At 28.4% G+C, this 49,231-nt stretch carries 46 protein-coding genes and 1 pseudogene; 8 read left to right on the forward strand and 39 right to left on the reverse strand.

Going from position 1 to position 49,231, the window contains the following annotated elements; translation table 11 throughout:
• Positions 1 to 379: 379 nt before the first annotated feature.
• The 10 genes from HF850_RS16040 to HF850_RS09415 all read right to left on the reverse strand — a co-directional run bounded on the left by HF850_RS16040 (position 380) and on the right by HF850_RS09415 (position 11,020).
• Positions 380 to 511: a hypothetical protein gene (locus HF850_RS16040; RefSeq protein WP_279285838.1), complete on the reverse strand. Its 132-nt coding sequence runs from the start codon at positions 509 to 511 to the stop codon at positions 380 to 382.
• A gap of 645 nt (positions 512 to 1,156) precedes the next feature.
• Entirely contained in the window at positions 1,157 to 3,457 is a 2,301-nt protein-coding gene (locus HF850_RS09375; RefSeq protein WP_169105179.1) for a hypothetical protein, read from the reverse strand.
• Positions 3,458 to 3,489: 32 nt separating this feature from the next.
• Positions 3,490 to 5,670: an AAA family ATPase gene (locus HF850_RS09380; protein WP_169105180.1), complete on the reverse strand. Its 2,181-nt coding sequence runs from the start codon at positions 5,668 to 5,670 to the stop codon at positions 3,490 to 3,492.
• A gap of 188 nt (positions 5,671 to 5,858) precedes the next feature.
• Positions 5,859 to 6,407, reverse strand: coding sequence for a hypothetical protein (locus tag HF850_RS09385; RefSeq protein WP_169105181.1), 549 nt, complete (start codon positions 6,405 to 6,407; stop codon positions 5,859 to 5,861).
• A complete protein-coding gene (locus HF850_RS09390) occupies positions 6,397 to 7,182 on the reverse strand; it encodes an EFR1 family ferrodoxin (RefSeq protein WP_169105182.1) in 786 nt (261 codons plus the stop codon). Before HF850_RS09390 ends, HF850_RS09385 begins: the two co-directional genes overlap by 11 nt.
• 27 nt (positions 7,183 to 7,209) lie before the next feature.
• The gene (locus tag HF850_RS09395; RefSeq protein ID WP_169105183.1) at positions 7,210 to 7,650 is read right to left on the reverse strand and encodes a hypothetical protein; all 441 of its coding nucleotides are present in this window, start codon (positions 7,648 to 7,650) and stop codon (positions 7,210 to 7,212) included.
• Positions 7,651 to 7,797: 147 nt separating this feature from the next.
• Positions 7,798 to 8,187, reverse strand: a complete 390-nt coding sequence (locus HF850_RS09400) for a hypothetical protein (protein ID WP_169105184.1) — start codon at positions 8,185 to 8,187, stop codon at positions 7,798 to 7,800.
• Between the two features lie 319 nt (positions 8,188 to 8,506).
• Positions 8,507 to 10,090, reverse strand: a complete 1,584-nt coding sequence (locus tag HF850_RS09405) for a family 20 glycosylhydrolase (RefSeq protein WP_169105185.1) — start codon at positions 10,088 to 10,090, stop codon at positions 8,507 to 8,509.
• Positions 10,091 to 10,255: 165 nt separating this feature from the next.
• On the reverse strand, positions 10,256 to 10,753 hold the full coding sequence (locus tag HF850_RS09410) for an NUDIX domain-containing protein (protein WP_169105220.1): 498 nt from the start codon (positions 10,751 to 10,753) through the stop codon (positions 10,256 to 10,258).
• A gap of 15 nt (positions 10,754 to 10,768) precedes the next feature.
• Positions 10,769 to 11,020, reverse strand: a complete 252-nt coding sequence (locus tag HF850_RS09415) for a hypothetical protein (protein ID WP_169105186.1) — start codon at positions 11,018 to 11,020, stop codon at positions 10,769 to 10,771.
• Positions 11,021 to 11,322: 302 nt separating this feature from the next.
• Between HF850_RS09415 and HF850_RS09420 the strand changes: the two genes are divergently transcribed.
• The gene (locus tag HF850_RS09420; protein WP_169105187.1) at positions 11,323 to 13,365 is read left to right on the forward strand and encodes an SEC-C metal-binding domain-containing protein; all 2,043 of its coding nucleotides are present in this window, start codon (positions 11,323 to 11,325) and stop codon (positions 13,363 to 13,365) included.
• Here HF850_RS09420 and HF850_RS09425 read toward each other — a convergent pair.
• The 12 genes and pseudogenes from HF850_RS09425 to HF850_RS09485 form a co-directional block, all read right to left on the reverse strand.
• Entirely contained in the window at positions 13,362 to 13,655 is a 294-nt protein-coding gene (locus HF850_RS09425; RefSeq protein ID WP_169105188.1) for a hypothetical protein, read from the reverse strand. The two genes, HF850_RS09420 and HF850_RS09425, sit on opposite strands and share 4 nt — an antisense overlap.
• A 155-nt stretch (positions 13,656 to 13,810) precedes the next feature.
• Positions 13,811 to 16,489: a DUF3962 domain-containing protein gene (locus HF850_RS09430; RefSeq protein ID WP_169105189.1), complete on the reverse strand. Its 2,679-nt coding sequence runs from the start codon at positions 16,487 to 16,489 to the stop codon at positions 13,811 to 13,813.
• Positions 16,482 to 19,523: an ATP-binding protein gene (locus HF850_RS09435; protein WP_169105190.1), complete on the reverse strand. Its 3,042-nt coding sequence runs from the start codon at positions 19,521 to 19,523 to the stop codon at positions 16,482 to 16,484. The genes HF850_RS09430 and HF850_RS09435 overlap by 8 nt, the downstream gene beginning before the upstream one ends.
• Positions 19,524 to 19,537: 14 nt before the next feature.
• Entirely contained in the window at positions 19,538 to 20,662 is a 1,125-nt protein-coding gene (locus tag HF850_RS09440) for a hypothetical protein (protein ID WP_169105191.1), read from the reverse strand.
• A 243-nt stretch (positions 20,663 to 20,905) separates the two neighbouring features.
• Complete coding sequence (locus tag HF850_RS09445) at positions 20,906 to 21,253, reverse strand: type I restriction endonuclease (protein ID WP_169105221.1); 348 nt, start codon at positions 21,251 to 21,253, stop codon at positions 20,906 to 20,908.
• A gap of 87 nt (positions 21,254 to 21,340) precedes the next feature.
• Positions 21,341 to 21,859 (reverse strand): flavodoxin, encoded by a 519-nt coding sequence (locus HF850_RS09450; RefSeq protein ID WP_169105192.1) that lies wholly within the window; start codon positions 21,857 to 21,859, stop codon positions 21,341 to 21,343.
• 497 nt (positions 21,860 to 22,356) lie between these two features.
• Entirely contained in the window at positions 22,357 to 22,956 is a 600-nt protein-coding gene (locus tag HF850_RS09460; RefSeq protein WP_243159452.1) for a succinylglutamate desuccinylase/aspartoacylase family protein, read from the reverse strand.
• Between the two features lie 232 nt (positions 22,957 to 23,188).
• On the reverse strand, positions 23,189 to 23,752 hold the full coding sequence (locus HF850_RS09465) for a transglutaminase family protein (protein ID WP_169105193.1): 564 nt from the start codon (positions 23,750 to 23,752) through the stop codon (positions 23,189 to 23,191).
• 38 nt (positions 23,753 to 23,790) lie between these two features.
• On the reverse strand, positions 23,791 to 23,928 hold the full coding sequence (locus HF850_RS09470; RefSeq protein WP_243159453.1) for an alpha-E domain-containing protein: 138 nt from the start codon (positions 23,926 to 23,928) through the stop codon (positions 23,791 to 23,793).
• Between the two features lie 35 nt (positions 23,929 to 23,963).
• Positions 23,964 to 24,425, reverse strand: a pseudogene (locus HF850_RS09475) (circularly permuted type 2 ATP-grasp protein); the annotation flags it as partial.
• A 476-nt stretch (positions 24,426 to 24,901) separates the two neighbouring features.
• On the reverse strand, positions 24,902 to 25,972 hold the full coding sequence (locus tag HF850_RS09480) for a DNA/RNA non-specific endonuclease (RefSeq protein WP_169105194.1): 1,071 nt from the start codon (positions 25,970 to 25,972) through the stop codon (positions 24,902 to 24,904).
• Entirely contained in the window at positions 25,950 to 26,381 is a 432-nt protein-coding gene (locus HF850_RS09485; protein WP_169105195.1) for a ribonuclease Z, read from the reverse strand. Before HF850_RS09485 ends, HF850_RS09480 begins: the two co-directional genes overlap by 23 nt.
• A gap of 547 nt (positions 26,382 to 26,928) precedes the next feature.
• Between HF850_RS09485 and HF850_RS09490 the strand changes: the two genes are divergently transcribed.
• Positions 26,929 to 27,264, forward strand: coding sequence for a multicopper oxidase domain-containing protein (locus HF850_RS09490; RefSeq protein ID WP_169105196.1), 336 nt, complete (start codon positions 26,929 to 26,931; stop codon positions 27,262 to 27,264).
• 55 nt (positions 27,265 to 27,319) lie between these two features.
• Entirely contained in the window at positions 27,320 to 28,726 is a 1,407-nt protein-coding gene (locus HF850_RS09495; RefSeq protein WP_169105197.1) for an MATE family efflux transporter, read from the forward strand.
• A 270-nt stretch (positions 28,727 to 28,996) separates the two neighbouring features.
• Here the strand turns inward: HF850_RS09495 and nudC are convergent, their stop codons facing one another.
• Entirely contained in the window at positions 28,997 to 29,845 is an 849-nt protein-coding gene (nudC, locus tag HF850_RS09500) for an NAD(+) diphosphatase (RefSeq protein WP_169105198.1), read from the reverse strand.
• A 384-nt stretch (positions 29,846 to 30,229) separates the two neighbouring features.
• On the opposite strand from nudC, the gene HF850_RS09505 reads away from it, so the two are divergent.
• The 5 genes from HF850_RS09505 to HF850_RS09525 all read left to right on the forward strand — a co-directional run bounded on the left by HF850_RS09505 (position 30,230) and on the right by HF850_RS09525 (position 33,097).
• The gene (locus tag HF850_RS09505) at positions 30,230 to 31,147 is read left to right on the forward strand and encodes an IS1 family transposase (RefSeq protein WP_169105199.1); all 918 of its coding nucleotides are present in this window, start codon (positions 30,230 to 30,232) and stop codon (positions 31,145 to 31,147) included.
• Positions 31,148 to 31,610: 463 nt separating this feature from the next.
• Positions 31,611 to 32,201, forward strand: a complete 591-nt coding sequence (locus tag HF850_RS09510; RefSeq protein ID WP_169105200.1) for a sigma-70 family RNA polymerase sigma factor — start codon at positions 31,611 to 31,613, stop codon at positions 32,199 to 32,201.
• A gap of 84 nt (positions 32,202 to 32,285) precedes the next feature.
• A complete protein-coding gene (locus HF850_RS09515) occupies positions 32,286 to 32,504 on the forward strand; it encodes a YvrJ family protein (protein WP_169105201.1) in 219 nt (72 codons plus the stop codon).
• 94 nt (positions 32,505 to 32,598) lie between these two features.
• Positions 32,599 to 32,829: a DUF1659 domain-containing protein gene (locus HF850_RS09520; RefSeq protein ID WP_169105202.1), complete on the forward strand. Its 231-nt coding sequence runs from the start codon at positions 32,599 to 32,601 to the stop codon at positions 32,827 to 32,829.
• Positions 32,830 to 32,878: 49 nt separating this feature from the next.
• Positions 32,879 to 33,097, forward strand: coding sequence for a DUF2922 domain-containing protein (locus HF850_RS09525; RefSeq protein ID WP_169105203.1), 219 nt, complete (start codon positions 32,879 to 32,881; stop codon positions 33,095 to 33,097).
• A gap of 71 nt (positions 33,098 to 33,168) precedes the next feature.
• Here HF850_RS09525 and HF850_RS09530 read toward each other — a convergent pair whose 3' ends face one another.
• The 16 genes from HF850_RS09530 to HF850_RS09605 form a co-directional block, all read right to left on the reverse strand.
• The gene (locus HF850_RS09530; RefSeq protein WP_169105204.1) at positions 33,169 to 33,729 is read right to left on the reverse strand and encodes a GNAT family N-acetyltransferase; all 561 of its coding nucleotides are present in this window, start codon (positions 33,727 to 33,729) and stop codon (positions 33,169 to 33,171) included.
• Positions 33,730 to 34,120: 391 nt separating this feature from the next.
• Complete coding sequence (locus tag HF850_RS09535; RefSeq protein WP_169105205.1) at positions 34,121 to 34,795, reverse strand: hypothetical protein; 675 nt, start codon at positions 34,793 to 34,795, stop codon at positions 34,121 to 34,123.
• Between the two features lie 177 nt (positions 34,796 to 34,972).
• Positions 34,973 to 35,485 (reverse strand): CYTH domain-containing protein, encoded by a 513-nt coding sequence (locus HF850_RS09540; protein WP_169105206.1) that lies wholly within the window; start codon positions 35,483 to 35,485, stop codon positions 34,973 to 34,975.
• Positions 35,486 to 35,794: 309 nt separating this feature from the next.
• Entirely contained in the window at positions 35,795 to 38,053 is a 2,259-nt protein-coding gene (locus tag HF850_RS09545) for a phage/plasmid primase, P4 family (protein ID WP_169105207.1), read from the reverse strand.
• Positions 38,054 to 38,274: 221 nt separating this feature from the next.
• On the reverse strand, positions 38,275 to 40,215 hold the full coding sequence (locus HF850_RS09550) for a DNA polymerase (protein WP_169105208.1): 1,941 nt from the start codon (positions 40,213 to 40,215) through the stop codon (positions 38,275 to 38,277).
• Between the two features lie 168 nt (positions 40,216 to 40,383).
• Entirely contained in the window at positions 40,384 to 40,932 is a 549-nt protein-coding gene (locus HF850_RS09555) for a DUF2815 family protein (protein ID WP_169105209.1), read from the reverse strand.
• Between the two features lie 73 nt (positions 40,933 to 41,005).
• Positions 41,006 to 41,341: an rRNA biogenesis protein rrp5 gene (locus HF850_RS09560; RefSeq protein ID WP_169105210.1), complete on the reverse strand. Its 336-nt coding sequence runs from the start codon at positions 41,339 to 41,341 to the stop codon at positions 41,006 to 41,008.
• A complete protein-coding gene (locus HF850_RS09565; protein WP_243159454.1) occupies positions 41,307 to 41,534 on the reverse strand; it encodes a hypothetical protein in 228 nt (75 codons plus the stop codon). Before HF850_RS09565 ends, HF850_RS09560 begins: the two co-directional genes overlap by 35 nt.
• Positions 41,535 to 41,612: 78 nt before the next feature.
• Entirely contained in the window at positions 41,613 to 42,161 is a 549-nt protein-coding gene (locus HF850_RS09570; protein ID WP_169105212.1) for a sigma-70 family RNA polymerase sigma factor, read from the reverse strand.
• A 199-nt stretch (positions 42,162 to 42,360) separates the two neighbouring features.
• Positions 42,361 to 42,501, reverse strand: coding sequence for a hypothetical protein (locus tag HF850_RS09575; protein WP_169105213.1), 141 nt, complete (start codon positions 42,499 to 42,501; stop codon positions 42,361 to 42,363).
• A 188-nt stretch (positions 42,502 to 42,689) separates the two neighbouring features.
• Positions 42,690 to 43,466 carry an ImmA/IrrE family metallo-endopeptidase gene (locus HF850_RS09580; RefSeq protein ID WP_169105214.1) on the reverse strand — a complete coding sequence of 259 codons (777 nt, stop codon included), beginning with the start codon at positions 43,464 to 43,466 and terminating at the stop codon, positions 42,690 to 42,692.
• A gap of 9 nt (positions 43,467 to 43,475) precedes the next feature.
• Positions 43,476 to 43,853, reverse strand: coding sequence for a helix-turn-helix transcriptional regulator (locus HF850_RS09585; protein WP_169105215.1), 378 nt, complete (start codon positions 43,851 to 43,853; stop codon positions 43,476 to 43,478).
• Between the two features lie 1,005 nt (positions 43,854 to 44,858).
• The gene (locus HF850_RS09590) at positions 44,859 to 45,311 is read right to left on the reverse strand and encodes a hypothetical protein (RefSeq protein ID WP_169105216.1); all 453 of its coding nucleotides are present in this window, start codon (positions 45,309 to 45,311) and stop codon (positions 44,859 to 44,861) included.
• 209 nt (positions 45,312 to 45,520) lie between these two features.
• The gene (locus HF850_RS16155; protein ID WP_169105217.1) at positions 45,521 to 48,280 is read right to left on the reverse strand and encodes a DEAD/DEAH box helicase family protein; all 2,760 of its coding nucleotides are present in this window, start codon (positions 48,278 to 48,280) and stop codon (positions 45,521 to 45,523) included.
• Positions 48,281 to 48,328: 48 nt separating this feature from the next.
• On the reverse strand, positions 48,329 to 48,805 hold the full coding sequence (locus HF850_RS09600) for an ImmA/IrrE family metallo-endopeptidase (protein ID WP_169105218.1): 477 nt from the start codon (positions 48,803 to 48,805) through the stop codon (positions 48,329 to 48,331).
• Position 48,806: 1 nt separating this feature from the next.
• On the reverse strand, positions 48,807 to 49,130 hold the full coding sequence (locus tag HF850_RS09605; protein ID WP_169105219.1) for a helix-turn-helix transcriptional regulator: 324 nt from the start codon (positions 49,128 to 49,130) through the stop codon (positions 48,807 to 48,809).
• Between the last annotated feature and the right edge of the window lie 101 nt (positions 49,131 to 49,231).

The raw sequence follows: 49,231 nt of genomic DNA on the forward strand, positions 1-49,231 counted from the left end.
AGCAAGAATTTTTTTAGAATGTAATAAACGTGCCTTGACAGCTTAATGCTGTCAAGAACACATTTTGGTGTTGAGCCATTTTTATTAAGTAGAATTTTAAGATTAAATATATTATAGATGTCCGTATTACATTTAATTTTTTAATAGGAATTTTATTTTATAAACATTTATCTTTAACTGACCTTTATATAAAAACTATCACTATACCTCTCATACAGATCATATTTCTTAATACTACCTGCAACTTTAATCTCTCTTTTTTTATTTTTAATCAAAGAAAAAGCCACATTGAATGTTACTTCAATGTGGTTTTTATACACTATTACTTCTTTTACAAAATTTCTTATGAACTTTTTACACTCTGGAATATTTCTACTTATTATATATCCACAAAATCTGATAATAATGCTTTTACATCAGCTTCTGTAATTACTTTACTCACTTCTCTTGATTCTATCTCTGAAAGTTTAAACTCAATTTCAACCTTCCTCCTCTTCTTTAGTTCTTCCATCCTATCTTTAAATTCTTCTTGAACAAATCCTTGTGATATAGCATTAACTATATTACTTATCTGACTTTCTATATCATTAATTTCTTTTGAGAATATAGCTTTCTTACCATTATCAATCTTTTCTTGATTTCTAAGATCATTGTTTATTCCCTCTGTTAAATAAGTTATTTCCTTATCATTAAAAATCTTTCTTTCAAGCTCTCAAGGTACATATTCTTCAACATATTCCTTACGAATTTCTGTGTTCCTACATTCATTATTTACTGATTTCTTTCTTAATGAGCAACGATATGACGCATATAACGGCTTGTCTTTTCTAATTTTTAAATTTATTAATAAAATATATCATAATATCTACATCTTTAATAATCTCATCAACTTATATTATTCTTTTTAATTTAATAAAAAATTACTCATGAGAGTTTGATGGTAACGCCCCCTCATAACAATAAAAAAACACGACTATCTGTAATCAGCTATTCAAGCTACATTACAAGTGGTCGTGGGTTTTGTGGTGGAGGTGAAGCATGACCTTTAAAATCCACCAAATCTTCTTTATACAGAATTTTTATCGCAAATTACTTTTACTACATATTTTAAGCTACTTTATAAAGAATTTTTTAATGATCATTTGTAATTTGCTTATCATCTCTCAAATATTTTTTTACTTAGCATTCTAATCGAACCAATTTGTTTCTCAAACATTAAATCCCAGATATCAAGACACTTTTTAGATACCTCAATTAATTCAGGTTCTGAAGATGTTGAAGTCTCATCATATAATCCTATAATTAACTTTGAAATTTCATCCTCTATTCCCCAATACCCTATTAATTGTTCACTCTCATTGCTAAGCAAATGATAACTCATTGATAAGATTATATCTTTATAATCTACTATAGATTTTGAATTTTTTTCAAGATAATGTACAAAAGCAATTACGATTCTATTACTTAGATTTGATTGCATAATCTCTATTAAAAATTCATTATCTCTTTCTAAATTAATTTTGTTCTGATAGAATAAATTTGATATAGGAAAATCTAAATCAAAGTCGCTTGTTTTAAATTTTAGTATTATCTTTTTGCAAATATCGTTATATTCATCTTTATCAAAATAGATAGCTACCATTTCTAATATTGATTTCACCTGCTTTTCTGTAATGCTATCTATATTATTTATTTCATGTAAAAACTCATTTTTTACTATAAACATCTCTGCTAAACTATACGAACCCATTTTAATTAACTGATCATCTGATGATAAAAAACACTTATTAATGATTTTTAAAACACGCTCTCTATACTTATCGTATAACAAGAAAAACATACTTCTTGAATCATGAAATCCTGCCAAACGAAAATCTTGTTCATATAGAGTCAATATTTTTTCAGAAGCCCAATCTCTTTCTATATTATAAGTAGGCCATAATGCTGATAAACTTGCTAACCTTACAGCTGGATTTTCATCTTTAGTTAGTTGGTTAATTGTTTCTTTAAATTGAACATACAGTTGTTTATCTTCCCAAAGTAATTTGCCAATTGCAAATGCAGCTGAACCTCTTACACAATTCAATGAGTTATCTTGTAACATTTCAAATGTTCGCATTTCCTTATCATCTTTATTGGTGATATTTGGCTTTCTAAGCTCAGGGTTTATATGATTTATGGAAATATCTTTTAAAATATCTAATACTCTTTGAGACCACTTTGAATCCTTTTTCATTTCAATAATTCTACATATACTACTAGCTCTCCAGGATTTATTGTCACATGGATATTTTTCTATTAAAGCTTCCAATAATTCTGTTGATATATCTTTAGCTTCATTATAACTTGCTATTCCACTAAATAATGAATCTATATATTCATCCAAAATTTCTTCTTCACATCCAAGTACTAATTTAATCATTCGTTCAGGTTCTAAGATTACTGCACTGCGAAAATCGCCTGAAAATTCTTCGATAGAACTTTCAATAAATCCCCCAGGTACCTCTTTCCAATTATGATTTTCCCTACGCTTAATTTCTTTGTTAGTTAATAATTTAATCCAATTCTTATTGCTTAATTTCTTTCCACTAATTGGTGATTTTACCCAGCCACTATGTCCAGATGAATTATCATATCTTCTGTATTTACCATCAAATCTTCTCTTTAATACAGTCAATAATCTTTTTCCTTCTTCAGACATTCGATTGATTTGTAAACATGGTAATAGTTCTGCCTGCAAATCCCCCCAAAAGCTCCAATATACTCTTTCTCCAGTATTATTTTTATTATACTCTATTCTTCGAAGACATCTTTCTTTAGCATCTGGTGAAATATAATGTATTATTTTATTTTCCAACAATAAATAAATTTCATTACTACAACTAACTGAATGTTTTTTTATTACATCTTTAGCTAATAATAATTTATTTTCTCCACTAGTCATATCAAAAATATTTTTATCAAAATCTTCACATAAATAATTAATTACATAATCACTATACTTATCAGGTAAATTGAGTAATGCTGATAATATTATTTCATTAAAAATAGCAAACCCCTTTCCCATAAACTGATTATATATTTCAAAAAATTCTTTAGGATTATTTAAAATAATCGCAGCATTAGCTTTCTTTATAATTTGTACACAAGCACGTTCCAAATTATTTTCATGTCCATATCTATTACACCATTCACTAAAAATAATCTCTTCATATGATTCACAAGGTAAATTAGGCAACAATATTTTTACTATTTCTCCTCCATAATTCACCAGAATATCAGCTGTTTCATATACTAATTCTTCTTCATATTTATATATATTTTTTTCTTGACCTTTTACTTTATATTTTAATAAAAAAGTGAAAAATTTAATTGTACGCATTTCACATTTTTTGAACATCTCTTTAAAGTTAAAGTACACATTCGCCATTTCTGGATATTTTTTATATAATTGCATTCGTAAATCAAACATTTCATCCGTATCATCATTTATATTATTTTTAAAACATACTTCTTAATAAAGACAATATCTTTAGAATCAAATCTTGGACTAATGCTTTGCAATAAATTAAACACTATATATTTTGTATCTTCATCTTGTATCCACTTATCAAGAATGCCATTATCTCTTAACATACTAATATAATTGATATGGCTCATAACAACATTATTTAATATATATTCACGGTATTCTTTAACTTCACAATTTTTTAAAACAAATCTTCTTATTGGCTCATCTATATTTGAAACCTGTCCTAATACTTCATAAAACACATGTTTCATGTAATATCTAATACTATCACTTTTTAACATCTGTTCACCAACATTAATAAAATCACGGCTATCCATTTCAACTAGATTCTGTAACAGCATCTGTACTTGATATCTTCTACTAGGTGTCTGCTTTTCCTTATCGCCTATAATATTAACTATATTTTCTCCACCATAAAATTTATCAATCATTGTTTCTGCTAAAAAATAATCTAGTATACTTTGATGGATAAATGAGATACTCTCACCTTGTACTATTAAAAAACCATTTGATGACAAATAAAACAATGCATTCTCATTAATTCTTAAAATTCTTTTAGATATGCTTATTCTTCCCATCTTATCTAGTAATTGAACTAAATTTTCTTTAACATTAATAACATCATTTTCATTCACTCCAACAGCCATAGAATTACTTTTTAACTGCGTCCACCATTCTAAAATCAAATGGCTTGTAGTTGAACATTCATTGTAATCCTTATCTGATGATAATTGACTCCAAATATATAAGTTACTTGGTGTCTTTAAAATACATTTTAACTTATTAGATAATCCTGGATACTGATCCCCTACCACTTCTTTTACTGTATTGTCATCAAACTCATCTACAGTTACCTTATTCCAAGACATTTTTGAATTACTTTTTTCGTCTGATTTAAATAATGCTTTTATATTATTATCATTTTCAAGATCATATGTTCTACATACAAAAACTACAGATATTTTTTTCTTTCTCTCACTATTTATTTTTATTATCTCATTAATAACTTCAGCACAAACCAATAAAGAATCTCTTGAATGTACTTGAGTCCATCTTAAAGCATCCAATTGATCGAGAATAATTACTGCTTGTTCATATTTTGAAATACTATGTAAACAGTGAGCAAGTGACGCTGGTAATCCTAAAGCTTGTCCCCATTTTTCAGCGCTTCCCATAGGAATCCTCTTGTCTAGTTTAATCGCAATAACAGGTATGATATTTTTGTTACAATAATTTAATATTGCTTCTGTACAACCGCTTTTACCATTACCTGCTTTTCCATGAATAATCATTGATTCTCCCAACTCAATAATCTTTCTACATGAATCAAATTCTTTACGTTCTATTAATCCATCTTTAATTGGGAGAAAAAATTTTCTAAATTCATCATTAAGTTCGTCTATTCTTGGAGCTATTCTTTTATCTAAAGCAAGATTTTTTAATTTAATATCTTTACTTCTTAATAGTTTACATAAAAAAGTGTTTGTAATTTGTTTACCTAGAATATCTTCATCAATAATTATACACACAAGGGTATCATAAATTCTGTATTCGTCTCCAATTAATAAATATCGAATTTTATCTAATATAATTTCTTTTAATTGAAAATCTGGTTCCTGTCTGTAAAAAGTTCTTTTTAAATAATCAATACTTTTTATAATATCCTTTTTATCCTCAATATTTAATTCCATTGCTTCAGCATAATCTGTATAAGCTTTTTTTAATTTTTGAGATTTACATATTTGATTATTATAGAAATGTTCGTAATCTCCATCAGTATTATTAGCTCTATTTATCAAATCAATGATTAGGGAACATGATAATGGTGAAACCAGCGCTACTTTATTCTTCTCATTTCTATCTAGTTGCATTTTCCAGTTTACAAATATATCATGTGCTTTCATTGAGCTAATTGTCCAACTTTCGCTACTTCCATTTCTCCCCTTACATTGCTGCCCTTCTCGACTTCCATCTAAGTAATCTATCCATATATCTACTCCTTGTTCATCTTCTCCAAGTGCTTCTAGCGTTACTGAATATATTTTTTCTTCTAGAAGTTTTAGCATTTGATATATTACACATTTTATTTCATATCTGTTTCCACTCTTATCTGCTCTTCCACCCATTTCATATGGCACATGTCTCACCTCCATTATTTCGTTATATTAATTATAGTACATATTGGAAATTTATTGAATTATTTCACAATAAAAACCCACAATCACCTGTAAACAGCTATTCAAGCCCTATACAAATCATCGTGGGTTTTGTGGTGAAAGCGAAGCGTAACCTAACCACACTTTTACCTAATCTAGTAAAATACCATCTATAAACCTTGATTTTTCCCTCTTCTCAATTCTATCTTCCTAATCACTATTCCCCCTATAAACAACATCCCCCATAATCCCATAGACACAAATTTCATTTTAGTCAAGCCAGATGTTATATTTACTATTCTTTCATCCAAAGTGAATACACCTTTTATAATAAGTTTAAAAGATAAATCCTCCAGTACATCAAATATGCATCTTGTTACTATGAATACGCCACACAACTTATTTATAAAATTATTATTGGATTTATATTTCCTAAGAAGATAAAACTGTACTCCAATTAATCCTACAATAAAAAACATATCAATATTATAATAATTAGAATAATGTCTTAATCCCTCTGCTCCAAGGTTATCAAACATATCTTTTATAAATTCATAAGTATATCCAAATTCCATATCTGGCATAACAAAGCCATCATAGCATTCTTTAATTGCTGGTATTCCAAATGGCTTAGTATACATGATGATTAATCCTGATATAAAAATAATAAAAAATATTGTATCTAAGTTTATTTTCCCTAAAAACAGCTTATTTTTCATCGCAATTCCCTCTTGTAAATCCAGTATATGAAGGATGTATATATCTCTCCTTCCCTTCTGTCTTTCCTCCAAGGTTAATTGCATTATTAGGACAGCAGTTTATACAGCCCAAACATACTTCACATTTTTTTGAATCTCTGACAGGTATACCCTCCTTAATTGTTATTGCATTTACAGGACATATTCTGCTGCATTTTCCACAGCCTACACATTTATTTTTATCAATTTCTAGAGGATATGTTTTTTCTAATCTTTGGATTTTATGGATTACATATGAATAAAAAAATGAATGTTTTTCTTCTTTGTAATTGTTTATTTTGCTATTAATAGCTTCTACAATATGAGCAACCTTGCTTTCACAGGTTCGCAGATATTCTTCACTTTTTTCTTTAGGAATTCTGTTTACCCTTATAAGATCATTTCCAGGCATCTTTATATCAAAACTTCCATTTAAGAAATATTTTCTTTTATCCAAGGTACTTTTCATTATTTTAGCAGTATATTCTGATGTACCTGCGCAGTTAAATAATGAATATACGTAATTATTATTATATCCTTGAAGATTTAACTTCTTTATAAATCTAATAACAATACTTGGAGGTCCAAATGCATGTACAGGATATACAAAACCTACATTTTCATCATGTTCTAAAGAAAATGTATAATTTCCCTTTGTAACCTCTTCACCTATGGATATTACCCTTTCTCCAGTCTTCTCTCCTAATAACTTTGCTATATACAATGAATTTCCAGTTCCACTAAAATAAAAAATCATAATAAGCACCCCCATTGTTATTATTGATTATTTTACTTTATCATTATCACTAATCACATTATCTTTGATAAACTTTCTTATATGCTTTGACAGTACATCTTTTTGCTTATTATAATCCTCTCCATACCTATGCCTCATTGCAAAGAAAGGGGAAAAGAATTCTAATGCTAATATTTCTGGATCTTCTTCGTAAAATATCCCTGTTTTAATTAAATGATCAAATATCTTTTTCTGTGATCTGATTGGTCTTTCATAAAATATTTCATGATAAATTTCAGCCAGTTTTTCATTTTTATACTGCTCAATTATGAGAAGCCTTTTAAACATTTCAATCTGTTCATCCTTTGTCTGAACTAAAAAAATATTACAGCATAACTCAATAAGGTTCTCAGGAGTTATGTTTTCATATTCTCTTATATCCGTTGCATTAATCCCCCCTGGCACCTTTAAATTTTCCTTTGCACCCATAACATCCTCCTAGATATATAATTTAACTCTATCTTTTTTAAATTTTCTAACTAAAAAAGAGAACGATTGATAGTTTAATTACATTTTAGCTATCAATCGTTTATCTGTGAATATATTCCATGATTCGATTGGTATTATTTAATAAGTTTATTTAACGTCTATTTCTAATTTACCATTATCATCAATTTTATTAATAACTACATTAGATTCTCCACTATAACCTTTTTCTAAATATCCCACCACAAATTCTTCATAGGAATTACCTTTATTATCTTTGTATGTTAAGATTATTGAATTTTCACCTTCAATACTATTAGTATCAATATCATATTTCCTAGATTTTTTTGATTCTATTTGTGAAATAGTTTTTATAGTATTACCAACTTGATATTTTAATTCTAAATTTTCAATAGTTTTATTAGTATTATTCTCAATAGAAATTTTATATTCACTACTAAAACTAAATTTGAAAACACTAATAATAATTATTAAAAACACTACTAACACACTAATTATAATTTTATTATTTTTACTCATAAATCCCTCCTGCTTATCGTTTTACACCAAATTATACCATAACAAACAATTAATTCTCAATCAATCCTTGCACATATAAATAAAAAGTATATACTTCTGATTTTACTCAAAAATATATACTTTCCATCAAACTAATTTCTATTCGTTTTCATATCATTTCCACTTTTGGCGACGGTCATATTCTAATAATGTTTTTCTCATATACTATAATTATAGTCACCTTTTTTATTGCATCTGTGACTTTGCGACATACATTTTTTGGATAAAATGGAGAGCTACATATTAATGGCATTAGAATACACTGAAGCTTCCTAGTTTATTAAAATACACTACTATCATCATAAAAATTGATTCCCTTATTAACAAATCTCTCTTTTTGATTTTTTAATCTTACCTTATACTCATCCCAGTTTCTTAATTGTTTAGGTGTCCATCCTATTTCTGCATACCCTGGAAGTCTTGGATATATCATGTAGTCCATTTGCTTTTCATCAGTAATTGTTTCTGTCCACAAAGGTGATTCTATTCCTAAAACAAGCTGCTCTGGTGCATAATCTTCTGGGTCCCACTTATAAGCTGTTTCTATTGGAATAAATCCTGCCCAGTCAAGTCCATATGGTGTATCTTCATTATATTTCATATCTAAATATGCTTTTTCAGCTATTGCTATGACCATTTTCATATTCTTTGCCCTGGCAGCATCATTGGAATCCTTCCAGTTTTCTAATACTACACTAGAATCAATACTTGGTGATGTGTCAATAGTGTCCCATCCAATAGGTGTTTTTCCATATTTTTGTGCAATCTTAGCTACCCTTCCTACAAAATAATCATAATCTTCCTTCTTTGTACTTAATGCTTCATCTCCACCTATATGAATATACTTTGAAGGCGAAATCTCTGAAACCTCTTTAAATACATCATCAATAAATTCGTAGGTTTTTTCACTATCTGTCATAAATGAACTGAATCCCACTTCAATCCCTGTGTATAAAGGCTTCTTCTTATTATCAGAATTTAAGAATCCATAAGATGCAAGAGCAGCATTACTATGACCTGGCATATCAAACTCTGGTACTATATCCATGTATCTAGTTTTAGCATAATTCACTAAGTCTTTAAACTGCTCCTGCGTATAATATCCACCTTTTCCTCCACCTACTTTAGTACTTCCTCCTACTTGAGTAAGCTCAGGATATTTTTTTATTTCAAGTCTCCACCCCTGATCATCACTAAGATGAAGATGTAGCTTATTTATTTTATACTGGGACGCAAAATCTATTTGACGCTTTATTTCATTAATATCAAAGAAATTCCTTGCTACATCTATCATAAAACCTCTATAACCGTACTTTGGTTTATCAGTTATAAATACTGCTGGAATGCTCCACTCTATATTATTAACAAGACTGCTCTTTTCAATATCTACTGGAAGCATCTGAATAAAGGTTTGAATTCCTCTGAAAATTCCTTCAGGTTTATAACTAGTTATAATTATATTTTTATCATTTGAAACTAAGCTGTATCCTTCATTGCCTTGACTTTCTTTTCCGCCATCAGTAGTTAAAACAATACCGTTATCCTTTACCGTGCTATTTTTATCTACCTTCAATTTAAATCCTGTAGGTACACTTAATTTTTCATTAATATAATCTGCTATTTTAGATATTTCAGCAATCTCACTTTCATTCTTTCCCTTAACATAAAGCACAGTATTATTATTTACTGTAAACTTTCCCTCTTTCTCTTCATATGTTAAAGGCTTTGGAATAATATTATTGTATGTATTTAATTTTAAGTCTTTTGCATATGTTTTTGTGGATTTTAAAAAATAATTCAGCATGGATAATAGGGATATCATAAGCAAAATAACAGCCTTCATCCTGTTTTTCCTAATCTTCATAAGTTCACCATCCTACTAATACAGATAATTATATAAACTGCATTATTAAAATAAAAATACAGTTACCGAGTATTAGCTTTCCCCAATTCTTTAAACTTACTCATACCATTAGAATATATATATTTACATTTCCTCTTCAATTCCATATTGCTTCTAAATATATAATTACAAAAATTGTCTACTCACAAAATGAAATATATTATTACTACCACTCAAAATATGGGGAACTAACTCCTTAGGATATATTTCAATCTCACTTAACTTCTCTAATGGAATCCAGAAGTATTCCAAATCAAATCTTTCATCTCCTGCTTCATCAAAACCTCTAAAACCATCCTCTAGTTGTATTTGATTAGATTCATTAAACTCAATATTATAGTATAAACAAATCTGTTGACATGGCTTATTATCCCAAGGAAAAAATATTTCCCCTATTGCAGTTAGATTTCTGATTTTTATATCTGCATTCAATTCTTCTTTAAATTCTCTTATCAATGTTTCTTCAGTAGTTTCCTTATATACAACATGTCCTCCTGGAATCGCATATCCCTCATCACCCACCTGCTTTTGTAACAATATTTTATTATTGTTAATTAATATTCCACCTACGCGGTATGAAAATATAAAATCATTTTCCTTAAATAAAATATCACCTTTCGTAATTAATCATCTACCTTTCTATTTCAAAAGCCTCATAGAATTATTATCTCCTTCATATTTAATTGAAACTACACCAACAAGTTTGTCCTGTATATAAATCAGATACTTTTCTATATTCTTATCTTCAATCGAACTTCTCATCTTTTCTATAGATATATTATATCCTGGACATACCCCATATATTATATAATCATCATAATAAGCCTTATTGTTTATATCAATTAATATTTCACAATCCTCTACATCTGCTTTTTTAAAAGTCAAATCCATATTTTCACCTCACTTAAAACCAATTAACCAAAATCACCACCCTCTTTCTAAATTATAACATTATATCAATTTTTGTACTATAAGTGAGCCCCCAAATTTTAATTTGGTTTGGCGAACTTACACCATAAAACATCCATTTGAAATAATCATTCATATACTATTCCGTAAATGTTAACGCCCTCTTTCATTTATCATTTCTTATTGTTTTTACAAAAGAATGTTATAAAATAGGTTTTAATATTTGCTCTAATAAGTTATAATTTATTTTAAAAATATTAACGGATTTAAAGGAGATTTTAATATTGAAAGGTAAATGTTATTATTGTCAAAAAGATTTGACAGAAAGAACAGTAAAAAGACATATAAAAAATTGCCCAGCTATAAAAGAAAAAATAGATGATGAATTAAATACTACTAAAGCTACTAGAAATCAATTCATTATATCTATTAAACCTAGATATGATAAAAGTACATATTGTATTTATTTATCTATAGATGAAAATCTACAATTGCAGCATTTAGATAAGTTTATAAGAGATGTGTGGGTTGAATGTTGTGGGCACTTAAGTTCATTTCATATAGATGGAATAAAATATGATGATAATAGTAATGATTTATATCAAATGAACGTTAAATTAAAAGAAGTTCTATCTATTGGAGAGAAGTTTGAATATGAATATGACTTTGGAGATACTACTTATCTTACTTTAGAAGTTGTAGATAAAATTAAAGTAAGCAAAAAACATAGTCAAATTGAGATACTTGCTCGAAATAATGAGAATGATTGTACTTGCAGCAAATGTAAAAATAAAGCTGAATACTACCGCTATACAACTGGTGATTTTCTATGTGAAAAGTGCGCTCAAAATGTAGATGAAGATGAAATTGAAGAATTATATGGAGATTATTTTAATTCACCAAGAGATGGAGTATGTGGTTATGTAGGCGACAAAGATGCTGAACTGCCATATATGCCAGGAAACAATAATAAATATAAGGTCAGCAGAAATAAGCCTCAATTATTTGAAGATGAAGAATATGATTTTGGGACTGATGGATTATATGAAAATGATGCAGATGATGATTTGCTAAATGACCTATTGAGTTATGCTGATTCTTGTAATGGTCATATTACAGAAGATGACATAAATGATTTTTTACAAGAAAAAATCTCAGAGCTCCAATCTGATTTTAACGAAGCTTTCTATAACTTTGCCTATGAAGTAATAAAAAGGTTTGAAAAAGGTGTATTTTCATTTGATTTAGATAAACTATTAAATGGATATACAAAAGTTCAATTAGCACAATTAACACAACGTTTTGGTATAAAAGTACCATCAAATGCCAACAAAAATACATACATAAAAAAGTTACTTGAAGTATATCCAGTATACATAAAAAATGAAATATACAACCTGGATGAAGATAAATATAAAAAACTGCAAAAGTGCATAAAAAATAAAGGCCTTATAACTGATATAGAAGAATATATTAGCAATTATATGTTTCTTATAGAAAAAGGTTTTCTTTTTCCTGTTATACATGACCAAAAACCAGCGTGTATTATGCCTCACCTAATACAAGAAATATTTAAAAAAATGAATAACCTTGAGGTTAGAAATAAAATTAAAAATAATACTGAAGTTATTAATCTATTTAGAGGAATGATAAAAGCTTATGGAATATTAGGCTATGATAATACTCTAATGCTGTTAAAAAGATATATAAATGATTTTGATGAAATAAATGTTATTTACATGCTAAAAGACAACGAAGAGTATTATTTTGATGAATATAAAGTAATTGAACAAGATAAAAACCTTTTTGGTGACGATGAAATAAAGCTATTTGTTAATTCAAATATAGATAACTATGAAAATTTATTATCAGAAATAGATAAGAATCTTGATTACTCATATATAAGCAAAGACGAACTTATTTCTATGTCAGCTCCTAATTATTTAGAAAAAAGCAATTTAGGAAAGAAATTTTTAAGAGAACTCACAGAAATGTTTGTTGTGAAAAAAGAAGATGCTATATATAACATGAATATGTTAGCATTAGATGTTCAAACAAGAAACATTAACGAAATTCTTAATGATGTGCTTTCAGGCTTTGACTTTGATATGACAGAAGCTGAAAGATTCAGCGTAGAACAATTATTTGGCACATTCTTAAAAAACATTCCACTATGGAAGTTTAAAGGAGCATCCATAAATCAACAGAACGCACCAAAACAAGAAGATGATGTTGTAAATAAAAAAATAGGAAGAAATGAATTGTGTCCTTGTGGAAGTGGAAAGAAATATAAAAATTGCTGTGGTAAGGTAATTGAATTATTTTAATTGATTATATGGGGCTGTCGCACTAAAGTGCGTAGCTCCTTATTCATACTATAAATCTCAAAATTTCGGCTTCTCTTAATTAAACTTATCTTTATAGTTTGATTTTCGCAGTTGTTTTCATAATCTAGACTTATACACTTAGATACTATATCCATAGGTACTACTGCTACTTTGCTTTGTGATAAATTTAATTGTCCACAAATAAAGATAAATAATACTGGAACTATTTTATTATTAAGCAGATATGATAAAAATGCTCCACAATAAAAATCTTCTTTTATTAAATTCATCTGCTCCTCCTTATAAAAAGCTTTAATATAACAATATTAGATATATGTTCATTTCTACACTCGTTAAATTCTATTAAAAAATTTTATTTTTATTCCTTAAAACCAAATAAAGCGTTGCCACTTTTGGCAACGCTACTTTTAGCTTTTATTATTTTTTATAGGTATTCCTCCATCTTTTTAGCCAAGTGTAATGGGAGTGGTAAAATTGTCATTTGTGCAGTAAACTGTATTGATATAGCTCTCATTAAATTAGTAATTTCTATTGAATTCATTTTACTTGCTCCAAAATCTTCAATATCATTAGACGTAAAAAGTGGATATATCTCCACGATATTTCTATGGCTATACCTTCCAGCCTTTATCGCTTTACTTTCAGACTTTTTATATGTCTTCTCTTCACTTTTAGGTCTAGAATCAATAGAATAATATACTTCTTCCAAATTAAATAATCCAGAAGTGTCTTGATATTTACTATTCAAATCATCATGGATATAGTCTGGAACCTCTTCATTAACTCTTATTCTAACAACATCAATGCTACTTTTAGATGCATCTAATTCTAAATACTTATCATCATTTATTAATAATTTTGTAACTTGATTAAATTCGTTTTTTTCAGATTTATCTAATTCTGAATTTGTTATTCCTTTAATAAATTTTCTCGTTACTCCATTAGCCTCAACAATTACGATTGTATGCTTTTCTTTTTTCTCTAATACTCTATTTAATCTCCTATAAATCGTAGTAGATGAAATTGTCTTATTTAAATCAGATATATGCTTATCAACTGAAAGTTTTGATAAGCCAAGTATAGCCTTCCAATAAGGAACTTCCACCTTATCAAGTAAATCACAATATACCATTATTTTAGAAGCGTCAATATCATAAGTAACTATTATCGGAAAAGGCTTAATGTATCCATATCTAGTTGTTTTATAATTGCATATGCTGATTCCCATTATTTTCTTACCTTTCATAGCCTTAATAGCTGAACAGTCATATACTACTCCTAACTGGCGAAATGCATCTAATACAGCACCATTTATAGCTTTATTTACATTTATTGTTTTTGGAGGTTTATTATAAGGCCTTATAATTGATGGGTCTTCAGCTTTTTTTTCTTCATATTTTAATTTATTACGAATATAGCTCTCTTTTGCTTTTTCTATCTCATCAGCTGATTGCTCATATTTTTCTATTGTTATAAATTGTGTCAGTCTTCCAGTCAACGCAAATCCAGTTCTAATCGCTTCTTTAGGATCTATATTTATTTCAGATTTATTCTTGTCATAATTTTTATTACCTTTAAAATTTTTGTACTTATATTTATAATAGTCTGCATCATGAATTGCTATCACTGCTACTGTAGGTTCTGATACATTTTTTAATTCTTCTTTAATCTCATCTACTCTAATCTCATAGCCTATTAGATTATCTTCTTTACTGCTGTTTTCTATTATTGGCAATTCTGAAAAAAGATCTTCATATTCACATACTTTAATTTTATGCTCTGATGAATCTCCTAAATATGCTTTAATATATCTGATTAAATCCTGTTGTAAATCCTTTTCTGCATATATTTCAAAATTAGCGGCCTTTCCATCAAGAGCTTTATGTAATTGTTCTGAAAAGTATTTGCTTTTATATATAATTTCTTCATCTACATTTTCAATTGTATCTGTTTCTATAAAATCACATTTGCTCTTTCTTATTTTCTTTTTTATCTGTGAAGCCATTAGATTTGAATTAATACCATATGTGGCTGATAGGTATTTCTTAAGAAATTTCATAATATCATCTCTATCATTAAAAGAGACACCATTTTTTACTGAAGTTTCTATGTTGCTTAAGCCCTCCTGATAAGGTATTAATATATCATTTACTGCACCACTATTATATTCTGCTGGTGATTTTAAAACATCCACAAAATCAGGCAGTTTTCCTAGTTGTTTACATTCATTAAAGCATCTTTCATCTATAGAATTCCATACATTACATTTTTGTATAGAACTATATTGTGTTTTTATTATCTGCATTATATTTTCGCTTGTTCTTATATAGCAGTTTTTATTATTACCAATATAATTTTTCCCTTCAGCATCTTTATTTCTGCATATCCATCTTCTCACAGAAAGGTCAACATTTAAATATGCCTTGTTAAAAGGAGGTAGTGTTTGTACTGTAAGTTTTATTACAAAAGAATAGTAATCGTCTTTGTTACAGAAAACATTAGTGTCTGTTATCATTTCATTTTTATCACAATACAGAAGCTTTGCTTCCCTACCGTGTATATTAATACTTTTACCTTTCAATGAATCAATTATTATTTGGGGTAAGATAGAAAAGCTGTCCTTATCTATTGCCTTACCATCCTCAAATAAGACTTTTTCTTCTTTTTTAAGTCCTTCAAATTTTTCACTAGATATTAACTTTTTTAGTTCATCAGCTAGCTTACTAACTCTTTCATCTTCTCCATTTTTTCTTTTCTTATCCTGTTTTCCAATAGAGCCCTTTACATAAAATTCATCTATCCATATTTTAAAATAAGATATCAATATATCCATATCTATTTCTTCAAAACAAATCAGCCATTTTGAATCATCAGAATACTCAGATACTGTATTTAAGCCAATAACTCCCTCTAATGAATTAACTAGTATATTTTGCAGAGAAACTGTAGGTAGGTTATAAAGCTGCTTATTTGTTGCACACCTTTCAAGCTCAATCCATTTTTCCTTAATTTCACTTGGAAGCTTTAAATAATATACATTATGTTTTATTGTTTTATTCAATTCTATAGTCATTGGATAAATTACTTTTTCTTCTTTAGACATAAATATTTTTCCCCCTTTTTAACGCAATATAAAATGGTTCATATAAAGTTTTAGCTACTTCTCCCTTCTCATCAGACTGATTTATTATTTTATCTAAGTAATTCACAAGTTCATTTAAAAAATCAAACCTGCTTGTTTTAGTAGCTTTAAATGATGAGTCTAAGAAATATACTTCTGGAGATTTCATTTTAATATCTTTTTCATCTCCTATTCTACATAATCTACCAAATATCTGAAGTATCATAACAAATAATGTGCTTATAATATCATTCTTTAATTCAGCTCGTAGACTACTTAATCCATAAGGACTATTATCTAGGTAATAATAAAGTTCATAAGCATCTTTTCTCATATCATATAAAACATTTGTATCAAATTTATAATTTAAATCCATATACTTACTCATTATATGCCCATTCACTTTTGGAACATGACTTTTAAAGTCATTGGGATTATTCATAGGCCTTGTCATAAACATAATGACATCAAAAGCAGAATTACCTTTTTTATCAACTATATTATGACCTCTTTCTATTAATATTGCTGGAGCTACTAATATTCTATCTTTCCTCTTATTAAAATTATTTACATTACTTTGCCTAATTTTTTCAGAATCTTCTGATTCACTATCTGAAACTAAATATGATATTGACTTCTTATAAGGAGTATCTTCTAAAATCTTTTTTAATTGGTCTTTAGCACTCTCAACATCTTTATAACTGTTAACTATCATTAAAATATTATCACCAAAATCTAATTTATCTAATATCAGTTCCTTACACTCGTTTATAAGTCTTCTTAAATTCTCATACCTTTCATCACCTGAACCAGAAACGCTAATTCCAGTATCTATGAACTCAAACTTTGAATTTGAAATAAAATTACGTTTATATTGTTCAGCCTCGATAATATAATTGACAGGTTCATTAATATGATTTGCAAATGAATCAGGTGCAAAACTTGAACCAGATAAAAGCAATACATTAGGACCTAATTGATTTCCATCTTCATCTACCTTAAGCCATGGAAATCTTAAATACATGGATCTTCCCATTGCAAACTGCTTAACTATATAAAGGTCTGCTTCTCCAGTGTTTTCATACTGTTTATACTGTAATGCAAATATATTTCCCATTGGCGAAACTGGAATGTACCTTTGTTGGAATTCGAACCTTTGACTTACAATTTCCTTTGTTGATAAAGGTAGATCAAAATTTCCTTCTACTAGGTTAGAAATTTTTCTATATGTATCTTCGAATGCTAATACATTTAATATAAATATAATTATATTGACCTGAACTTTGGTAAGCTCATCATCTGTTCCCCATTCAAATTCTTCGAAACTTTCAATTAAATTCTTTTTATTCTTTATATCTGAAACATAATCTAAAATTATTTTGTATCGCTTCTTCGATCTAATATCACTAATACGATTTAAGTCATTGCAGATATCTAGTGGCAGTAATCCTTTAATTTTACACATATTTATAAGCATATTTCCTGTAAAAGGTCTTTTTAAATCTGATTTAGGAATTCCCTGCTTTTCATCCCTTAATAGTAAGTGAATTTTAGCAAATACTCTTTCTGAAGCTGCAAATAAAGATAGAAAAACTCTTTTATCCTCTTCTGATTTATCTATTCTTTCAATTAAGCTTTTACCATAATAATCACTACTGATATTGCCATTATGATTTATATAGTCATTATAAGAGATTATAGGAGAAAAACCTGTATCAACTTTTACTAGCTCGCTTTCAGCTTCATCAACAATAATTAAATCTATATTTTCTAATGCATATTGAAACAAAGTTACACCACTTACTCCAATAGACATGTTGATTAATGCAGGAGTAGTAGTGACAATAACATCTGCATCTAAAATATCTTTCTGCCTTTGTGTTCTTGGACATTTATAATAACAAGGGCATTTATAGCTTTCTTTTTGATTTAAAGTATTTTTATATATCCCCTTTTCATAATATCTATAAATACTTTTACAGGGTTCTTTTCCATATTCAATAGCAATATCATGTTCATCAATTAACCCTCCCAATATGCAACCTGATAATAATATTTTAGAATCAGAATCTTTTAAAAATTCCATGCCATCTCTGGCTTTTTCTATATGCTTTGCCCATAAAGTTTCTCCTATAACAGCTGTAGCGTTTATTGATGCTTTTTTCAGTTCTTCACTTTTTTCCAGAACCTTGTTGACTGTCGGCTGAATTAATATAATTTTTTTACATTTTTTAGATAGATACTTTAATAATGCATCTATAAATGTAGTTTTACCTGCACCAACCTGACCTACAATATTGGTCAGCTGATTTATAGTTATCCTATCAACATCTTCATATTTACTATTCTGTAATATTTTAAATATATTTTCACGGATAATTTTTTCTCTGTACGGCTTTTCAGGTGATAATATTTTATCTAGCTCTGCTGCTTCCTTAATTAAATCATCTATAGTTATATTAATCTTGGATATTTTCTTTCTCTCTTTTATGGTTAAACTTTCAGGTAAATTTTCTATATATTTCTTGATTTCAATTGCTTTCCCATCTATTATAATTCCGTATCTTTTATCATCTCTTAATGCATATTTATTTTCTATAGATTTAAAAATTATCTTTAATGATAATAATTTAATATATAATTCTTCTCTCTTATATGTATTTTTAGAAACATTCTCTCTCTTTATAAATCTATTTCCATCTCTACAATATAGATTTTCAAAATCACTATCCTGATTATTCTCATATTCTTTAATTTCATCAAGATATACTTTCTTTTGATTTAAAGTTTTAAGAAGAATTCGCGCATTTTGAATAAAATAATCTAACCTGCTAAAATTATGTAATGTTATTAATCCTCTGCCCCCTAAAAGTAAATAGTAATTATCTATGTCAATTTTTAATTCACTGATATTTACCAGATATATAAGCAGTTCAATTCTTTCATATTTTTCTAACTTAATATCTTCATAATATATAAAATTTTCATTGTAATACTTTAAATTTTCAAGTGTCATAACTTCACCTACCTTTATAAAAATAGCCTTCTAAATTCAGCTAAAGTAATGCATTGAAATTTCTGCTTGTTCTTAATAGAATCATTAATTACCCTTAGATATTCTTTTCTTTTATCCGATGGTACTACATAAATCACTTTATCATATTCATCCTTTATCTTTTCCTTGTTTGCTATATCATTAATAATATACATTGGATTCTTAACATCCTTTGCATCAATAGCCCACTTAACCCCATTAAAATCAAATTCAAAATCCCATGTATCCTTTTTAGGCCACATTATTGGCTTAATACTATTTTCACCAAGAATTTTTTTGATTTTCTGTTCTAGTAGACCTGGATAATAAATATATCTTGCTATATTTTCTCTTAAAACTACTATTTCATCATTTATGTCGACTTCATCATATTCAGCAAATCCTTTTGTTTTTTTAGCACATCTGTCAGAAACACAATATAATGTACCATCAGCTAATTCTCTTAAAACCAATCCGCAATGCCTGCATAGCTTAATTTTATCTGGCCTATAACTAAACTTTTCATAAGCAGCCTCAAATATATCCTCATACTTCCTTTTAAACTCTTTAATATAATCATTCTTCCTATATATAGTATTAGTAATATAACAATGCTTCTTATGCTCAAAAAAATCTCTTATCTCACAATATTCATCTTGATTTTTTTCAAATAATTTTTCTATAAAATAATTGCTAGCAAGTTCTAATTCTTTATTCTTAGAGTCTTTTACGCCACTAAATTTTCTCGAATTATTTATAGAATCTAATAAATTTTCAGTACAATAAAAACTATTATTTCTCCCAATATGTATTAAAGAATCTTCATAATACCAATCTGTATTCTGTAATGACTTTTTTATTTCTTCAGGCATGTTATCGATTACTTCGCTAATATCATTACTTAACATTCTAAATAATTCTGTTTCGTGTGTAGGAAATATATTGTCGTTATTATCTTTAGCTAAGGTATACATAAAGTTTAATAAAGCAAATTTATCTAAGGATTTTTTTAATAATTTACTATAAAACTCCTCATCTCTTTCGAGATACTGCTTTCTTTCAAATATACCTAAACAGGCTAAATCCATTGCATCATTAAATAAATCAACTAATTGTTTCATAAAACCTCCACAATAAAAAAACTTCATGCATAAAAACGTAAAGTTAATTAATAACGTATAACAAGTTATATATTCACACAAATATATTAAATTCCTTCATGAATTTGATAACCTTTATATACATTTTATTACATTTTTTCTAGCACATTTTCATTTTATAACTAATTATTTTATATTTCAACATTTTACATATAATTAAATATTTGTTTTTGAAATATTTATTAAATAATACTATTCACATTTTTATCTATAAATCAAAAAACGGGAGGATGCTAACATCCTCCCTATAAAAATGCTGACAAACTTATTTATTGCTCTCTTAGCTTCACCTTTATCAAACTCAGGATTATCTTCAATCTTCTTACCTAACATCTTTTCCTTTGGATCTCTGTCTTCCTTAAACTGCTTCATTGCATTATATACATTCTGATTTGTAAATGGATTCTTAAGCTTCATAACTACAACAGGAAAACCATTTATACTAAGAACTACATCTAAAGTATTGTTATTCTTAGTACTGTATTTAAGCTGCCTTGTTACCTTAAATATATTTTCTCTATACTTTTCTAAATCACTTTTATTTAAATTAATATCCTACGGTATTCTGACTAAAAAAGGACCTGCATATACTTAAGTGCAAATCTCTTTTTATATTAAATCATTTCTTTACATATTAAATTACTTAACAACTCTTTTAGCCCAAGCTGTTATTTTACTTTCTGATGATAATGTGTCTGCTCCATGTACAGCTAATCCTTCTCCCAAAGTTGCACCTGTACATATTTTCTTTAAATCTCTTTCACAGTTTCCAAGGCCACTTCCCTCATGAGTCATAAGTGCCATGACTTTTTTTTCTGTCCAATCAAGTTTTTCAAGCTGAGTAAACATTGCCATAGGAAAAGTACCCCACCAGCATGGTCCACATACAAAAACATTGTCATATTCATCAATGTTATCTAAATAATTTGTAAGCTCTGGTCTTTCTTTTGCTCTTAATTCATCTTTTGCCTCTTCAATACATTCATAATAATCTGCAGCATAAGTCTTTTCTGTTTCTATTTCAAATAAATCTCCACCTATTGCATCTTGAATAAATTCAGCAGCTATTTCTGTATTTCCTTTTTCAAGGTTTTTAATACTTCCATTCCAGTAATTTTCACCTTTTCTTGAGTAATAAATAATTAAATTATTAGCCATATTTGTTATTTCCCTTTTAAATATATTGTAATCTTCTTTGTATAAAGCCATCATTAACATCTTTTATATATCTGATTATATTTAATTAATTATAAGGTTTTTTCTCTTACCTTTACATTAATATTTTACTATGCTATTGTTTTAATATCCAATTAAAAAATGCTATATTTAATTTAATTTTTAAGATTTTAGGTAGTCTGTCTACTTTAAATTTTTGATATTTTGGGCTATTTGAATCATCAAATAACATTTGTTTGAGTGGTATATATTTCGCAATGAATAGAAGTAATTCACCAACAAGTTTAATTAGATATTGATTATATAGTAGTAAATAAGTTATAATTGAATCCATGACAATGACAACCTTTCGTAGTTATTTTTGTTTTGAGGAACTCAATTATAACATGAAATTAAGGGGGTCATTGTTTTTTTATACAAAAAAATGGTCGGAACCCTTGAAATATAAAGAAAAATTAAAAAGCGTAGTGTAAACAACTTTACACTATCCTAATAGAGATACCGTCAATTGGTGAAGTTATTTCATCTAGTACTTCTTGCTCGAGAGGATTGACAATCTTACCTATAACCTGCCCCTTTTTAAGCTTCTCCCAATGTTTAACACTTGGAATAAATACACCACTCTTTTTTGCATTTAAAAAGCTCACATCATCTTCATTTCTAGAAATAATAGGCTTTCTTGGAACTTTTGTTTCACCTGACCATATTCCAATTTCTCTCATAAGATTAAATATTCCATCTACAAGCTGATCACCATAACTCTTTGTAATACGCATTCCCACTCCCATTTCAACAACAAGTACAGGAGTACCTATAGAATTAAGTGCATATGCCAATGTAGACTCAAGAACTGTACTTGCTCCATGTACCCATATAAAATCAACATTTGTTTTTTCTGCAAGTGGTACTAAGAAATCTTCATGAAGTTCATTAATCCTTATCTGTGGAATTTCAGTTAGATAAATATTACTTGCATGTATATCAATGACTACATCTGAATCTTTTAAATCCTGCATAATTCCAGCAGCTAGATATTCAGTCATATTTCCATCAATATTTCCTGGAAAAAGGCGGTTCATATCTAAGTCAAAAGCTGGAATTCCTCTTGTAATAGAATCAATACCTAAGGGATTAATAGCAGAAGAATACGCCTCTTTTTTATTCGAAGGACTTCATCTACTGGTAGTTCTACTGATGTTACTTCTTTTATCATATTAAAATCTCCCCATATTGAATAATAGCGTAAAGTCAATACAACTCTACGCTTTAAATATATAATTTAAAAATTTATATTTGTAAAAAGATTACCCACTATATTTTTGTGACATTAGCTTTAATATCCGTTACTTGCTCTCCTCCACCTATAATAATTCCTAGATTAATTCTACAATCTGTAGCATCTCTGCCATGACACAATTTAATATAATTATCATCTATTAACAAATTATTAGTTGGATCAACTCCTATCCACTTATCACCAAATAGTATTTCTGCCCACGCATGACTTTCACCTTCACCAATCATAAAACCTGTTACATATCTTGATGGAATTTTACTAAGCCTGCACAAAGCAATAAAAATATGAACATAATCTTGACAAACACCTTTGCCTAATTTAAATGCCTCTTCTGCACTCGTCCACACATCTGTAATGCCAGCTTGTGTATAGTCTTTATATAATCTCTGCATTATTTTAACTGCCTTATTATAATCAGATTGTTCACCAGAAAGTTCTTCTTCCTTTAGTATTTCATAATATTTACTAAGTTCCTTTCCTGGAACAGTCTTACCATATGGATATTTAAATAACGCAATGTTATTATCATAAGCAAAATCCTCATAAAGTGTCTGAACAATTTCCATATTTCCAGACACATTTAATGTATAAGAATTATGTAATTCACTACATGACCCTATAAGCTTTGAATTACCAAATCCATCTTTGCTATGTCAAAGCTCTTTGAAAAAATTCTAAGTGTAGTATAAACACGTTCTGTGTACCTGCCTAACCAATATAATCTGTCTGATTGTTCTATCGAGATAATACCCATGTGTCCTTGAAACCTCCTCCTTGAGATGAATTAACAGGAGAACTTTTTCTACAAAGATCTCTAGCTATCATAGGATAAGATGCTCCTGATGGAACTCTCAAGTTATCCTCTAATATAAACCACTTACCATCCTTCCCCTTTACAAGGTCAATTCCTGAAATATGTGAATATATATCTTTTATTGGAGACACTCCTTCACATTCAGCTAGATATCCACTTGAAGCAAATATGAAATCTTCTGGAACAACTCCGTCCTTTACAATCTGCTTTTTACCATATATATCTTTAATAAATAAATTTAGAGCCACAACTCTCTGCTTTAAACCTTTTTCAAGATAATCAAACTCTTCTGATGGTATGATACGTGGAATTGGATCAAAAGGGAAAAGCTGCTCTTTAAAGATTCCATTCTTGTAAATACCAAACTTAACTCCATAACGTGCTAATAATTCATTAATAGTAGCATTGTTATTTAATAAATTCTCATAGTTTTTCATTTTCTCATCTCCTTTTATATACGAAAAGGCGCCTCACACATTAGTATGAAACGCCTTTGCTTCTATAGTAATAATTAAATTTTAATTTAATAGCCTTAGATATTGCTTTTTAAATATCATTGTTATCTATAAATTAATAATACATTATTTGTAAATTTTTTGCAATAATAAATTGTAATTTTTTTACAAAATTAGTATTGAAATAAAAATATATTTACTTTTTTCATTAGTGTACCTATTTTAATAGACTTATCCTATAATCAAGAACCTTATTAAGCCCTCTCTTATATTTAAATTATGTTTCTTGTGGTCACATTTACTAATAAATTTCTATTACACGTACCACGTTATGGATAAATATTCATTGCATCTACCACTTATCACGAGCTTTCTTAAGAATTCTCTTAATATGTATATAAATTTGTACTTATAATTATTTAAATCAAAAACGATACTTGTACTGCTCTTTAATCTAGCTAAGGGTTGCACTTTTTACAAGGCACATAACCGTCTGATATTAATTGATCTCTAGAACCAGTGTAATCTTCCCTGTTTTCTGAACTCATTCTTTTAGCATCAGCACAAGATGGTTTATGAAATTTATGTGTATCTGTGTTTAAAACATAAGTTTGTTTATTACTAGATTGATTTGAACTAGCAGATGTTTGTTTATCATTTGATGATGTATTCTTATTGCTGCTAGAACTATTATTCTTGCTGTTGCCAGAGTTGTTGTTATTAGTAGAATTATTGTTTTTGCTGCTATTACTACTACTGCTAGAATTAGAAGTTCCACTTTGTCCAGTTGCTGTTAAATGACTATCTCCATTAGCATAATTTATAGTTATACCTGGCTGATTATTGTATGCATATACATTGAAGCAAATTCCTTTTCCTTTATCTTCAACTGATTTTGCTTCCATCTGAACACCAGACGCCACTAAATTATCCCCTTCAAATACAGGAGTAACTCTATATAATACATGGTTACCTGTTTCTTTTATATAGTCAGCTACCATATTTTCAAAAGGCAGCATTCCATCAACATTCATATAACGAGTTCCTGTTATTAAATTTTTTTCATTAGCATTTTCTGCTGTAAGCTGGTAACCAATAAGATGGCATCTATTATAAAGTGATTTCCCATCTACATTATCATACTTAACAGAATGCCATCCAGATGGTTTAACAGATGAAATATCTCCTCTTTTTTCAGTAGGCATTAAATCTTTTCCTATATTAGCATAAGCGACACCACATCTTCCTAAACTATCAAGGTCACTATATTTTTCAAAAGATTTAGTAGTGTAATCGCTATCTGTAAAATATGGTTCGTTGTTATTTATTGTAACATATGCTTTATCTGAAAAAGCAGGTATACTCGCTAAATCAAGCTTCTCAGTACTACTAACTCCCTTTGTAGTTTCAACCTGAGGTTTTGTACTATTACCTGTATTACTTTGTGGCTGGCTACATCCTACTAAAGAAACTAAGCACAGGGCTGGAATTAATAATTTTAATTTTTTATACAATTGTGATTTTATCATTTGTGTAAATCTCCTCCGTTATAATGTCATGTGAAAAACCTTCAAATTCACTTGTACAATCTAGCTTCCATCCATCATCAACATTTATATCAAATTTGAAATCTGATGGATAATTTCGATTCCATTTATATAAAACAAGCTTCTCTATATTGCCAATATAAGAAGACAGAGAAACATTCTCCACAAAGCAATAATCTTTCTCTGAAGCTTTATTTAAAAAATCTTCATCTACAACAATATTATCAATATCAGTTTCCTCAGAAAATTGCTCATAAGAATATGCATTCATATATAATGTAGAATCCTTTGTTAAGTTTAATATGTGTTTTCTTAAATTACGATCCTGACTTTGCCTTCTGTTGTTAAACATCATTCCATTATTATTATCAAGACAAACTATAGCAATCATATTTACTCTCCTCCTCAAAATTACTAATTAATTATATCAGATTATCTATACTAAATATTACTCTCTCTTTAGAAATTTTACTTGTAATATTTGTACATTCCTCAAAACCTTGACATAACTGGAGTTTAACATTTTAGCTCTATAATATGTACCTGATTCATATATATAAAAAGTTGCTTATAACGCTGTTTTAAATAAATGTTGTTTTATATATTTCGTATAACTATGGCTAATGCTTTAACTTTTTTATAATATTTTATTATTCACATACATAAAAATTCTTCTATAGTTCTCATAACAACATTTTTTTAAAACAGATGTTAAAGCCTTTAAATCATACATATTAATACAGTATTATTTATTCTCTTAACAGCTCCATCATGAGTATAAAAATTTTATTAAGTTCATTTTACCTTCAATTACTTTCCCATTCCAAGCTAATACAATTGTAGTAAACGGAAAAGTATGACCTTATTTAAATGAAGCTGATGCAAAAGTTGAAAGATTTCTCCCATTAACACCTTCTACTGATCATTTTGGAAGACCTATGCCACTTCTTACTAATAAAATGTGGTCTGATCCTGTTACAGAAAAACCTGAACTTGATACAATAGAAGTATGGAATTTAATTAACCTTTTCGCAGCACCAAATATTGATCACCCTATTCATGTTCATCTCATCCAATTTAAAGTTCTCAGCAGAACTCCTTTTGATGTAAACGAATATTTAAGAACTGGTGAAATAGTTTATACTGGTGAACCTGAACCACCTAGGGAATATGAGAGAGGATTTAAGGACACTGTAAATGCTGAACCTGGAAAATTAATTTTTTTGAAAATATGGTACTATAATCAAATTTTATATTGCAAACAAACCAAATAATATTATAAGATAATCTATAATAAACTCATAACAAATTACTAAGGAGAATATTTAAATGAAAAACAATAGTATAACTTTACCTATGGATAATGATAAAAAATTTCTAGGTATTTTTACACATGACAAAAGCTTTTATCGTACATTTTTCCCGTTGTTATTAATTATATGTTTACAACAGCTAGCCGCACTCACAGTAAATATGGTTGATAATATTATGCTTGGGCGCTATTCTGAACTTGCACTTTCTGGTGCTACTCTTGTTAATCAGATTCAATTTACTCTTCAACAGATTGCTGCTGGTATTGGCCTTGGAATCGTAGTTCTTGCATCTCAATATTGGGGAAAAAGAAATATAACTCCAATTAAAAAGATTATTTCATTAGGAATTAAGTTTGCTTTTATTGTGGGAATTATATTTTTGTTAATTTCTATTCTTATACCTAATTCAGTTTTAAGCCTCTTTACTAATGACAAATTAGTTATTGCTGAAGGTGTAAGATATTTAAAAGTAATTTGCTGGACATATTTAATATTTTCTATTTCAAATTCGCTTATGTACTCTTTGCAAAGTGTAGAAACTGTATTCATTGGAACAGTTATGTCTATAAGCACAATCTGTATTAATATGTGTTTAAATTACATATTTATATATGGAAACTTTGGTGCACCTGAATTAGGTATTGTAGGTGCTGCTATTGCTACATTAGTTAGTAGAATAATAGAATTAATTATCATATTAGTGTATATTCTTATAGTAGATAAAAAACTTAAAATGAAATTAACAGAATTATTAAAATTAGATTTTACTTATTTAAAGGATTATATCACCGTTGCTACTCCTATTGTTATCAGTGGAATGTTATGGGGTGTAGCTCAAGGTGCTCAAAGTGCTATATTAGGTCATATAAGTGCCACTGCAATTGCTGCTAACAGTATTGCTGTTGTTATTTTTCAAATTTTTGCTGTAATAGGTATGGCCAGCGCTAATGCCTCCTCTGTAGTTATAGGAAAAACTATTGGTGAAAATCAGTTAGATAAAGTAAAATCTTATTCTAAAACTATGCAGTGGATATTTTTATTAATAGGTATTATTTCTGGCTGTTTGCTTTTTCTATCCAAAGATATGGTTATAAATATATATTCTGTATCAGATGAGACAAAAACTATGGCTAGACAATTTTTAACTATTCTTAGTATTACAATAGTTGGCAGCTGCTATCAATATCCAGTAGCAGGTGGAATCATTGCTGGAGGTGGTTCTACAAAATATACTGCATGGGTTGATAACTTGTTTATGTGGCTTTTTACTATACCAGCTGCATTTTTAAGTGCTTTTGTTTTCGACTTTTCACCAGCTATAACATTTTGTTTCCTAAAAGCAGATCAATTGTTGAAATGTATTCCTAACTTTATTACATGTAATCGCTATAGATGGGTACGTACCTTAACACGAGATAATTAAGGACTGAACTTAATCTAATTAAAATATAAAATCTAAAATGCTGTTGAGCCCAAAGAAATTATCTAAACTGAAAACTAAATTTTAAATTAACAAAAAAATGTACCTAACAACAGCGATAGGTACATTTTTTATTTTCAATAAGTGTTTTAATCATTTATTTTTTATACAATATTCTTTAACTATAAGAATAGCTAAAGAACTCTAGCAATTAGATTATACCTCCATTTTTCCACTTTTCTTTATATTTTACGCTTCCATCTTCATTATATTTTATAAGACCTTGCCTTTTTTATTATAAAACTCTAACATCATATCCTGACTTAATGATATAATTGGTTCATCTACAATAGGCATTTCATCATATCTAAACCACTTTGCTTCTCCCAATTCATTTGTATCTAACGTAACCTCATCAGTTCCATCTAAATCAGCAAAAAATCCAGTCATCATTGTTCCTGAGTATGCCCATGGCTGACTTTTATAATATCTTATATTTTTTACTTTTAAGCCTACTTCCTCCATAACTTCACGCTTTACAGTTTCTTCGAAGCTTTCACCAATTTCAGCATATCCAGCAACTAAAGTGAACCTTTTATTACGATCATTTGCATATCTAGTAAGAAGAATTTTATCCTTATTAATAATACCAACCATCATTACTGGAGCTATTGTAGGATATACCTTAGTATTACAGCAAGAACAAGTTAATGCTCTTTCAATTTCATCCTTCTTATTAGGCTTACCACATGTACCACAATATCTATTTGAACTATACCACCTATATAAATGTAAAGCTGTAGCTACAGCAAACCTTACCCAATCTTCCTTTAATTCTCTAAATACACTAACATTTTTAGCTGACAAATTATCTTTTTGCAATAAACTAGCATTGTCTAATAAGAAGAATTTTTTATTATCTATAGTAAATATGTAGGTTAAATTCTCATCTATAATCTCATCAATCTTTTTCAAAGTATTATATACAGGAACTTGAACTTCTCCATTAATTTCTTCTAAATATACCTTGTCTTTATCAAATATAAAAATATAGCTGTCATCCTCAGGTTTATAATTTTTATATGTATTATCAAATTTATGTGGGAAAATATCTTGAATCATGTATATGTACCTCCAAATTTTTATTAATATACTTACCATACGTATATATTAATACATATCAAATACTTTGAATATACTATTTAATTAAATTATATTGAATAAAATTTATATATTATATGAACAAATTTACCAATAATAATTCTTATAAACTTTATTGCTCTTAATAAAAGATGGTTTTACCGTTAAAAGCCTCTCTTCTTTTAGGCTGTAGCTTTCAATATTTTTATACTCAAATACTTTGGAATTTCTTAAATTTTTCACTTTTGAATTTTTTAGTTGTCTCTACTCCTATATATAAAATAATTATTTAAGCTTCTATTTTAAAAAAATGTTGTTTGTATATTATATTTATTTTGTGTCAATGATTCCAATGAGGTGAATCAATTGATAAATAACGATATTAATTTTAAAAACTTAGAAAAACTTATTCCCCAAGTACTAAAAGCTGATTTATACAAAGACAAGAAATTTAAATGCTGTCCTCATTGCAATAGTACTCACTTCATAAAACATGGTAAATATAAGGGAATTCAAAGATACATGTGTAGAGAATGTAAAAGAACTTTTTCAAGTACAACCAACTCTTTATGGTATTATTCAAAAAAAGACCCTACTATTTGGCTTAAATACATAGAATTATTCTTACAAAGAAAAACCTTAAAAGAATGCTCACAAGAATTAACACTTAATATAGCAACCTCTTTTTATTGGAGACATAAAATACTAAATATTTTAAAATCAGCTCATATTTATGGAGTTAATCCAGAGAAATTTGTTGGAAATGCCTCTGCAAATACAGTATACTTTCAAGAAAAAACGCCTAATTCTGTAATCAACTTTAAATTAGATCCTTATCAACAACAAAACTACATCATAGCAGTTGCTGCTAGGGACTCTAAAGATTCAATGTTAATAAAGCCATTAAGTAGATTTCGTTTAAATTTAATTCAATTTAATAAAAAAATAGTTGGTAAATTAGAACCAAAAACATCAATAATATTAAATGGAAAAGAGCGTTTTTATAAGGAAATAAGTAAAGAAGATAACAATATTATTATAAAGAGAAAGCAAATAAAATCTAAAGTTATTGATGAAAAAATTAAATTTATTAAAATAACTTTAAGTGGTTGGTTTTCTGGCTTTCATGGGATAGCTACTAAATATTTAGAAAAATATCTACCTTATTTTTTATTGTATAACCTAGATTATTGCTTTAAATCTATAGATATGTCCTACTCCCTAGTGAAATACTTTGGATTTATAAAAACAAGCGATATAAAAGATTCAGAGCTTATTTTGTAGTATGAATATATCTATGCATTGCTATATTTATTACTATAGTTATTGTATTGTCAGATTATTATATTGACCATTAATGGGGTTGTCTACTATTTTATATCTAACTTATTTTCTCAAATAAATAACAACACTTTTTTAAAACAGAAAATAATACTATTTTACAACATACATATAACCCCTACTCTATAAATCAAAAACTATGGTATTACTTAAGTTTAGTATTTTGAAAACCTATATTTATCTATTTTATAGTTTTCAACTCCATAATTATCTACTAGAGAATAATTTCACTTATTGTATACTTTCTATAACTGCACAATGATATTTGTTTTCTTATTTCCTTTGGAAATTATAAGCAATTTATATTTTTAAAAATACATAAATCCACTGCAATTCTTTTATTATCTCCATATAATTAATTTAGAAGAGTTTTTGTACGCTAAATTTACTAATTATGGAGGTAAAAATGGATTTTTCTTATATTGAAACTTTAGTAAAGAAATCTAAAGATGGTGATTCAGCTTCTAAAGAAGAACTTGCACTTCAATTTAAGCCATTCATTATAAATTTATCAAAAAAGACTTTTATAGATGGATACGATAAACAGGATATTATGAATGAATGTTATAGGATACTTTTTAGATGTGTTGATATATATGATACATCAAGGCATAGATTTGTTGCTTATGCTACTAATGGAATAAAGAACAGTATTTATTATCTTGTTACCCGCAGCATTAAATTCAGTACAATTCATGGACAGAGTTCTCAAATACTTACTGATGAATTTGTAAATAGTATTGTTTCAGATGATATGACTACAGAGGATTTGTTATGTAAAAAGTATGATTTTAAGCCTTTGGAATATGCAATTAAACAGCTTAACAAGAAAGAACAAACTTTAATTAATCATGTTTTCTTTAAAAAGAAGAAACTCAAGGATTATGCCATTTCTAATAACATTTCATATTCTTATGCAACTAAATTTAAAAGACATACTCTTGATAAGCTTCATACACATATTGATAATTACAACCAGTCCAAGCTTTATATATAATTTTATATTTTTTAATTCTTTGTCTTAGTAAAAACTGAAATATATTAACCAAGTCCATATATCTCTTATAAGGAGGTGTTTATTATGGAAGTGAATGAATTCATTAATATGGTTGTGAACAATAGTTTTCCTGTTGCTGTAAGCGCATATCTTTTAATACGCTTGGAAAAACAGCTTAATAATCTTTCAGGAGCAATTAATAAACTTAATACCATAATTTCAGCCAAGCTAGGAGTTCCTATATCACAAGATATTAATTCTGATGAAACTGGTATTAATTCAGACTGTGAAAAACCTGCTTAAAGTTATAAATTAGATAATATTAATTACTATGATGGTGTATATTTTTTAAAATCTCAATATATCTTAATTGAAAACAAATTAAGGAGGTGCTCATATGGCTGTATTAAAATTGCCTACAAGCATAAGTTTATCTATTAAAGTTGAAAATGGTGTTGATTCTAAAGGGAATGTAAAATTCTCAAGTAAGTCTTTCTCAGGTGTTAGAGCAGATGCTGATCCTGCTGATATATTAGAAGTAGGTAATGCTATTTGTGAGGTTCTTGATAAAGAGACTAATGGCTGCTACTTAAGTGAAACCTCATTGCTTGCCACTGAAGAAGCTTAATCATAAGCTTTTTCAAATCTTATTTAATTTCTAAAGGAGGACATGATTCATGGAATATATATTAACTATGACTTTTACAACTTCAACTAATGCAAAATCTACTATGTCAATAAACGGTGTTAAACCTGATTTAACAAAGGATCAGATTTCAGCACTTATGGATACTATCATAGAAAAGAACATCTTTGAAAGTAAGTCTGGAACATTCATAGGAAAATCTGGTGCTAATATTACTGAAAGAAAAATCACAAAATATGATTTAGCATAATAAAAATTAGGCATACTTTAAACAGCCACTTGCTATAATAAGCAGGTGGCTGTTTACTATTGATAGAAATTTTAATTGTATGCTATTGATTTCATTAAAACATATCGTCTTAGCCCACCATACTTTTCTTTTTCTATTTTAACTTCATATCCAAGCTTTAAAAAAGTTTTCAAACTTGCTTTATTATCAGGATGTACAGTGGCACATAAAATAGAAAATTTGTTTCTGTCGATTAATTCTTCAATTGCTGCTATTAAATGTTTTTGTAGAGAATTACCTCTATAATTTGGATGTACTATAGTCGACTCTATATGACCTACTAATGGCAATAAATCTTTTTCTAAATTTATATCTAATCCATAATTGTCAAGTAAAGTAGGTTTTATAAACATTCCATAAGCTATTAATTCATTACTTTCATTAAAGCACCCTAAACATATATTTTCTTTATTATTAAGAATTCCTCTAAATTCACTATTCTCTGTTTTAAAAAAATATTCTTTATTTTCTAATGTATTAACAACCTCTTCTTGAAGGTTTATTACCTGATTCAAATTTTCTTCTTTTAATGTAGATATAGTACAAGTAACAATTTCTTGCTGTAAATTTTTAATTTTTAGTATTCTGGTCATATTCTTCCCCCTAATTACGCAGTATTGGCATAAAATCCACTATAATTATATACCAAATATTATATGATTTATATATAATCAAAATATAGCATTATCCAAATTAATTTGTCTTATCCTCTATTTTTTACACTTTGTATTAAGATGATAAAAGGATAATAGTTTCTCATTCATTTAATAATAGTATTTTACAAATATTATACATATAAACCTATATTTTTACAATAAAACTTGTAATTATAATACTCCCCAAATAAAATCATTACTTTAATTCAATATTTATATTACATACACTTTATATATTACAACTCATTAATTTAAGCAAAAAACAAAGCTACACATATGATATAAATTACAATCATATATATAGCTTTGTTAAATTTATTAGTAATCTCTATATGTTTAATGATGATTTTAAAACACTTTCTAACTCTGTCTTTTCAGTATAAAAGTTTTCCTCATCACTAATCATAGTAAAGGCATATACCGTGTTATCTTTAAATATAAATATTAGATTAAATTTCGAGATTTCATCACCATTAAATTCTGAATACTCATAGCAATAAGCATTATGGCCATTAAATGTTTTCATTTTTTCCTTGAAATCACGTTTATTCTTTAATGTTGATTGAATATCTGAAATAATGCTACGTTCCTTTTTCCCAAGAGTATCTCTTTTATCATACATTAATAGAGTTGCATAATTCATTTTATAAAGATTACTATTTAAAACACTCCAACCATCTGGAACAGTTATAGGCATAGATTTTTTAATAGAATCTGCATTAGAAAATGGATCTGCTACACCTGTCCCACCAATCATAGCTCCATTACTACCTAAGTAAAAACCATCTATATACTTATTGCTAACCATATAACCATTATCATCAAAAAAATACCAGTCTTGACCTATATTTTGCCATCCAGTAGCAAAAGTATCTCCAGTATTATACTTCCAACCTATAGGCTCTTCTTTCCATTCAGCATTTGCCTTAAAAGAACCTAATGTCAACATAGATGTTATTGCCAATGCACTTGCAAGTATCTTTGTACCCTTAAATTTTATCATTTTATCCCTCCCTAAATGCATGGTTTAAATATCAATGTATATGTATATGATTTTAAATATACATCAATTTTAATTTTATAGCAAAACATTATATGGGTTTGATTGATATAATATCCATATAATCAGATGATTACTCCTTAAAAACAAGCGTAATTAAAATCTAAGTATTACAAACTATTATAGTCTTGTCCTCTTCCAATAATTCTTCATTTTATAACTATAGTCTTCTGTTACATCTTCACCAAACCAATCAGGAGGGTTAAATGCTTTAGCTTCCTCTTCTGTATCAAATTCAATTTCACCATAGCAAAATTCATTAGGCGTATCAGCATCAACAACTCCAACAGTAAGGCGATAAATTTTGTTATTATCACAAACTATAGGAATAGCATAATAATGCTTACTTATCATCATATCCTCAGTAATATTACCTACTTCCTGCAATTCTTTATACTCTTGTTCAGTTATGTCCTTTTGAATTTCATGTCTAGTAAGAGTACCATTTCCCTTTATACAAAGTGCATAAGTTTCTTTTGAATTTTCCATAGTAACTAAATTCTTAACTATCCTTTTTCTTATTCTCACCTCTGGCTCTATGGAAATATACCCTTGCTTATAATCTGTTATAGTCTTAGATAATTCTGTTGGAACATCATCAATATTAAATAACCATTTTCTTTCTATCTCCATTTTTTAATTCACCTTTCTCTATGTTGTATAATATATAATTTCGATGGAATTTGATGAGTTCCTCTTTTGAGTTTTCTTTTATCTTATCCATATCTTTTTCCCTCCATAATTCTGATAATCATGAGGACTGTATTTCATCAAGTATTCCTCCAATTCCCATATGTTCTATATGTTTTTCTAGCATTCTCCTACCTCATCCATCAGTGATATTTTAAAGGTGTGTAGGTCTATGTAGGCTATTTCTATAACTTTATATATATACTTGTTTTTATTCCTATATAAAAAGTTATATATATAACTTACATAGACTTACATTATTTCTTCTAAAAAATCGCTTTTTATCCTTAATCCCTTTATATAACTGCCTTTTGAGTTTCTGTATCTCTTAAAGCCAGCAGATTCCAAAGCAGTATAGAAGTCTGCTGTACTACGAGTAAATTCACCTATTTGACTACAAAACATACGATACTCGTTATAAACTTCACCTGATTTTCCAGAATAAGATTCATTCACTTCACAGCGTTCTAAAAGAAAATGTGACAGCCAATCATTATTCTCTTTATAATGCTCAATTGCATCACGTACCTTCTTAGGAAGATTAATTTTATATTCCTCATTAATTACCATTCTTGCACCTTCAATAACCCATGATAAAATAGATCCTCCTGCTCTTTCATATAGATAATCTGCGTAATTTTTAATATCTGAACTACCTTCAATCTTTGCATCAAATGGAATAACAATCAGCCTTCGCCATGTACCTTTATCAATAGCTCCAACCTTTGGAAGGTGGTTTGTATAAAGCACCAGTGTATGAGTTGGAATATAGCTGAATGGATCTTTATACTTTTTTTCTGCATATATTTCATCTGTTGAACAAAGCTGTTTTACATTTGCTGTATTTAATCTCATTCCCTCTTCTAGCTCTGATGCAATAAGCATTCTTTTACCCTTTGCCTCAGCAAGCTCTGGTTTCACATTTCTACGACATCCAACTGTAAGCATATCTGCTGATATATTACCACTATAAGTTCCAAGTACTCTTGATATAACATTCCAAAAGGTAGACTTGCCATTTCTTCCTTCACCATAAGCTATAATTAATGCTTCCACATACACTTTACCTATGGCAGACAGCCCAACCATTCTCTGTACATACCCTATAAGTTCTTCATCCTTTAAGAAAAATGTATCAAGTGCAGCTTTCCATATATCTTCTCCTTGAAGATTAGGATCAACTGATGTCTGCTTTGTTATAAAATCCTTAGGATTATGTTCCATTGGATAATTGGTTCCTCTTCTAAGGTCATAAGTAAAGGATGGTGTATTTAATAAAAATTCATCATAATCAAGATTTTTCAGTTCCACTTGAAGCATTGGTCTTGCTTCCTTTAATGCTGCTGATATATATTTTGAATCTCTGCGTTTAATAGCATATTTTCTATATTCCAATGCTGACTGGTACTGCTCAAAAACATGAGACTGCTCTTTATTAAACATACGCACTGCTTTTTTAGGTCCAACTGATGCTAGTATTTCCATACCACCATTGTTTGTAAATTCTTTCATAGCTTTTTCTATCTGGATTTCTGCTTCTTCAAGTTGACGCTCTGTTAAATCTTGTGATAATCCTTGAGCTTTTGGCATTGATTCTTCCCAATAGCTGTTGTTGTATACCAAATAATCTGTTGATGGAGAATAACGAAGCATTTCTTCATACTCCCTTGCAAGGACCACAGCTTGACCTACATCTGAAAAATCATCAGGTTTTAATTTATAATCAATATTATATTTTTCAGGAGCAATATACCCTTCCTCAGCAGATATCCTTTTTCCAAATTTAACTGCACTATTCCATATAACCTTCAGCTCTTTATCTTCCAAAGGAGGATTACACTTTTCAGCCTGTTTTAAAAATAAACAATAAGATTCTTCAGTATTTCCATAACGCTTCACAAGCTTCCCTGCAATATGGCTCATGGTACTATTACGTTTTCCCTCTGGAACCATATCCAAAGCATTATCCCAATTTGTAAAAGCAACTTCATCTAAATAATCTGTTATAAGCTTATCTCCATCATATATTTCAACCTCTGGATTATCTGTTCCAAAAAGTAGTCTTGCACTATCTACTGCATTTGTATCAAAATAAGGAAATGTTTTTGCAATCCTTTGTTTTAAATCTGCATATTCTTTAGGATCTTTTATAACTGAAGATATGAAATAAACATGAAATCTTGGTCGTGGAGATTTATTACCTTTCTTTTTCATATGATTTCTGCTATAAACAACAACAAATGGTACATCTTCAAATGCAAAAGCCACATCAACAGAAGTAACCCAGTCCTTTGGATTATCTGAGTGGTCATTATCACAGTCCAGTGGAATGTTATCTGCTTCAATAAAATTTGCTATACCTCTATAATTGTTCTTATACTGTGCTGTAACATGGTCAAACTTAACAGCCTTTATCATAGATTCTTTATCAGTAATTATCCTTTTATTGGGATATAAACAGTTTTTAAGACTACCTTTACAATTAGCTGTATATAAAGTAAATTTAATCATTTTGTAACCTCCTGAAAGTCATTGTCAAACTATATAATTTTCTATTTAAGCTTTTTAGCAACATATATTTCACCTCATACTTTATTAATCCTAATGCTTTGTTAATAGTGCAATTCCGTCCATAATCAATCCTCCTTATAATTAACTTAGAAATTTCATTTCTTAAATTACAGGCAAAAAAATAAGGAGTTTATTAACCCCTTTTAAAAAAAAATTTATATTTAATCTTTTTTATAAAATTCACATTCATATCCATCTGCACGAAGTAATAAGCCCTGTGCCCAAGGTGGTGTTTTTCCCATGAGTTCACATACTTTCTTTAGCTGAATATCTTTGTCAGCTTCAATAATAAATTCATCATGAACATGAGCTACTATTTTATATTCATATAATGTATTCATGGCATAGCATAAAATATCCCTTGCAATTCCCTGAACAATATTTTCAACGAATTTAGGTCCATAGCTTTCTAATCCCTCCCATTTCTTTGTACTTCCAATGCCTTCATAAGTAACAGATTCTCCTCCAAACATATTAACTCCTATACTTGGTTTTACATATGCAAGCCTTCTACCTGAAGGAAGGGTAATAAATAAAAATCCACTTTTATAGCTAAATTTAATTCCATGTGTTTCTGTGCTTATTCTCTTTTTTATACACTCTTTTACTGCATTATCAACTGCCCACCATAAATTAACTATATTAGGATTAGAATTTCTCCATGCTATAACTAAAGGCTGTAATTCTTCTTCCTTTAATCCCATGTTTAATGCTCCCATTGCTTTTAATGCTCCAACAGATCCACCATAACCTAAAGCCAGTTCTGATATTTTTCCCTTTTGACGCAAATGACCATTTTCACCGTTCTTTACAACATTAACCTTAAACATCTGACTTGCTGATGCACAGTAAATATCTCCTCCATCTTTAAAGACTTTCATTCGCCATTTCTCTTTTGCAATCCATGCTATAATTCTTGCCTCAATTGCTGAAAAATCAGCTACAATGAATTTCTTATTATTATGAGGAATAAAAGCAGTACGAATTAATTCTGATAAAGTATCTGGTATAGAATCATATAAAAGAGTTAGTGCATCATAATTTCCACTACGTACTAATTTTCTTGCTTCTGCTAAATCTGACATATGGTTTTGAGGTAGATTTTGTAGTTGAATTAATCTTCCTGAAAATCTTCCACTTCTATTTGCACCATAAAACTGAAACATTCCCCTTGCCCTAGAATCTTTGCATACTGCATTTTTCATTGCTGTATACTTCTTCACTGATGATTTTGCAAGCTGCTGTCTAAGTTCCAGAACCTCTTTTAATTCCTTTGGAGCTATTTTTATTAACTCTTCTATAGCTTTTTTTCCTAAAGTATCTGTTTTTATGCCATTATCTGAAAGCCATTTTTTCATCTGCTGTACAGAGTTTGGATTTTCAAGATTTGTGATTTCTTTTATTAATGATGTAAGCTTATCTTTACTAATGTTATCCATATTAATTGCCTGTCTTACAAACACCATATCAACTTTAATTCCACGATCATTTATTTCCTGGTCAATATGATATTCATTCCAAATTTCTTTTGAAACAGGAAATTTTAATAGTTTTTTTTGTATGGACATTTCTGTTTCTACATCACGTAAATTATAAGATTTAAATGCATTCCACTTCTGCATATTATGGTGTGGTAAATTTCTTATTCGTCCTCCATTGATTTTGGTAGGATTACATGGGACACAGAAATACCGTATTAAACTCTTACCTTCTGTAAGCTTTTGCTTTTCAAGTCCAAGGACAGCTCCAACTCCCTCAAGTGATAGAGGCAGTCCAAGCGTTGCTGACCATATCATTGTGCAATACCAGGATGATGGATTTAGATATACTCCATTTGGATATCCAAGATACTTTGATAAACATATACGTTCAAAGGATGCATTAAAGGCCCATTTCTTTACACTATCATCTGTTAAAGCATTAATAATTTCCTGTGGTATTTTTTCTCCACACCTAATATCAACTACTTTTACCTCTCCTCCATCTACAGAATAACCAAACAATAATATTTCAAAATCATCACTTTCTGCATAGGGATATACCCCTGACTTCTGCAAATTAACAGACGAAAAAGTTTCAATATCTATTGATAACATATTCATTATAAGCACCTTCCTCATTTTTTATAAATTAATAGGGCAACGTAAAAACCGCTGCCCTATTAGTTTCAGAACAATCATTATATTACGTAATATCTTATCATTTTTCATATAACATAAAATAGCTTACATAACCTTCATAATCACTATATTACGTAATATCTTATCTATTTATGATAAGAAATCATCATCTTCAACAGCTGTAAAATCATCAGCTGCATTACTTTTTCCACCTAATGGCTCACCATCTTTAATTTTTTGTATATTTCCAAGTCCACAGGCAACACCTTTATTTCCGTTGCTATTAAAAGCATAAAAATTTAAAGATACTCTTGCATAGCATCCACTGTAAACTTCATTTCTATCAAGTATAGGATTTACAGACTTGTCTACAATCTGTGGTGCTGTTGTACTGTTTGCATTTAAAAAGAAATGCCCCTTATATACTTCATCTTCTCTTTCTATATCTCCATCTCTTAATGGAAGTTTAATTTCTGCTTTATTAGGTTTCTCACCTCCAAATTTAGCAATACCTTCTGTTATTGCAGCATCTATAGCTTTATTTATTGTATCAATAGTTTTCTTATCTTCTTTTGGGATAAGTAGTGAAACACTATACTTTTCTGCACCTCCATTAATAGATACAGGTTCCCATCCATGAAAGTAGCTTAGTCTAGTATTTACCCCTGTTATTACCTTGGTAACGTTTTTATTAATCATAATTTATTCCTCCATTATCTTATTAAATTATTTCTTATATTACATTTTCTCTTCTTAACTGAAAATTATATGTTTAATCAATTTTAAGCTTTTCTGCCTCTTTTATAACATCTGCATAATCCTTAGGATTAATTTCACTCAACTTACTTGCACCATATTTTTTAATAATCTCACGCACTTCTGAAATCATTCCAGCTTGGCTCTTTTCAGCAAGAATACCTCTTACATCTTCTAATTTTATTTTCTTTCCTTTAGCTTCTTTATTTACTAAACTGCTGTCATTCTGTTTTATTTCTTTATTAATTTTGATTTTTTCTTTTTCATTTACTGCATTAACAATACATTCTAAGTCCTCTATTAGTAACTTTAAATCGTTAATTATGCTGATTAATAATTTCACTCTGACCATGTGATAATCCCCCTCCTATTTCATGAATTTCTATTGACTCTACACTTTCACCAGGTGTAAGCACTAAAACTTTTGTTTTTTCACCCAATAGAGCTGTAAGTATCCTTTGAGGTATGCTTCTCACTCCACCTTTCAATACTGCTTTCTTTTGTCCATTACCATCAGTAACATTAATACAAACCTTATGTTTCATTTTCATTTCTCCACCTCTTTCTGTAAGGAATATGTCCCTTACATATATCAGTCAAATTTATTTCAGTATTTTTAACCCCTATGATAATTTTTTTTGAAATTCTTTTTTTATATTTTCATGTATTCGTTTCATCCTCTTGCTTATAGCAGCAACACTTACTCCCTCAGCTTTTGCTATTTCTGTACTAGAGTAACCTTCTAAAACAATTTTTTTGTATAAAAGCTGTTGCTTATGAGAAAGTGCATCAACAACATCATGTAATATTTCTAATTCTAAAGATTCTTCTTCATGGATAGAATAATATGCAATTTCAAGAACTTTACTCTTATCCTGTGCAGAACTTTCTTCACCCATAATTGCATCAATTGATATATTCCAATTCCTTGGTGCTTTTTCACCTGGGTGTAGTTGTTCCCATTCTTTAAGTTGTATTTTTTCTTTATCTGTAAGTCTTGGACGGCTATTTTTAATGTTGTTATATACTTCTTTATCATCATAAGAATGTAGTTGTTTAACAATATTTATTTCAGTTGAACTATTCTCATCTGGAATAAATTCAAATTTTCCACTTTCTCCACAATAGATATAAGTATTTCTTTTTTCAATTGGTGTTTTTCTAAATTTCATATTTACATGTGCCCCTTTCTTTTTGGGCCACAAGCAAAACTAGAAATAGAGTGATTTTAGGCATGGCAAACAAACCCTAAACAAAAAATGGCCTAGAGTAAAAACTATTTCTAGTTCTACTCCGGCCATTTGGTATCTCATTTTTTATTTATGGATCACTTGCTCGGTAGTTGAGTTATTATTTTTATGTTTTATATCTTTAATTTTGGTTATTTATATACTGTATTTTTACTATCTTGTGGCATTGAGGACACTTAATCTCCATAACCACACTCCCCTTTGCTTCTATAACATCCATAGCTCTCTTGTTACAGCATGGACACTTTAATTGTACTCCCATTATTTATCCTCCTTTTTATCTGAATATTTTTATCTAAATATATTTTTAATGTACATATAAAATACACCTATAATTACATAAACCTACTTAATATTATATAAGTATATTTTACATGTAAGCTTATTTGCTTACGCTTTAGTATTTTTTATAGCATCCACACTTATAGGATGCTATTATTTAATAATTTTTTAATTATAAGAAAACATTGAATTATTATTCCATTCCGTACTTATTATATTTAAATTACATAAGCGAACTTCTGCTGCTTTTTTAGATACATTAAATATGCCTGAAATACGTTTTATTAGTAATTCATTGTATATATCAATATTTCCCAAACTCATAAAAGTCAAATAATCCTTAAGTTCTTCATCATTACAAACCTTTAACACCATGGTCTTAGGCATTAGAAGTGCTGAAGCAAAATAATTTGCTTGCCACTCCATAGTATCATTATCATTCCATTTATCCACTGGTTTAATATTTCCATCAATTATTGATGATCTGCATTGTATATTTAAAGTATTTCCGAAATCAAACCATGACATTTGAGATAAATCTATAGAATACTTTTTTCTATGAAATATCCAATGTCCAGCTTCATGAAGTACTGTAAACCTATATCTATGTTCTTGTCCATCTTCTAATAAAGAATTATCAATAATCACAGTACCAGCTTTAGCTTTTATATATTTAGCTTTGCTTGTATCTGGATCATATACAATTACTTTATTTGATTCATTAAAAACTATCATTCCAAGATAAATTCCGTTGTTAGTTAAATATTGAAAATCTTGAACCAACCCTAAATATTCAGTTAAAAATCTATCTTCATCTATAGCTTGCGGTGTATCTAATAGCTCTGGATTAAAATCCATAAGAAATTTTTCAGCTATATAATCTATTTCATTTTTATTTAGTATTGGAACATTATTCGCTTTAGTTCTAAATTTAGGATAGTACATGAATGAAGATTACCCCTTTCTATTTTCAAGTTCTTTTACAATCTCATTCCACTCATCTTCTCCAAGATTTAGATCTCTAGCTTTTCTAAGTGCTACTCTCACATTATATGTGTCCATTATATACTCTGGTAAATCAGGTGCTATTGTATTTCTCTTATTTCCAGCCAAATCATACATATAATTGCATTCTTCATCGCTTAAACAAAGTATTTTAGCTATTTCATCTAATTTATCTTTATCTGGAGGATTACGTCTATCTTTTTCAATATCGCTTAAATATGGTGGTGTTATCTTTAGTAACCTAGCCATTTCTCTTAATGTGATTCTCTGTTCTTCTCTTTTCTTTGCAATAAATTCTCCAAAACTTTGTTCAACATTAATATTCATATCTAATCATCCTCTAAACATCTCTTTAAACACTGCATTACAACTCTACACTTCTAACTCTATAACTATACAACCATACACTCTTAATATCTAATATCGTTTATTTTTTCTTTGCTCTCTTAACATTTATTTAATATGTCGCCTATGTTTTCTTAATACTTTCTTTAAATCTGGATAAATTTATTGCTGTTATAAACTCTTCTTACATAAATGCTTGTTTGCTTGTAAGCTAAGTTGCTAATAACATTATATTCCATAAAATATAAAAAATACAGAAATTTCGTTCGACTAATTTCTGTATTTTTCAACTAAACTCACCTTTAATGTAAATTTGAATAATCTGCTTTAAGATATATCTTATAATCACTTAATTTTATGTTATATTTATTTAACATCTTATATAACCTTTTGGGCTTTTCTTTTTAATACTAGATTTGATAACATCACATAAAAATCTTGTTCTTCTTTAGTTTTTGCTTCCTTAAATAATTTCATCATATCATCATACAGTTAATTTTTTGCATTTTAATTAATTCCTTTAATGTTATGGTTCATCCATTGATTTTAAGCCATTTATAAAATAGATAAAATCCATCTAATATAGTTATAATAACACTTTCCAAAAAAAAGTACCAGTCATTTCCCTAAAAATTTAGTCATCAATAAAAAATCTCTGTAAACTCAGTATTTTCAATCAATACAAGAATTATAATTAAATTTGCGGTTGGTATTTTTTCAACTAGATAATTAAGCTTTTTCCATTTTTTCTATTATGCCTAGAACTTCTTCTCCAAAGACATTATCATTCATAAGCTTAACTATACATATAAAATCTTCGCTTTTATCTATCTTGATATATTAAAATTACCAACTTTTTACTCATATATATACTTATATCGACTGGTACTATTTTTCAAATATTAACCCCATCAAAAAACGTTGCCACTTTTGGCAACGTTCATTTATTGAATCAATATATTTAAATAAAAAAAGGTCATTATCACCTCAAATACCCAAATCACAATATAAAATTTCTATAGAGACATTATAATCTCTTCCTCCACCATATTGTTTAATCATTCCCCAACTAAATATTTTTTGTCTTTCAGTATCTTTCAAAAGTTCATGCATTAATTGAGAATTTTTGCCTACCACATCCCATAATTTATTTTGATCATCTTCATGATATGCAGCTGACAGCCCTGCTGTATCTACTGTTATTTCTGTTTTCATCAACTCATCATAACACACTAACATAACACTAACTGCATCATTACCATATTTTGTTCTTATCATTAGCCTAGTACCATCGCCTTCTGATAAATCTTTTTTATTTTCTTCGTTCATCAATTCTACTAAATTTGAATTCTGTAATTCTTGTAATGTCATTCTTGGTTTTATCTTATATTTTTTGTCAATTGTTAATATCCCTGTTTCAATATCTAATTCAATCCCCATTTTCCCCAATTCCCTTTCTTGATATTTTTATTCAATGTTCATAAACCACCACTGTATAATATAAACACTTAAATAAATAATACCAAAGAGCCAACCAAAATTCCATATTTATCCTGATAATAAGCACTCACCCTTTATAAAACAAAAAATAACAACTCTGCAAAGAATCCTTAAAAATCCAACCTTTACTTACTACTATTTATTTTTAATTATTCTTTTATTCTTTCTATATTTTCAATATATCGTTTTTCTTTTTTATTTAATTTATGTGCAAGTTCAAAATATTCTAATGCTTTTTCTCTGTTTTTGAGCCTGTCATAACATACGCCTATCCAATTAATAGCATCATCATCCTCTTCGTTGCATTCAACACATCTTTCAAAATATGATTTTGCTTCAGTATACTTTCTCTTAGAAAAGTATACTCGCCCTAGCCTATATGAAATATTAATTATTCTATCCTTATAAGTTTCATCATCTAATTCTGTTCCGTTATTATAATCTTCATGATTTTCAGTAATATCCAATGCCTTTAATAAATAATACAGTTCCTCATCTTTTTTCTTCATATTATTTTTACATGCAGCAAGGTCATAATATGTATCAAAATCATCAATATAATTGACTGCTTCTTCAAGGCACTTTTCTGCTTCTTTTAAATTATTCTTTTTAATATATGCCCACCCTTTCCAGCTTAGGGCCACTCCATTTTTTTCATCTATTTTGAGAACTTTATTAGCATATACGATTGTCTTAGTATATTTTTCTTCAATTCCACTAATAGCAGCCATAATATTTAAAGTAAAAATATTATCAGGATCTTCAGCTAGTATCTTTTTAGCAAGTTCTTTGCTTTCTTCAATGCTATCTTGAATATAAAATTTACTATTAAGCTGTTCTAATAAATAATTTTCAGGCATCATATCTCCCTTCTGCCTGTTTTCCCATCTTGCAAGAAGCTGAAGATTTTCAGGTACAGTCTTCCCACCTTTAGATAGAGGAATAATATGATCTATCTCAAAATTAATTTTTCTCCTATCTTTATAATCTCCTGTAGCACTTACATAATATCCATTTTCATCTTTATATTTTTCAAATATCATATTTTTTAACTTTCTCCAGTAGACAGGATCAATTTCTTTAATCTGAGAAAGTGACATCTTTTCAAAATCAAATTCATCCCTTTTTACTTCAGGTTCTTTAATTTCTGATTTATCCACATGAATAAATCTGCTATTATCAATTTTAATCATCTTTGGCTGCACTTCATAAATCTGATAGTATAAAAGAATATCTTTTACGTATGACTCTTCAAAACCAAAGCTCAAATCATACCCACTAAAATATTCATCCATAACATATGGAACTAATTTTTTATAAAGCTCGTCCTCTTTCATATCAAGACTTATATGAAACTCATCATTAAAAATATAAGGAAGAGCTTCGATAAATTCTTCATAAGCATCTTTTAAATGATTAAATACAATTATTTCACAACTTTTTTCAACATCATAATCTTCATTATCAATTGTAAAAACATAAGCCCCAGCAACTTCAAATGTTTCATATTTATCTGTACTTATCTCATTTACTTTAACTTTTTTATCAATATCAGAAGCAAACTGTTCTATAAGTCTTACTTCAATAAGATTCTGTATATATTTCCTTCTATCTTTTGTACCTTCTATGTAGCATCCAAACTCAGGTAAACTCTTAGGGCTTATCCAGCTGATTTTACTTTTCCACTCATCTATAAAGCTTACTATATATGCTTTTTCAGTACCTCCTGCTTTTACACCTCTAAGGCCTCTGCCAACCATTTGATTGAACAGTATTCTTGAAGTTGTAGGTCTTGTAAGAAATATAGTCTGTACATTTGGAATATCTGTACCTTCTGTAAGGATATTAACATTTATAAGTACATCAATTTTTCCTTCCCTGAAATCCTTAATTTTTTTCATATTCTCTTCATTAGAAACTGCTACACGCGTTTTCATATCTATAATGGATGAAACAACATAATCACTTTTTATCTCCTTATTCCTAAACAGTTTATTTAGTACTATTGCTTGGTTGACATTTATAGCAAACACCAATGTTTTTCCATACTTGTCCCTATTATTTATGTACTCATTAACTATATAATTATTTCTTGCTGCACTTTCAGTAATTTCCTTAACAATCTTTTCTGGCAGAATATCAGCATTTTTAATTCCATTAAGCTCCTTAGACGTCAGTGTATCATTAATCTTTAAATTAGTATTTCTATCATAAAATTTAGGCTCTGCTAATATTCCATCTGCAATCAATGTATTTAAATCAACACTATAACAGATATCATCCTTGAACACCATTTTTTTTAGAAGTCCTTTTTCATTATCATTTGTTCTTGTTGGAGTTGCTGTAAGACCTATTATCTTAAGATTATTCTTACAGTATTTTTCTAACAAGCTTATTATATTTCTATAACTTTTAGCGACTGCATGATGTGCTTCATCAATAACTAAGCAGATATTATCCTTATTAGCTTTAACCCATCTTTCAAGATACTCAATTCCTCTATTAAGACTATCCTTTGAAGCAACTATAAAATCATCGTCTTCTCTTATATTAACAGGCTTATCATGCATTCCAGATATTATTCTATATCTATACTCATCTCTATCTTTTATGATATTTTTATATGATGTTCTAATTGCTGTCTGTATTGTCTGATTTAATAATTCATGCCTGTGAGCAAGCCACAATACTTTACAGCCTTTATTTATAACTCTGCTTAGTAAATAATATACAGCCGTATATGTCTTGCCTCCCCCTGTTGGTATGACAAGCAATCCTTTATATACTGGATAATTGTCAGTTTTATTTAATGCTTTTATGGCCTCTTCCTGAAATCTATAAAGAGATCTACTACTGTTGCTCTTTTCTACTTTTATTGTTCCCGAAAAACCAATTTTCTTATCTATCACAGTATTTCCACATCCTTTTTTCTTATGTGTAAGAATACATATTCTTTCTTATTTGCATATTTTATTAGTTAAAATCTCAGTTTCAAAAGATATATACCCTTCAACACAATATTTGTTAACTTCTAATTCTAAATATTTAGTTGGCATAAGTAATTCACTGGCAAAATCATCTGCAAATTTCTCAGTATCATTCTTAGTTCTTCCATCTATAGGGCATATTGATACTTCAGATCTATCTTTTATATGATGGCATAGTTCATGTGCAGCTGTAAACCTCTGCCTTGTAATAGGCCTATTTTCATTAATACCTACAATAGCAAAATCATCTGCATCTTCTGGAACAATATAAATACCCTCTAATTCCTCAAAATCCCTGAATTGATAAAGTACATTAAATTTATCTAATATCAAAAATGGATCTATAGGAAAAGAGGGCTTTTTATCATCAAATACTTGTTTTAGAACTTCTCTAGCTAAATCTCTAGCATTTCCAAAAAATTTTTGAAATTTATATTCTTCGAACATTCTACACTCCTTGTTCTTTTATTTTCTTCTTAAACTTAATAAGATTCATTATTTCTCTTCTGTCATAATCAGATAATTCCGAAAAAGTTCTTGCAAACATTTTTGCCTCAGAATCTAAAGTTTTTTGTTCATACATTAGTTCATCTAAAGTAACTCCATATAGTTCTGAAAATTTAACTAATTCATCACTTGTTACTCTCCTTGATCCACTTTCAATAGCTGTAATTGTAGTTCTATTAATGCCTAAAACATTAGCCACATATTCTTGAGATAATTTTAATTCTTTTCTAAGTGCCTTTAATTTTTCGTTCAATTTTATTTTCATAATATCTACCTTCTTTCATTACATGATAGTGTAAAGTTGTTTACACTACGCTTTTTAATTTTTCTTTATATTTCAAGGGTTCCGACCGTTTTTTTGTATAA

Source organism: Clostridium sp. SM-530-WT-3G (genome assembly GCF_012843905.1).
Lineage (GTDB): Bacteria > Bacillota > Clostridia > Clostridiales > Clostridiaceae > Clostridium.

Coding starts and splice junctions, on each gene's coding strand:
- HF850_RS09485 (WP_169105195.1), bottom strand. CDS start 26,381: ATGATTGCTATAGTTTGTCTTGATAATAATAATGGAATGATGTTTAAC.
- nudC (WP_169105198.1), bottom strand. CDS start 29,845: ATGATTCAAGATATTTTCCCACATAAATTTGATAATACATATAAAAAT.
- HF850_RS09600 (WP_169105218.1), bottom strand. CDS start 48,805: ATGTTCGAAGAATATAAATTTCAAAAATTTTTTGGAAATGCTAGAGAT.
- HF850_RS09440 (WP_169105191.1), bottom strand. CDS start 20,662: ATGAAACAATTAGTTGATTTATTTAATGATGCAATGGATTTAGCCTGT.
- HF850_RS09490 (WP_169105196.1), top strand. CDS start 26,929: ATGCCACTTCTTACTAATAAAATGTGGTCTGATCCTGTTACAGAAAAA.
- HF850_RS09545 (WP_169105207.1), bottom strand. CDS start 38,053: ATGATTAAATTTACTTTATATACAGCTAATTGTAAAGGTAGTCTTAAA.
- HF850_RS09580 (WP_169105214.1), bottom strand. CDS start 43,466: ATGTACTATCCTAAATTTAGAACTAAAGCGAATAATGTTCCAATACTA.
- HF850_RS09415 (WP_169105186.1), bottom strand. CDS start 11,020: ATGGATTTGACTTTTAAAAAAGCAGATGTAGAGGATTGTGAAATATTA.
- HF850_RS09405 (WP_169105185.1), bottom strand. CDS start 10,090: ATGAAGATTAGGAAAAACAGGATGAAGGCTGTTATTTTGCTTATGATA.
- HF850_RS09530 (WP_169105204.1), bottom strand. CDS start 33,729: ATGACCAGAATACTAAAAATTAAAAATTTACAGCAAGAAATTGTTACT.
- HF850_RS09450 (WP_169105192.1), bottom strand. CDS start 21,859: ATGGCTAATAATTTAATTATTTATTACTCAAGAAAAGGTGAAAATTAC.
- HF850_RS09565 (WP_243159454.1), bottom strand. CDS start 41,534: ATGAAACATAAGGTTTGTATTAATGTTACTGATGGTAATGGACAAAAG.
- HF850_RS09395 (WP_169105183.1), bottom strand. CDS start 7,650: ATGGGTGCAAAGGAAAATTTAAAGGTGCCAGGGGGGATTAATGCAACG.
- HF850_RS09375 (WP_169105179.1), bottom strand. CDS start 3,457: ATGCAATTATATAAAAAATATCCAGAAATGGCGAATGTGTACTTTAAC.
- HF850_RS09515 (WP_169105201.1), top strand. CDS start 32,286: ATGGAAGTGAATGAATTCATTAATATGGTTGTGAACAATAGTTTTCCT.
- HF850_RS09495 (WP_169105197.1), top strand. CDS start 27,320: ATGAAAAACAATAGTATAACTTTACCTATGGATAATGATAAAAAATTT.
- HF850_RS09435 (WP_169105190.1), bottom strand. CDS start 19,523: ATGACACTTGAAAATTTAAAGTATTACAATGAAAATTTTATATATTAT.
- HF850_RS09550 (WP_169105208.1), bottom strand. CDS start 40,215: ATGAATATGTTATCAATAGATATTGAAACTTTTTCGTCTGTTAATTTG.
- HF850_RS09470 (WP_243159453.1), bottom strand. CDS start 23,928: ATGGGTATTATCTCGATAGAACAATCAGACAGATTATATTGGTTAGGC.
- HF850_RS09390 (WP_169105182.1), bottom strand. CDS start 7,182: ATGATTTTTTATTTTAGTGGAACTGGAAATTCATTGTATATAGCAAAG.
- HF850_RS09520 (WP_169105202.1), top strand. CDS start 32,599: ATGGCTGTATTAAAATTGCCTACAAGCATAAGTTTATCTATTAAAGTT.
- HF850_RS09460 (WP_243159452.1), bottom strand. CDS start 22,956: ATGAACCGCCTTTTTCCAGGAAATATTGATGGAAATATGACTGAATAT.
- HF850_RS09605 (WP_169105219.1), bottom strand. CDS start 49,130: ATGAAAATAAAATTGAACGAAAAATTAAAGGCACTTAGAAAAGAATTA.
- HF850_RS09480 (WP_169105194.1), bottom strand. CDS start 25,972: ATGATAAAATCACAATTGTATAAAAAATTAAAATTATTAATTCCAGCC.
- HF850_RS09570 (WP_169105212.1), bottom strand. CDS start 42,161: ATGAAATTTAGAAAAACACCAATTGAAAAAAGAAATACTTATATCTAT.
- HF850_RS09525 (WP_169105203.1), top strand. CDS start 32,879: ATGGAATATATATTAACTATGACTTTTACAACTTCAACTAATGCAAAA.
- HF850_RS09590 (WP_169105216.1), bottom strand. CDS start 45,311: ATGGGGATTGAATTAGATATTGAAACAGGGATATTAACAATTGACAAA.
- HF850_RS09540 (WP_169105206.1), bottom strand. CDS start 35,485: ATGGAGATAGAAAGAAAATGGTTATTTAATATTGATGATGTTCCAACA.
- HF850_RS09575 (WP_169105213.1), bottom strand. CDS start 42,501: ATGGGAGTACAATTAAAGTGTCCATGCTGTAACAAGAGAGCTATGGAT.
- HF850_RS09510 (WP_169105200.1), top strand. CDS start 31,611: ATGGATTTTTCTTATATTGAAACTTTAGTAAAGAAATCTAAAGATGGT.
- HF850_RS09425 (WP_169105188.1), bottom strand. CDS start 13,655: ATGAATTTAATAAAAGAAGATTTTTATTGTGGAGCATTTTTATCATAT.
- HF850_RS09430 (WP_169105189.1), bottom strand. CDS start 16,489: ATGTCTAAAGAAGAAAAAGTAATTTATCCAATGACTATAGAATTGAAT.
- HF850_RS09585 (WP_169105215.1), bottom strand. CDS start 43,853: ATGAATATTAATGTTGAACAAAGTTTTGGAGAATTTATTGCAAAGAAA.
- HF850_RS09400 (WP_169105184.1), bottom strand. CDS start 8,187: ATGAGTAAAAATAATAAAATTATAATTAGTGTGTTAGTAGTGTTTTTA.
- HF850_RS09560 (WP_169105210.1), bottom strand. CDS start 41,341: ATGGTCAGAGTGAAATTATTAATCAGCATAATTAACGATTTAAAGTTA.
- HF850_RS09555 (WP_169105209.1), bottom strand. CDS start 40,932: ATGATTAATAAAAACGTTACCAAGGTAATAACAGGGGTAAATACTAGA.
- HF850_RS09535 (WP_169105205.1), bottom strand. CDS start 34,795: ATGATAAAATTTAAGGGTACAAAGATACTTGCAAGTGCATTGGCAATA.
- HF850_RS09385 (WP_169105181.1), bottom strand. CDS start 6,407: ATGAAAAATAAGCTGTTTTTAGGGAAAATAAACTTAGATACAATATTT.
- HF850_RS16040 (WP_279285838.1), bottom strand. CDS start 511: ATGGAAGAACTAAAGAAGAGGAGGAAGGTTGAAATTGAGTTTAAACTT.